Consider the following 57,671-nt stretch of genomic DNA (forward strand, 5'->3'; position numbering starts at 1 on the left):
TTCTGTAAGCCGTTGAAGGTGAACCGGGAGGTTTGCTGGAGGTATCAGAAGTGCGAATGCTGACATGAGTAACGATAATGCGGGTGAAAAACCCGCACGCCGGAAGACCAAGGGTTCCTATCCCATGTTAATCAGGGTAGGGTGAGTCGACCCCTAAGGCGAGGCGGAAACGCGTAGTCGATGGGAAACGGGTTAATATTCCCGTACTCGGCATGAATGCGATGGGGAGACGGAGCAGGCTAGGCAAGCATGGCGTTGGTTGTCCATGTAAAAGTAAGTAGGTTGAGAACTTAGGCAAATCCGGGTTCTTAAGACTGAGATACGAGACGAGCTACTACGGTAGTGAAGTTGTTGATGCCATACTTCCAGGAAAATCCTCTAAGCTTCAGTTCATGCTGAATCGTACCCCAAACCGACACAGGTGGTCAGGTAGAGAATACTAAGGCGCTTGAGAGAACTCGGGTGAAGGAACTAGGCAAAATAGTACCGTAACTTCGGGAGAAGGTACGCTGCTGACGGTGATAGGACTTGCTCCTTAAGCTGTTGGCAGTCACAGTAACCAGGTGGCTGGGACTGTTTATTAAAAACACAGCACTGTGCAAAATCGAAAGATGACGTATACGGTGTGACACCTGCCCGGTGCCGGAAGGTTAATTGATGGGGTTATCTTCGGAGAAGCTCTTGATCGAAGCCCCGGTAAACGGCGGCCGTAACTATAACGGTCCTAAGGTAGCGAAATTCCTTGTCGGGTAAGTTCCGACCTGCACGAATGGTGTAACCATGGCCACGCTGTCTCCACCCGAGACTCAGTGAAATTGAAATCGCAGTGAAGATGCTGTGTACCCGCGGCTAGACGGAAAGACCCCGTGAACCTTTACTACAGCTTGGCACTGAACATTGAACCTACATGTGTAGGATAGGTGGGAGACTTTGAAGCAGCGACGCTAGTTGTTGTGGAGTCGTCCTTGAAATACCACCCTTGTAGTTTTGATGTTCTAACGTAGGCCCCTAATCGGGGTTGCGGACAGTGCCTGGTGGGTAGTTTGACTGGGGCGGTCTCCTCCCAAAGAGTAACGGAGGAGCACGAAGGTTTGCTAAGTACGGTCGGACATCGTACGGTTAGTGTAATGGTAGAAGCAAGCTTAACTGCGAGACGGACAAGTCGAGCAGGTACGAAAGTAGGTCATAGTGATCCGGTGGTTCTGAATGGAAGGGCCATCGCTCAACGGATAAAAGGTACTCCGGGGATAACAGGCTGATACCGCCCAAGAGTTCATATCGACGGCGGTGTTTGGCACCTCGATGTCGGCTCATCACATCCTGGGGCTGAAGTCGGTCCCAAGGGTATGGCTGTTCGCCATTTAAAGTGGTACGCGAGCTGGGTTTAGAACGTCGTGAGACAGTTCGGTCCCTATCTGCCGTGGGCGTTTGAGAATTGAGAGGGGCTGCTCCTAGTACGAGAGGACCGGAGTGGACGAACCGCTGGTGTTCGGGTTGTCATGCCAATGGCACTGCCCGGTAGCTACGTTCGGAATCGATAAGCGCTGAAAGCATCTAAGCGCGAAGCGAGCCTCGAGATGAGTTCTCACTTGGAGTTTAACTCCACTAAAGGGCCGTTGGAGACTACAACGTTGATAGGTAGGATGTGGAAGCGCTGCGAGGCGTTAAGCTAACCTATACTAATTACCCGTGAGGCTTAACCATACAACGCCAAAGTGGTTTGTATGAAGCACTGATAAATAAGCAAGAAGTTAGATAGACTGAAGTAGACAATTTTAAAATCAGCCTTCCGAATTTAGTTTTACGGCGAAAGCGGTAAAGCGGCAAAATTTTGCTTGGTGACAATAGCGTTTTGGACCCACCTGATCCCATTCCGAACTCAGTAGTGAAACGAAACAGCGCCGATGGTAGTGTGGGATTACCCATGTGAGAGTAGGACATCGCCAGGCTCCTATTAAGAAAAGCCCGACTCATTGAGTCGGGCTTTTTGCTGTCTGCGTTTTTATTTTTGTAGAATGCAGCAATTTTATATTTATGTCTTATTAGTTCCACTCACGGCATTGAATAAGAACTCGTTGAATTAATTGATAATTAAAGATATTGTTGCTAAATGTTTAGCGCAATATTAGATTATTGACTTAAGGATAGACGTACCAATTATGCCTTTTGCTTCGTTCCCCACATATTTTGTTATCTTTGTTTTATTTATTCTTTCTTTACCCTGTTTTTCGAAGTCACCGTTAGTATATTTTGATCGCTTTTCTGTTGATCAAGGGCTGTCGCAATCAAGCGTAACCTGTGTAGTTGAAGACGATTTAGGTTTCGCTTGGTTAGGGTCACAAAATGGCTTAAATAAACTTGATGGTTACGGTATTGAAACTTATAAAGAAGGAAAAAAGCAGGGGCAACTAAGAGGAAGTTGGATTACGTCCTGTGTGAAAGATAGGTCGGGTAGACTGTGGTTTTCAACAGCGAGCAAAGGAGTTAATACCTATGACCCTCAAACAGGCCTATTTGAATCTAATATCTTGTCGTCTCAGTTAGAAGATAAAAGAGTTTTATCTATGTTGTTAACAGATAATGGGGACTTGTTGATTGGTACGGCTTCAGGTGAGTTGAGAATCATCAACTTATCAGATGGGACTAGCAAAAAAGCTTCGAGTCAGGCCGAACAGGCTCTTCAAGGGATACGTGCTCTTTATCAATCTATGGATGGGACAATTTGGATTGGCAGTGCAAATGGGCTTTTTTATCTCGATCAGCAAACGGCCACCATCGAGCCCCTATTATTAAATAACAATAGATTTAGTAATCTGGCTGTTTGGTCTATTGCTGAAGATAACGATAACCGATTGTGGGTGACTGGTCGAGGAGGCCTTTATCGTCTTAATGTATTTGATAAGGAGTTACAGTATTTTGAGTTAGGTGGACAAACCAATAATTGGGGGACCAGCATATTCGTGGAGTCAGGTCAGCGAATTTGGGTTGGTACTTACGGTAATGGAGTCTTCATTTTTGATGTGAATGGCAAGGCTGAGGCTCAGTTTAAACATAATCCTCTTGAAAGTAACAGCTTAAGTAATGATTATATTTTATCGCTATACCAATCTGAGAATGGACATATTTGGATTGGAACTGATGGTGGAGGTGCGAATCGTTATATCCCTACTCGCATGAATTATAACCATTATAAACATGAACCCCATAGCGATATTTCGCTCAGCCACAGTTTTGTCCGCGCTATTACTCAGGATTCTGAGGGGCAGCTTTGGGTCGCAACGCGAGAAGGAGTGAATAAGCGAGAGTTAGATACTGATGAATTCAAACGTTACTTTCATGACGAAACACTTCCTAGAAGCCTAGCGGTTAATAATGTTTTTGCTCTTTTTTCTTCGCCTTCCCATGGCTTGTGGTTAGGAACTTATGGTGGGGGATTGTTAAGGTATTCCCCTCAAACGGATGATTTTACGCAGTATCAACACAATGAGCATGTATCAAGTAGTCTTATTTCAGACCGGATATATGCAATTACATCGGCTAATAAGGGTTCATTGTGGCTAGGAAGTAACAAAGGACTTAGTTTGTTTAACACTCAGACTTTTACTAGTCAGCATTTTAAATATGATCCGAATAAGGTTGATAGTTTATCAGACAATACTGTGTTTTCTATTCTTCAAGATGACCAGCAGCGGGTATGGGTTGGTACGCGGCTGGGTTTAAACCTATTAAGTGACGACCGGACTCGATTTACCCATTTTAGACAAGAGAGTGGCCAGTTGACTGCAAATATGGTCACTGCACTGCACCAGGATCAAGAAGGTTATATTTGGATTGGCACAATGCAAGGTCTGAATCGTTTAAATCCCATTACAAATGAAATTTTGCAGTTTACTCAAAGTGAAGGACTTGCTGATGAAAATATATTTGCGATTGAGGAAGATAAACTCGGCTTTTTATGGATTAGTTCGAATAATGGATTAATGAAGCTAAATAAACAGAGTTTAGCAATTACACATGTTAAACCAGAGGCTGGTTTACAAGGGCGTTCATTTATTTTAGGTGCATCTCACCAGGGTGGGCAAGGAGAGTTATATTTTGGAGGTGTGAACGGCTTTAACTACTTTCAACCACAAAACGTGGTTAGCAAACACACCCCACCAAATGTGTCACTAAAAGAGCTGCTCTTGCTGAATCAACCAGTGAAAGTTCAGGATACAGAATCAATTTCTGGTTTTAACTTGGATAAGCATATTAATTATTTGCAGCATTTAGATTTAGATTATCGGCATAATTTATTTTCGTTGGAGTTTACCTCTCCAGATTCATTAATACCGGAACCCATTGAGTATGCCTACCGCTTAGTTGGTTTTGAGCAGATGTGGCTTAGCGCATCATCAGAACGACGTGTTGCAACTTATACGAATTTATCGTCAGGCACTTACCGTTTTGAAGTTAAAGCTCGGTATGCCGATGGTGATTGGGGTCCTATTAAAGCATTAGATATCACACTTACTCCCGCGCCTTGGCTCTCATGGTGGGCCTTGCTAAGTTATGCATTATTGATTTTAAGCTTGATTTCGTATGGACTATGGCTTGTTTATCGTCGTCGAGTAGCAGAGCAAGAAAGAGTCCATAGTCAGAAGCTCATTGCAGCTAAAGATGATTTGCTAGCCGTAATATCTCATGAATTTAAAACACCCTTGACGATGATTTCGGGCCCTATCGAGCGTTTAATGTCGTACAATTCAGATCCTTTAATGGCAAATTCACTGGCGATGATGCGCCGAAATGCAGACAGACTCCTTGTGTTGGTCAATGACATTTTACTGACTAAAGAGCTAAATGATCAGGAAAAACCGATGGTAGAGGTTGATTTTTGTGCATTGACTCAACTTTACATTGAAGGTTTTAAATTGTTAGCTGAGCAGAAAAATATCTCACTTTCTCTTGATTTAAATGGCCTAAGCTCGTGTAACGCTTTGATGCAAGTCGATGCGGCCGATCAAGTTTTGTCTAATTTATTGTACAACGCTATAAAATTTACCCCAAATTCTGGGCAGGTTGCGTTATCACTTGATGTTAGCAATCGTGATTGTTGTTTGCGGGTAAAAGATACTGGGGTCGGCATCGATGAGGATGAGCTCGAAGCTATTTTTGATCAATATCAGCGGGGAAGAAGAACGAATAAACTTGAAGGACATGGCCTAGGGTTAGCAATCGTCAAGGATATTGTGCAAAAGCATCAAGGTTCGTTATCAGTGTCCAGTCGCGCAAATTTTGGCACCGAGTTTACAGTAACATTACCGATGAAAGACTGTCAGTATGGCCTTTGTGCGCTGCAAGAAATAAATCAATCAGCCCACTCTTTATTGCATGACAAGGATCCGAGTCAATTCAAAGTACTGATAGTAGAAGACAATACCGATTTAAGGACGTACTTAGAGGCGTTTTTACAACCTTATTACCAATGTTATACCGCAGTGAACGGTGAAGTTGGTTTAGAGCAAGCCAAAGCATTGCAGCCTGATTTAATTATTAGTGATGTGATGATGCCTATTCTATCAGGCTTTGAATTGTTAGCTCATTTGCGCGAAGATTTAGACACGTGTCACATACCAGTATTGATTTTAACTGCCTATCACACAGACGATATGCGTTTGAAAGGGTTTGATTTACTTGCGGATGAATTTTTAGCAAAGCCATTTAACGAAAAACAACTGTTAAGTCGAATTGATAATTTACTTAGTATACGCCAGCTATTAACTCGTAATCATAACGCATTTGAGTTAGCGCTGGCGCCTAATAATCATGAGGGGCGTGAGTTCAGTGATTCTCTTTCACATAAAGATCGGGACTTTGTTTGTCAGTTAAATACAGCCCTTGCTAATTTATACTGTAATGCGAGCCTGTCTTTAGAGCAGTTAGCTCAAGCGCTCTGTACGACAGAAAGAACGTTGCAAAATAAAACTCGGGCATTATTTAATCTGAGCCCGATGGATTATCTCAGAGACTATCGTTTGAATCAGGCTAAACTTTTGCTTAAAGAGTCTGCTCAATCGATTGGTATAATTTCAGAGCTTTGTGGCTTCAATTCGCAAAGTTATTTTGCTCGTTGTTTTAAAGCTGCAACAGGGAGCTCACCTAAGCAGTATCGAAACAATGAAGGAACACAATCTTAAGGGGTTTTCGTTGTAGTACAAATAAATTTCGTATTTGTACTACTTTTAATGCATTGATTTTATTAGTGTAAATATATATATGCTGGCTTGATGCATCGCACGTAATAAAGTGTTGCGCAAGCTTGCTCATACTTATATACATTTAAAAAGGAATTGTTGTGTTAATACGCCATGTTCGTCCACTCATACTTACTGCTGTGATATCTAGCCTTTTTGCGTGTCAGAGTACTACGACCCAAGTTAGTTCAAATCAGCAATCATCTAATGTAAATCAAGTTCAGCAAGAGGCTTATAATGGTGCTAAAGCTCGGATTGCGGTAGCGCGATTTACTGATCGGTCTAATAATCGTCATTGGTGGTCAAAAGAGATCGGTAATGGGATGTCAGATCAGCTCACAACAGCACTGGTTGGTACAAACCGCTTTATAGTTTTGGAGCGACAAGCTCTCGATGCCGTTTTATCAGAGCAGGATTTAGTGACAGCAGGTCGAGTCAGTCAGCAAAGTGGCGCTGCATTTGGAGAAATAGAGGGCGCTGAAATTGTGATCGTTGCTTCAGTAACTGAATTTGATGATAACGCTTCAGGAGCAAGCCTAGGTGGCGGCGGGTTTATTGGTGATATGGTACAGTCTGTTTCAGCTGGTTTTTCAAATACTCATATGGCGATAGATTTGCGCTTGATTGATACGCGCACTTCGCGAATATTAGCTGCCACAACGGTTGAGGGGGGCAGTAAAGATTTTGATTTAACCGCTGCGGCCACAAACTTCGGTAGCTCAATTGTCGGGGGGGGGCTGAGTGCTTGGTCGAACACACCAAAAGAAAAGGCATTGCGTGAAGTGATACAAAAAGCGGTAGAATACACCTTGACTAAAATACCTGATGTATATTACCGGTATGATCAAAATAATACCTTGCTGGCTGGTGCGGTCGCACCAACACCCATTAAGCGCTCAAAAAGCACACCCCAACCGATTAGCCGTGATTTGCATCATGATTCACAGCCATCAGAAGCGAAACTAGCAAACCCTTTTGATAAGGTTAAAATATCAATGGCTCAGGCGCAGCTCAACTGCTTGGGATATTTGTCAGATCAAGAGTCAGAAGGGGTGTTAACACCTAATACGGTTCGAGCATTAGAACGCTTTCAAAAAGATGCGAGTATTACGGTAACTGGGCAGGTTGATGATGCTACAAATGGTGCCTTGGCAGATTCAGGGTGTCTAAACAACTCAATTCAGAACGGATTTGGTATGATAGCTAATGCATTTGCTGGCGTTGCGAGTCATTCCGATGTCGCAGATGATTTTTTGTATGAAGCTTATCGAGCACCGACTGATTATGGGCGTCTATCAATTGAGCATCAACCGAGTGAGTCAGGCATGACTGAAATAGAGGTCGTTGCGAAACATCAAGAGTCCGGGACCGAGCTTACACAAGCTGCAGGGAGCTTATTTAAAGTCGAAAGTAATGGTCAATTGGATCAGCGGCCTGACTTTTTAAAAAATGGGGTTGCAGAGCCAGTTAATAGCGGCCGATATTATTTAAAGTTTGCTGCGATGGATAAGTTCTTCGCCTCGGGTGATGTAGTATTAAAGCGAGGCGTTAAAAATAAAGTGCAGGTCGAGCTCGAGTAAGCAACTTTTAAACGGTGGCAAGGCTCTTTTGGGCATTGCCATCATAGGGTATTGAGTTTGTACTCTTGGCATAAGTTAGCTAAACACAGAGATTGCGGAACAGAGATGCTCTGGCACCCAGCTAACGCAGGAGTTTGTCGGTTATAAATTTTTTCGAATTCAGTCACCTCAGCAGCCATGCGCTCCGCTTGTTCGGAGGAAGTATATTTAGTTGAATAAATAACATAGCGGCTTGGTTCGCCACAGGGTTGCTGCCCAATAGGGAGTACTTTACATTGGAAGCTGCCATCACACGCTTTATTTTCAATTAATTGATTTAATTTAAATTCTGCATCTGTAATGGTGTGTGATACTTGAGAATCAGTCGTTTGAGGTGATATGAGCGTACAGGCGCTTAGAAAAGTAAGCATAACTAGCATCGTGATATTCAATTTGATCATAAAAAACCTCCTAGATTCAGATAACAGCCATCAAAATAGCACGTTTTACAGGGAATATAGTCGAATTTACAATGCGATAAGTCAATTTTTTCTTGGGGTGGAGCTTATCTTTCTTGAGCCTTCAAATGTAGAGTTATTCAACTGCGCATGTTTCAGGCCGTGTGGCGTATTCTCTACAGTTAAAAGGATGAACACTAAGAATGGCTATTCGTTGTTAATGTAGGTATTTGACCTAGAATATTTCTGACATGGTTTGTTTATATCGTCTTGATAAATTTAACGGAGTACCATTTTTAAGTGTGACCAAGTAATCACCATTTTCAGTGGGTTTTAATTCACTAATGTAGTGTTTTTTAACGATGATTGAACGGTGGATTCTCACAAAGCCAAAATCAGCCAGCTTATTTTCCATTGCAGTCAGTGTTTCGCGATACAGAATAGGGCGCTCTTCATCAACCAGATGCAACTCTACATAATTACCTGCACCACCAACCCACATAATACTGTCATGTTCAACAATTCGAATGCGCCCAGACTCCTTAATGATCAGAGGGTCGACCTTTTTGGCTTGAGGTGCAAATTGCATGGTTTTAATGAAGCTTTGCATTTGCTGCAAGGGCTCTAAGTTAAAAGTGCCCAGACGTGCAGATAATTTGGAAATGCATTTATTAAAACGCTCAGTAGTTATGGGATGTACCAAATAGTCAATGGCATCAAGCTCGAATGCGTGAGCGGCATAATCCGTCGATTCTGATAAGCACACGGTTAAGGTATGGAATGGTAAACTAGAATGGGAGCTGGTGATCGTAGATTGCTGCAATAACTGATCGCTGATAAAAAGTACGTCAGCCTGCATCGAATCGCAAATATCTTTGGCTTCTTGGAGATCGAAAGCAAGAGTGAGGGCTTCGAAGCGTGGGTGAGGTTTGAGTAACTCTTGAATTTTCCTGCGAATAGACTCCGAAGGTTCGGCGATTACTACACTGAATTTTTTCATCTTTATTCCTTTAAGGTGAGTCGAGACGTTTGCTCAGGTCGGGAAATATATCAATATTGGCTCTAAGATAAACTAAAATTCGGCATGATAAAGTAAACGATTGTAACAAAATGCGAGCAATTACTTATCCTTTAACTATATGTTTTTAATAGATTGTTAATAAGTTAAACATGCGCATGTCACTTTTTCGTGTTGATCCCGTGTAACCCCCCTTTAGGCATTTGAACTGCTCCTTTTACGTATTATCGATAGAAACAACGGAACTCTGTGATTAGTTTGTCTGTCGTGACAATTTGTAAAAATTGTTAAAAATAATAATCCAGGGAGAAATAAATGTTTAACTTAAAGTTATCAACGTTACACCTAGCCATTGGTTCAGCGTTGTTTGCTGGCATCGGTTTTCATGCTCATGCTGCAGAAGAAGGTGCCGATGCTGTTGAGCGCATTCAGGTAACTGGCTCAAGAATAAAAAGAACTGATATGGAAGGCGCGAATCCTGTAACAACAATTGATGCTGCTGCCATAAGTAAAATGAGTGTAAATAATGTCGGTGATTTGCTACAGAATTTAACTTCGTCAGCGGGTGCTGCCGTTAACACTCAAACAAATAATGGTGGGGATTCAAGTACGCGCTTTTCTCTTCGAGGTATTGGTGATGAGCGTACTTTAGTATTAATCAATGGCCGCCGAGTAGTGGCTGGCGGTAGTGGTGCGAATGCCTCTGTTGATTTGAATACGATACCAACATCGATCGTTAAACGTGTTGAAGTACTCAAAGATGGTGCATCTGCCACCTATGGCTCTGATGCTATAGCGGGTGTCGTAAATATCATTACCCATAATGATATGGAAGGCTTTGAAGTTAAAGTCAATGCGGGGCAAAGTGGTGAAAGTGATGCCAAATCAAGAGGGATCGATTTCACATTTGGTACATCAAGTGATCGTGGAAATGTTGTGTTTGCATTGGGGTATAATGATCAAGGCGATGCGTACCAAGGCGACAGAAGCTTTTCTGAGTACGAATTACGTGCCTACCCTGATGGTTCAACACAACAAGGTGGGTCTTCAGCTCCGCCATGGGCGCATGTTGATGGTGCACCGGGTTCAGCAAATAATCCTGAAGCACCGAATGCAGACACCAATGTAACTAGAGGTCCGGACTTCGGGTCATGGCGCAATTACAGTGGTGCAACAGATGCGTACAATTATAATCCTGTAAATTATCTTCAGACCCCTAGCTCGCGTAAATATGCAAATGTATTCGCCAACTATTTATTAGGCGAGTTTGGCTTTTTAGGCGAAGTTAACTCATTTGCAGAGGCAAGTTATGTTCAAACTAATGGTGATCGACTTATTGCGCCAGAGCCTTTAGCACCTCTCGCTTTTTTCCAGACTGCAGCACCGTATTCTCCAGATAACTTCTATAACCGTACTCAAGGACCTAAAGACGCTGATGGTAATTCTTACACATTAAATGATTGGCGCCGACGGATGTTAGAGACGGGGGGGCGTGCAAATTTCCGTGACTATAAAACCTTCAGAACCGTAATTGGTTTTAATGGTGTCTTTGATAATGGTTGGGATTGGGAAGTATCGTATAACTATGGGCAAAGTGACTCGGTAGAACGTGCAGAAGGATACTTTAACTTAGACAGAGTGGCTGAAGCAGTCGGCCCTACGGGATGGTTAGATGAAAATGGTGCGTTGATCACTGATGCGAATGGCAACCCAGTAGTTGAAGCTAATGGTTCTCAAATGGTCTGTTTGAATGCTGATGGCGCAGTGATTGATGGTTGTGTCCCGTTAAATATTTTTGGCCAACCAGGTACAGATTCTCAAATAACGCCTGATATGCTGCAATATATATCAGGTGCTTACAACACAACTGAACTAGGTCAAAATCGTCAAGAAGTCTTATCAGCTGTAATTTCTGGTGATTTATTTGACTTACCAGCAGGTACTGTTGGTTTTGCTGCAGGTTACGAGAAACGCAAAGAGTCAGGGTATTACAAACCAGATACATTGATTCTTGGTGGTATCACCACCGCAGGAAGCGCGGTTTCAACGCAAGGTGGGTATGACGTAGAAGAGGTGTTTGGTGAAGTTATCATCCCTGTTTTTGATGACGCACCTTTGGCACATATGTTAGAAGTAAATGCTGCATTCCGATATTCTGATTATGATACGTTTGGTAGTAATACGAGTGGAAAAATCGGGATTAAATGGATGCCAGTTGAATCTTTATTGGTTCGAGCGACTGTTTCTGATGCATTTAGAGCACCAACGATTGATGATTTAGTTGGTGGCTCTGCAATTGGTTTCCCTGAAGCTTCAGACCCTTGTGATGCGGATACTTACTCTAACCCAGCTGACTATCAAGCTGTTCGAAACTCTCCAAGTTGGGCTAACTGTGTGTCAACCGGTGTACCACAAAGTGGCTATAGCTCAGGAGGAGTTGAGCAAATACCAAGTAATACAGGTGGTGCAGTTAATTGGGGCGGTTCAGTTGTATTAGAGCCAGAAACAGCAGATGTTCTGACATTGGGTTTCGTTTATACGCCTGAGTTCTTCGAAAACTTCTCAATGAGTGTTGATTATTGGGAGATTCAGCTTACAAACGCGTTATCTACAGTTGGTACACAAAGCGCTTTAGATGGTTGCTTTAATAGTGGTGATTATTGTGATCGTATTGACCGCTTTAAATCAGACAGTGCGATACCAGGTAATATCAGAACGGTTGATGATTATGCTGTCAATGTTGGTGGAATCGATACTTCAGGTGTTGATTTTGATCTTCGTTATACATTTGCATCAAGCTTCGGCGATTGGCGTTTAGGCTTAGATGGTACATATCTTTTAGAGTACGATAAACATTTGGCTTCTCAGACAATCGACCATGTCGGTCGTTTTGAAGGAGATCATGATGGTCATTTCGCACAATTAAAAACTAACTTTACTATTGGCTGGTCACTCGATGACTTTGACGCAACTTTAACCACTCGCTATATCGATAGCGTGGTAGAAGTAGAGCAAGGCTGGTGGACTGCACCATTTGAACGTACTGTAGAGTCGAACGTTGTGGTTGATTTACAGGGTAATTACGCAGTAACTGATCACTTAACTTTCACGCTTGGTATCGATAATTTATTTGATCAAGAGCCACCATTTGTTTACTCAGCATTTGGTGCAAATACAGATGTATCAACTTACGATATTGTAGGGCGATATATGTATATGAGAGCACAAGTTAGATTTTAATCATTAGATAGGGGGCACTGGCCCCCTTTTTTAAGGAGGTAAAAGATGAAGTACTTAGCTTTATTTATCGTGGGATTTGGTTTGTTTTTAACTGGCTGTGAATCTTCACAAGATATCTTTAAAAAAACACAGGTGGCAGATGAAACCTTAATTGCATCAAATACAAACCTGACTGAAAATGAGTTCGGTATTCGATGTGAAATGCTATCACGTACTGGTAGTAATCGAAAAACCAAAGTTTGTAGAACAGCGGATCAAATAAAAAAAGACAAAATTGAGGCTGATCGAGCAATAGAACGATTACAGAAAACAGGTATTACGAGAGATAATTAAGAGGCAGCCTGATAAAAGTTGGCCCAATTGCATAAGTATTGGCTAATAAACAGCTTAACTATTTTACCGCGTACGGTAATCATTCCGTTTATCACATGTTTTGTACCTTTAGACACTCTGCTGTTTTATTCTTGGTACTAGAATAATAAAGTAGCGCTCAATCGCAATGCGATTTTTCTTTGGACCAAATGAGGGACTTATCCCCCCTCATTTTCTTTCTTCCCCAAACCGTCGATTTTTACTTCTTTAAATAAAACTGTTGCATTTATCACCAACTTCCCTATAATACGCAGGCTTTCATAAATACCAGTTCACTGAATGTTTGTGTAAGGAACTATGTAGCTTGGATTTCAAGCTAATAATCAGGAGCTCCGATTTGGAGTTCAACGGTAAGAAATAAAGAGATACCCGACATCTAATTTAATTAGTATGTTTCGGATGTTTTTTTATGCTCTTTTTAAAATGCTCTTTTTTTTTGAGGTTTAAATAGAATGTCAAATCAACGCATTCGTATTCGCCTAAAAGCTTTTGACCATCGTTTGATTGACCAATCAACGTTGGAAATCGTGGAAACAGCGAAACGCACTGGCGCTCAGGTACGTGGTCCAATTCCACTACCTACACGTTTCGAGCGTTTTACAATACTTACTTCACCGCACGTAAACAAAGATGCGCGTGATCAGTATGAGATCCGCACCCATAAACGTCTGATCGACATCGTAGAACCAACTGACAAGACTGTAGACGCTCTAATGCGCCTAGACCTTGCAGCTGGTGTTGATGTTCAAATCAGCCTGGGTTAATCGTAAGATTAGAGAGGTTTTAGGAAAATGGCATTAGGTCTAGTCGGTCGTAAAGTGGGCATGACTCGTATCTTCACAGAAGATGGCGTATCTATCCCAGTAACCGTAATCGAAGCAACTCCTAACCGCATTGCACAAATCAAAACTGATGCAACTGACGGTTATAACGCGCTTCAAGTTACCGCAGGCACTAAAAAAGCAAGCCGCGTAAACAAACCAGCAGCGGGTCACTTCGCTAAAGCTGGCGTTGAAGCGGGTCGCGGTCTGTGGGAATTCCGTCTATCTGGCGACGAAGGTAGCTTCGAAGTTGGTAGCGAAATTACAGTAGAATTATTCAATGACGTAACAAAAGTTGACGTTACTGGTACTTCTAAAGGTAAAGGCTTCCAAGGTGGTGTTAAGCGCTGGAATTTCAGCATGCAAGACGCTACTCATGGTAATTCACTTTCTCACCGTGCTCCGGGTTCAATTGGTCAAAACCAATCACCTGGTAAAGTATTCAAAGGTAAGAAAATGGCTGGTCACATGGGTGCTGAGCGTGTAACGACTCAAAACCTAGAAGTTGTTCGTGTTGATGTTGAACGTAACTTGCTACTTGTTAAAGGTGCAGTTCCTGGTTCAATCAACGGCGACGTGATCGTTAAACCTGCTGTTAAAGCTTAAGTCGGAGATTAGTGATGGAATTAACATTGAAAGACGCGTCAGGCGCTCTTGAAGTTTCCGAAGCTACTTTTGGACGTGAGTTTAACGAAGCTCTAGTACACCAAGTAGTAGTTGCTTTTGCAGCTGGTGCTCGTCAAGGTACTCGTGCTCAGAAGACACGTTCTGAAGTAAGCGGTGGTGGTAAAAAGCCGTGGAATCAAAAAGGTACTGGCCGTGCGCGTGCTGGTACAATCCGTAGCCCAATTTGGCGCTCGGGTGGTGTGACTTTTGCTGCTAAGCCGCAAGATCACAGCCAAAAAGTAAACCGTAAAATGTATCGCGGTGCGATTAAAAGCATTTTGTCTGAATTAGTTCGTCAAGAGCGTTTAATTGTAGTTGAAAGCTTTGGTATTGAAGCTCCTAAAACTAAGCACTTAGTTGCTAAGTTAAAAGAGTTAGAGCTAAAAGACGTACTAATCGTTACTGAAGAAGTTGATGAGAACTTATTCTTATCTTCTCGTAACCTTTATAAGGTTGACGTACGTGATGTAGCTGGTATCGACCCAGTAAGTCTAATCGCATTCGATAAGGTTCTTATTACTGCTGCTGCAGTTAAGCAACTTGAGGAGTCGTTAGCATGATCCGTGAAGAGCGTTTATTAAAGGTTATACTAGCCCCACATATTTCTGAGAAAAGCACTGTTAACGCTGAAACAAACAATACTATTGTTTTTAAAGTAGTTAAAGATGCAACTAAAGCTGAAGTACAAGCTGCAGTTGAGAAGCTTTTTGAAGTTGAAGTAACAGGTGTTCGCACTCTAAACGTTAAGGGTAAAACTAAGCGTACTGGTATGCGTTTCGGTCGTCGTTCAGACTGGAAGAAAGCCTACGTTACTCTTAAAGAAGGTAGCGAGCTAGACTTTGTCGGCGGCGCCGAGTAATAAGGGGAGTTAGAATTATGGCACTTCAAAAGTGTAAACCTACTTCTGCGGGTCGTCGTCACCTTGTTAAAGTGGTTAACCCAGATCTACATAAAGGTAAACCATTTGCACCACTATTAGAGAAAAACTCTAAGTCAGGTGGTCGTAATAACAACGGTCGTATCACGGTTCGTCACATTGGTGGTGGTCATAAGCATCATTACCGTGTAGTAGACTTCAAGCGTAACAAAGATGGCATTCCAGCTGTTGTTGAGCGTCTTGAATATGATCCAAACCGTAGCGCAAACATCGCTCTTGTATTATATGCAGACGGTGAGCGTAAGTACATCATTGCACCTAAAGGTTTAAAAGCTGGCGATTCTATCCAGTCTGGTGTTGATGCACCAATTAAGCCTGGTAATACATTACCAATGCGCAATATGCCTATCGGTGCAACGGTTCATAACGTTGAATTAAAGCCTGGTAAAGGTGCGCAAATCGCACGTTCAGCAGGTGCTTACGTACAAATCCTTGCTCGTGAAGGTCAATACGTGACTCTACGTCTTCGTTCTGGCGAAGTTCGTAAAGTTGAGTCTGATTGCCGCGCGACACTTGGTGAAGTAGGTAATGCAGAGCATATGCTTCGTTCGCTTGGTAAAGCTGGTGCTAACCGCTGGCGCGGTGTTCGTCCGACAGTTCGTGGTGTTGCCATGAACCCGGTAGATCACCCACACGGTGGTGGTGAAGGTCGTACATCTGGTGGTCGTCATCCTGTGTCTCCATGGGGTAAACCGACTAAGGGTGCTAAGACTCGTAAAAACAAGCGTACTGATAAATTTATAGTACGTCGTCGTACTAAGTAATATTGAGGAATAGCCATGCCACGCTCTCTCAAGAAGGGTCCTTTTATAGACCTACACTTGCTGAAGAAGGTAGAGAAAGCTTTGGAAAGCGGTGAAAAGAAGCCAATTAAAACTTGGAGCCGTCGTTCAATGATCATACCTAACATGATCGGATTGACCATTGCTGTCCATAATGGTCGTCAACACGTACCTGTGTTCGTATCTGACGAAATGATCGGTCATAAACTAGGTGAATTTGCACCTACTCGCACTTATCGCGGCCACGCTGCTGATAAGAAAGCGAAAAAACGCTAAGGGGTTGATAAATGCAAGCATTAGCTAAACATAAATTCGCCTCTGGTTCGGCGCAAAAAGCGCGTTTAGTTGCTGATCAAGTCCGTGGACTTCCAGTAGATAAAGCGCTTGAAATCCTAGCGTATAGCCCTAAAAAAGCGGCTGTATTAGTTAAGAAAGTACTTGAGTCTGCTATCGCTAACGCGGAGCACAACGAAGGTGCCGACATTGATGAGCTTCGTGTAACTACGATTTTTGTGGACGATGGTCCTACAATGAAACGTATTATGCCACGTGCTAAAGGCCGCGCAGACCGCATCCTTAAGCGTACAAGCCACATCACTGTTGTGGTTTCAGATAACTAGGAGATATAAGTAATGGGACAAAAAGTTCATCCTACTGGTATTCGCCTAGGTATATCTAAGCCTTGGGTTTCTACCTGGTTCGCGAATACTAAAGATTTTCCTGAGATGCTTTTCGGCGATCACAAAGTACGTCAATACCTTACTAAGGAATTGAAAGCTGCTTCTGTATCTAAGATCGTTATTGAGCGTCCAGCTAAATCAATCCGTGTAACAATTCACACAGCTCGTCCTGGTGTTGTTATCGGTAAAAAAGGCGAAGACGTTGAAAAACTACGTCTAGCGGTATCTAAAATGGCTGGTGTACCTGCTCAGATCAATATTTCTGAAGTACGTAAGCCAGAATTAGATGCTAAATTGGTTGCAGATAGCATCGCATCTCAGCTTGAGCGTCGTGTTATGTTCCGTCGCGCTATGAAGCGTGCGGTACAAAATGCAATGCGCATTGGTGCTAAAGGTATCAAAGTTGAAGTAAGTGGTCGTTTAGGCGGCGCTGAAATCGCACGTTCTGAGTGGTATCGTGAAGGTCGTGTACCTCTACATACTCTTCGTGCAGATATTGATTATTCAACTTCTGAAGCTTTAACCACTTACGGCATCATCGGTGTTAAAGTTTGGATCTTCAAAGGCGAAGTAATTGGTGGTTTACCACTAGTTCAAGAGCAAGAGAAGCCAGCCAAACCACGTGCACCGAAGAAAGCCCGTAAAAGTGCTAAGTAGAGGTAGCGAATAATGTTACAACCAAAACGTACAAAATTCCGTAAGGTGCACAAAGGCCGCAACCGTGGTCTTGCACAAAACGGTAACAAAGTAAGCTTCGGTACTTTCGGTCTGAAAGCAACTGGTCGTGGTCGTATGACTGCTCGCCAAATTGAAGCGGCTCGTCGTGCTATGACACGTCACGTTAAGCGTCAAGGTAAAATCTGGATCCGTGTGTTCCCAGATAAGCCTATCACTGAAAAGCCACTAGAAGTTCGTATGGGTAAAGGTAAAGGTAGCGTTGAGTATTGGGTTGCTGAAATTCAGCCAGGCCGTGTACTTTACGAAATGGAAGGTGTTCCTGAGCAATTAGCTCGTGAAGCATTCGACCTAGCTGCTCGTAAATTACCTTTCAAAACAACTTTTGTAACTCGGACGGTGATGTAATGAAAGCTAGTGAACTTAAAGACAAAAATGTTGAAGAGTTAAACACTGAACTTTTAGCTTTACTTCGTGAGCAATTCAACTTGCGCATGCAGTCTAGCACTGGTCAATTAGCTCAGACTCATTTGCTAAGAACAGTACGTCGCGATATCGCGCGTGTTAAAACAGTTATTAACCAGAAGGCAGGTCAATAATGAGCGATGCAATCCGTACTCTTCAAGGCCGTGTAGTAAGTGACAAGATGGATAAGTCTATCGTTGTTGCTATTGAACGTCAGGTGAAACACCCAATCTATGGTAAATTCATCAAGCGTACAACTAAGTTACACGCACATGACGAAGCAAACGTAGCTAACACAGGTGACGTGGTAACAATCCGCGAATGTGCACCTATTTCTAAGACTAAGTCTTGGACGTTAGTTGACGTTGTTGAAACAGCTAAAGGTTAATTTTTAATTAACTTTTAACTGAAAAAACCCCGCCTTTAGGCGGGGTTTTTTTATGCCAAAATAATGGAACTAAACTTATGTCTGCTGACTCATAAAGGGACTTAACAAACAGGAGTTGGTGTGATAGACGATAAGTATCGTGCATGGATAATCTCGTTCGGGCTACACAGTCTCCTCTTTGCGCTACTTTTTAAGTTTCGCGTACCTGTTTACCCACAAACAAATGTGCCAATTATGGAAGCGTATGTGGTGGTGAATTTATCTACTTCACCCCATGTGAAATCAGGCCAAAAGAACCTGCTTTTACAGCAAAGTGATTTAAATCAGCAGAGCCAGCCAGCAGCATCAGCCAGTGATGCAGTGAAAGCGCTTGAAATAAGCGAGCAGCCAGAAATAAAAACTAAGCAGCCGATGCAGGTTGCAGATTTGCTTTCAAAACAGCATGGCGCGAATATTAGTAGGCGACAGCCTGAGCCGGCAGAACCCACGGACATCAAACCACTCAGCCACACGAAATTTAAACCACTCGATCCCTATGCAAAGCTACCGAATATTTCTAGTAATATAGAGTCAAAGCAGGCGCAGATCCTATTTGGGCATTCATCTTTACAAGATGAAAAAGAGTTGGCGGGTTATAATCGAATTACTGTGCCTAAAGCACATGTAAAAGAAAACAACTCTGAGGTTATCGCTGTCAGCGCAGGTGGAACCAAGCGGATAGAAAAGTGGCAAGGGAAGTGTTACTACATTGACTTAGCAACCGTTTTTGGTCAGTCAGGGATGCCGCAAGGAAGGCCGAGACTATGTCCTGGCGACAAATCAGACGATCAAATTTTGCTTGGGAAAAGCATGAAAAAATGGGAACGGGTTAGCCGAACGAAATAGGCTTGCGACCAGTGCCATTACTGGGTTTTTTTTGCTTAGCAGGCTTCGCTTGATTGTTAGATTGTTGGCTATTTTTCTGCTTATTCTGTGATGGTTTGCTGTCAGTTTTGACAGATTCAGGTTGAGCTTGATAGGCCAGGTTTTGCACTGGGCGCTCTGCAGGGGTGACTCCTTGTGCTAGGGTGATTTCGAATGTTTCACCATCAAAATGTAATAAATCGCCACCATAGATTTTTTTACGTTTTTGTAAGCAGGTTTCATTGTTCAAACCAATATAACCATCAGCGATCAGCATTTTTGCTTGGCCGCCACCTTCAACTAAATCGAGTACTTTAAGTAATTTACACAACTCTATTGGCTCTTCTTCTAGCTCAATAATGATATTTTCGTCTGACATAGTGGAACTCAATTTATAGTAAAGGGTCAAAGTTTAGAGATTATACCTGATGCAATGAAAGTATCGTAAAAGTTAAGTAGGTTTTTTAATATTTACGGTGATTGTCATCGGATGATCATACGTGATCTTTATGATGCGACATTCCGTAAGAAGAAGTTGAATTTGACCATAAACGTGCAGCCTTGCACTAAATAAGTAGGTACACATAAATTGTTACAACCGTGTACCTTTACACTTAAGCTGAATCGGCGTAAAAAGAGGCCGAAGCATACAATAATAAAAGTTTAATAGTTGGAGTAATACTTGCTTTAAGCCCTTTTGGGCGAGTTTAATCAAGTACTCACAACAGTAACAATCATAATGCGAATAGGAGTGGAGCATGGGGATCAGACTTTCACTAAAAAAAGAATTAATGGGCAATGCGCAGGGACTAACGACCGCAGAAGATGTAAGACAAGCGTTATCTTTGGCTATGAAGATGGATCCAAGTCAAAGCCAAGTTAATTTCGAACTAATGACCCGTTTCAATGATAATCACGCCAAATTGCTGTATCAGCAATCACCATGCGAGCCACAGCTTCAAGCAGAAAAACACCGTTTGTTTAATGAATTAATGTATAAAACAGAGCAAGTAAATCGATGGATACAAGATAATGGTGGCTCTATTTTAATTTAAGCCAAAATACACTTTCAAAAAAGGAGCATCGAGCTCCTTTTTGTATCTGAAACTTTCCCTTGGCAATCGTGCATTTTAAAGTTAGATTACACTTGTAATCATTCTTTAAGGGGAATAAAGTGGATCGATGTATATTGTGGCTTATGGTGCTGATGTTAGCTGGATGCTCACAGACACCCCACATCCATATTATCAGTCATGGTTACTCTAATGACGAGTTAGCCCAATTGGCGATGAGACTTCAGGAACTCGATGTACAAGTCATCATCAACGACACTGTGTCGATCCCGGATGAATTTGAAGAAACGTCTTTAGCTATCAACCCGGGGTTTCATCAGCCTCAGTTATTGAATGAGATTGAAAGCCGTTTAACTAGGTTAGGGTTTAAACGACCGGATATTTATCGTTTTGCGCAAGGGCTGCACTTTTATAATGGCAATAACATCGGGCTGTATATGAAAAATCCCGCTGCGATCAATGATTATGCTATACCGCGCTACATTCGGACGCAATATTGCAATATTGCCGATGGCGTGTTGCACCTTGCGAAAAATGGTGACTTCACTTACGAGTATGAATTACTCACTTCCAGCACAGAGAATGACATTGATAGCGACTTTAAGGTGGTAAAACTCAGTGGGCAATGGCAATTTGACCAGCGCTATCTCACGTTGCACCAACAAGGGAAAATAATTCAACGCTACCAATTTAGCCAAGGCGAAAAACAGACATTTTTTGGTCCAAAAGCAGCCGATATTTTTACACCTAAGATCATCAATTCAAATCAGGCTCTCAATTGTGAGCTGCTTATTATTTACGGGGAATAACTCTGCTATAGTTTTGCGCCTAACTTGAAGAGAGAGTTATTATGCTAAGAATAAAAAAATCGGCCACAGGTTGGTTATTTGGAGTATTCCTTTTGATCCCTAGTATGAATATAAACGCACTGAACAACCCCCTGACAGAGCAAGAGCGACAAACGCAAGCGATTGTTGATTTGCAACTCGACGCTTATAACAACCAAGACATCGTAGCTTTTGCTGCAACGTATCATGAAGATGTCGAAATACATAAGTTTCCAGAAGGACTGCAATACCAAGGAAAAGACGAGTTAATTAAGCGATACGGTAAAAAATTTGCAGAGCTAAAATGTTTGCATGCTTCCTCGTTGGTCCGAATGATTGAAGGGCGTTTTTTAGTGGATCATGAATTAGCACAATCGTGTAGTAAAGCTGCTGGAGAGGTTGACCGTAGTATTAAAGTGATTGCAGCTTATGAAGTGGTCGATGGTTTGATTAAACGGGTCACATTTATGCGTTAATTAAACTTGAAGTTTAAACCGATATAAAAAGGCCTCTGAAGAGGCCTTTTTAGTTTTATGTTGAATATTACGACTAATTCATTGTCGCTTTATATTTTAATGTTACATCTGAATAAGGTAAAAATCCGCGCGTGCGAATAAACCACGTGCCTTCTTTTGGTGCGTCAAACTCACAGGTTTCTTCGTTGCCCCATACGTATGGGCGGCAATCATATTTAAAGAAACTCGCTTGTTTACCTTGGCGCACATATAAATCGGCTTCACCTGTACCACCACCAATACTAATGGTTAAATTGTCATACCCAGCAGGTAAATCAATTTGGTAGTTATTCCACCAAAACCACCCTGAAATGTTAGTGATTTCACCTTCAAAAGCAGGGGCTTCAACTTCAGTTTTTACTTCAATCACAATTGGGTCGTGATCAGATGCTCGGTAGGCATGATTGGCGTATAAACTGGCTTGATGCTTTTCGCTTTTATACTCGGTGTTGTAATCTAAAATAATCGGCTCATCAGCGTTGATGTGCCAATCAGCAATGCCAGTGACTTTTTGCGCCATTGAACTACTCGCTAAAGCGTGGTCTAAGCTGCCCATTAATCCTTGATAGACATAAGAGTAATCGAGCGTGTTACCATTGATAAGTTTTTTAAGGTTAGTGTAGCCATTGGTTTCAAATGCAGAGATAGGATCTTCGAGTGCATAGGCATTCATATCACCAAGGATAATCACATCAGCATCATCAACGGCTGTAGGCTGGGTTGCAACCCAGGCACTTAACTCATTAACCGCCCTGACACGGGTGGCATTCCAACAGCCTTGCCCATCACCAGAATCGATATCGCCATCGGTAGCTTTTGAGCAGCTGCCTTTTGAACGTAAGTGAGTAACAACTACAGAAAATACATCGTTATGGCGCTTATCGGTAAAGCTTTGCATCATAGGAGGACGGTTACCGTAATCAAAAGGCTCCGCAGTGGTAAATGCCGCAGTGCCTATCTCAGTAATGCGATCGGTGCGGTATAAAATGGCCGACATGATGGCATCCGTTCCGACTTGTTCAGCATTGAAATTAACAAAGGCATAAGTATTAGCCCCTGCAACGGCATTGAGGCCATTGACTAAGTCTTGAATTGCACTGAATTGGCCAAAGCCATCGTTTTCCATTTCCATTAGGCCAATCACATCAGCATCCAATGCTAAAATAGCGGTAATAATTTTATCGCGTTGGCGAGTGAACTCCTGCGCGGTATCAGCACCACGGCTGGTGGGGAAGCCTGCGCCTTGACCATCACCATTGAAATAATTTAAGACATTAAAGCTGGCAATGCGTAAGTCACCCATTTGTGGGAGCTCAACAGTTTCTGGGCGAGGGTTATTCGCTACAAAAGTAGGTTGGCTGATGGGGTGAATGCGGTATTGATTAAAGCTGTAGGTCATAACGCCTTCGATAGCCGTAACCTGATCACCTAATCGGAGTGTATTGTAGGCATCGAGCTCCGGTGATGGGTACGCAATCGGGTCGCGGTTTTGCGTGGTTGAGCCATCATCAAGCGTGATCATTTTTGCTGCATTGGCGGCCATCACTGCGCGAGCAGCATCACCAGGTAAAGCGATTTGAGTTGGTTGATACAGGCGCTCAGTTGCAAGCTTTAGCTCGCCATAACGACCTAAACCATAGTTGTCAGTCACCACGAGTGGTTGACTGAATGCAACTCGCATCCCTTCGTACGTTTCTAAATCTGTAACCGCGTTGACAGGTAAGCTGACCGAGACAGCTTCGCTATTGGCTGTTCCACAGACAGCTAAACTGCTCACGTTACTCAGTTGTGTTGCGTTATAGGCTTCTTTGACCTTTGCGCGAATACGAACTAAATCACCAACATTAACATCATCTGTTTGGTGATAAACAAATAAACCTTCTGACGTCATTGGGTCATTATCGAAATGTTCAGCTAAGGCTTGAATAAAGAACCCTTTTAACTGGTTATCAGCTTGAAAGTCGGCAGTGACAACAGCTTCAACTTCAACAACTTGCCCTTCTAAAGGGCTGATGTCAGTGTTACCTTGAATGGCATGGATTTGAGTAGCCTCTGTGCCACAGACTACAGGTTCAACGGGATCAACCGGGTCAGTACCACCATCTCCACCTGCATGTTGACCCAAGCCCGAAAAGTCATCTTTAGCGAAGCTTTCCCACTGTTCATCAATAATAAACTCAGCCATTGCCTCTGTTCGTCCGCTTGTAACCGAACGGCTTCTGCGAAGAGAGCGGTCTTGGCTACGAACATCATTGTTACTCCAGTACGAACCAGGATCAAATCCAACTTGGCCAAAACTATCGATAACTGCATTGTTATTTTCAAGTGTGATAGCGTCATCGCCATTGAACCAACTGCCACCTGTGGTTTGATTTGCCAGCGATAAAACTTCTGCTGCAGCACTCGCGTGTGCAACCACAAAAGTACCCTTTGCAGGAATTTCACCAGTTAAATTGATGGTATAGCCCACCTCAGTCTTACCATTAAAGTAATACTTCAGTCGATAGTCGGCTAAATCAATGGTTGATTCACTTGGATTAAACAACTCAATCGCTTTGTTATTACTGCTTCCTTCAACATATTCTGAAATAAAAATATCTGCTTGAACGGGAGCAACGCTGGCTGCGATGAGCGCAGCAAGAGGTGCCATTTTTATAATTGTCATGATTTGTTCCTGTATTAAAACAAGGTTATGTGCGTGAAAGTACTGCCCCATAAATGGAGCGATTAGTGTAAAAACACTACGTTACATTTTTATTACATAATGAGCAAATTTAGGCACAAGTGAATGAGTTAGATTACCAATGAATTAATGCAGGTTTATTTATTCATAAATCTGCATTAGTTTGGTTTGTGCATCCAATTTTAAAGGGTCAGTATTTCACCTAAAAGGGGGGGCACTGGCTGGGTTGTGTCTATAGGCATTGACACGGGTTTTAAACTTTATTGCGAAAATGCTCAGAGTGAGACTTGTTTGTTAATTTTTATCCCTAAACGTTTTATGAGTCTGGTTAGGTTAGCCCTATCGATTAATAACGCCCGAGCGGTTGCGGCGATATTTCCTTGGTGTTTAACCAAAGCCGTTAAAATGGTTTGACGTTGGAAGTGTTCAGTAGCTTCTTTTAAAGATTGTGTACTTTCAGTCTTTGTGGTCAGTTGAGTTGGCTCGACTAATTTAGTGGAGACTAACTCAGCCTGAATATCGGTACAGTCTTGAGGCTGTAATGTGATGATTTTATGTTGTGGATTACGAGCACGCGCTTTTAATGCTGCACGATTGATAACATGTTCTAGCTCTCGGACGTTACCGGGCCAAGAATATTGGCTCAGATGAGCAATCACTTGAGATGAAATTTTAAACTGATGTGCGGCGAATTTACGTCTGGCATGTTCAATAAAAAAACCTGCAAGTAGTGGGATATCACCAGTCCGGTCACGAAGGGGGGGAACATTAATGGGGTAGACACTTAAACGGTGAAATAAATCGGCTCTAAAGCGTCCATCTTGTACTTCGACATTGAGATCGCGATTTGTTGCGGTAATCACTCTTACATTGACCTTTTGAATATGATCTTGGCCGACAGGTTGAATCTCTTGATTTTGAAGAGCTCGTAGCAGCTTACTTTGTGCTAATAAAGGCAGCTCGCCTATTTCATCTAAAAAAATTGTTCCGCCATCCGCGAGGTTAAATTTACCTGCACGGTTTTTTAAAGCACCCGTAAACGCGCCTTTAACATGGCCAAAGAGCTCGCTTTCAATCAGGTTTTCAGGCAGAGCCGCGCAATTAACATAAACCAGAGGAGCGGTATGGCGGTGGGATGCTTGATGCAGCGTACGGGCAACCAGCTCTTTACCTACGCCTGTTTCACCAGTAATCAAAATAGTGAAATCAGAAGAAGCCGCGATTTGGATATCATTTTTTAGTGCGGTGATTGCTGGGCTTTGACCAATGATTTCCCCACCATCTTTTTGCCAGGCTTCTTGTGTGAGCTCAGCCACGACATTTTGATTATGCTGAGCTTGTAATTCCAGTTTCTCAAGGTGGATAGCAGTATTGAGTGTTGCCGATGCCATGGCTGAAATAATTGCCAGTACGCGCTCTGGGATGTCATCAAATATGCTGGGAGTTAGGCTGTCTAAAGTCAGCACTCCGATTAATTGATTATTGGCATGCAAAGGGAGCCCCATGCAGGCGTGTACAGGCAAGTCATCATCGCTATCGAGCAGTAGGCCATCATAAGGGTCCGGTAATGTGCAATCGCTACGAAATCGAACGGGTATGTCAGATTGGCAAATTTGTTCAAACCTTGGGTGATCGATGATTGCAAAACGTCGGCCAAGTGTTTCCTTGTTTAGCCCTTGCATAGCGAGTGGCTTGAGTAATGAGTCTTGAAAAAGCAACAAGGCGATAGCATCGCAATGAATGGTTTTGCGAATAGTATCAAGAAGGCGATCAAATCGATCAGTACTATTGAGTGATTGAGTCAGGTCGAGTGCCAGTTCGATTAACGCATTATGTGAAAGGGAGGTCATCACTCAGTTCAAAGTAAAAAGGTCGATAAGTTTAATATATCAGTTAATGAACAAAAATAAACATAAGTGTCACTATGACTCTTTTTAATGGGTGTCAAAATGACACTATTTAGTGTTTTTAAATTGTAACCAACTGTTTATTAGTGCTTTATTTTTATTTTTTAATTGGCACTGTGATTGCTATAGCTCACTGTATTTATTTAGGAGCAAAGCCATGATATCTCAGCTCAATCAGATTGATCCGCAGTCAGAACGCATTCACTTTAGTAATCTTGCCCGTTGTCTAAAGTGGGCTAACTGGGCAATGGTTATAAATTTAGTGCTGACGCTTTTGTGTCTTGTTATTAGTTATGGTTACGCAGAGATGTTTTCTTTATATAGCCAAATAGCTGCGCACTTACTGACCATTGTTTTTGCCGGCGTATTTAAGTTGGCGTACGTATTACGGTGTTTTGCTTTGTATAACCTAGGCAGTAAGGAGTTTTAATATGAGTCATTTGATGATGCCAAATGAAGGAGAGAGGCCACTGAGTGAGTCTGGGTTGCTGAAACATCCATTGTTGAGCATGGCGTTTCGGCCTTTCTTTTTATTGGCCAGTGTCGGATCGATTGCCGCTTTAGTTACTTGGATGGGTCTGTTGTTTGGATTGTTCCCACATAGCAAATTGATATTAACGCCGATAGTCTGGCATGGGCATGAAATGATTTTTGCTTTTGCTGCCACTGTTGCTGCGGGTTTTTTACTGACAGCGGTGCAAACTTGGACTGGGCGTAAGACGCTTTCTCCCCCGCATCTATTTGGTTTGATTATATTATGGTGCGTCATTCGCTTTAGCTTTTGGCACCTTGATAGCCAATACATTTATCTTGTTATTTCGCTGCAAGCACTTTGGTGGATGTGGGTGATTGTGCAATTTTCATTACCGATCCTGTTGAGTAAAAACCGCCGTAACTATGTGTTTATTGGCTTACTAATCGGGTTGATGTCGGCTAATTTAACTGCGTTGATTGCAGATGCAACGGGTCACGTTAGTTTTGCACTACATATGATGCGCACCTGTGTTTTGTTATTTTCAATCTTAATTACGCTACTCGGTGGGCGAGTGATCCCATTTTTTACCCGCAGCGGCTGTGCTCGTCAAGGGATTAGCTTGAATGAAATTAAAACGCCAAAATTGATAGAGGTTTCAGTTGTTTGGGTGACCGCGATGGCTGCAGTGAGTTTCTTTTTAAGTCACTTTTTCTCTTTACCGATTAATACTGGCGTGTGGTTGTTGTTAGCGGGTGGTTTGCATTTAGCTCGGATGATGTTTTGGTTCCCACATAAAGTACGTTTGATTCCACTGTTATGGTCTTTACACCTGGCGTATTTACTATTGGCTATTGGGTTGATTCTACTCGGCAGTGGCTATTTTCATTCGTTATTTTCGTTTAGCACCAGCTTGCACGTTATCACCCTCGGTGCCATTGGGTTGATGATTTTATCAATGATGAGTCGAGTATCCTTAGGTCATACAGGACGAGCATTGCTTGTCCACCCCTTGATTACGCTTGCCTTTATATTGATGTTTCTAGCGACTATGAGTCGATTTGTGCTGAGCGCTTTGAACTTGCACACAATAGCTTGGTTATTCAGCGCCAGTTTATGGATTTTTGCTACAGGAATATTTTGCTTTGTTTATTTTCCCATTTTGATGCAACAGCGTCAGTCATGATTAATTTAGGAGTTTACTCGTGTTAAATGAACACCAATTGGGCTTAATTAAAGCCACGATACCTGTGCTTGAAAGTGCGGGTGCTGCGCTGACTAAGCACTTTTATCAGCGTTTATTTTTACATCAACCACAATTGCAGCATATTTTTAATATGAGCAATCAAAAGAGTGGCCGTCAGCAATTCGCTTTGTTTGAGGCGATTGCTGCATACGCTAAAAATATCGAAAATGTCAGTGTATTAGTGGCTGCGGTGGAGCGTATTGCGCAAAAACATACCAGTTTAAACATTCAAGCAGAGCATTACGCTATTGTGGGTGAGCATCTGCTAGCAACACTTACGGAGCTTGCACCTGATAGCTTCCCTGAAGAGGTGTTAGCCGCATGGCAAAATGCTTATCAGATGTTGGCCGGTATTTTTATTGAACGAGAAGCTCAATTATACCAAGAGCGACTGACAGCGGCTGGAGGGTGGCGAGGGCCTCGTTTATTCACTGTGGCGGCAAAAGAAGTCGAATCAGAACTGGTAACGAGTTTTGTTTTTGCGCCATCAGATGGATTGCCTGTACTCGCTTATCAAAGCGGTCAATATATTGGAGTGGAGATTGAGATTCCCACACAAGATTATAAAGAGATCAGGCAATACTCGTTATCACAAGCCAGTAATGGTGGCAGCTATCGTATTTCTGTTAAGCGTGAATTATCACCATTTGTGGGGGTCGTTTCTAATTACTTTCATGATGAATTGACTATCGGTGATGAAGTTACGCTATTTCCACCGTCAGGGGAGTTTTATTGGGTGGATCGCGATGCGCCTGTGGTATTAATTTCTGCTGGGGTGGGCGTGACGCCAATGATGGCGATGTTAGAAACACTTGCTCAGCGACAATATGAGTACCCTGTTCATTTTTTACATGCGTGTAATTGTATTGCAGAGCATAGTTTTAAAAAAAGTACTCAAAGGCTTTGTCAGAGTTTAAATGCGCAACATTACACTTGGTACCAACATGAAAAAGTAGAAAGCGCATTTATGGGTACTATGCAATTACAAGCGGTCACGTTACCTTTAGAGTTAGGAGACTTTTATATTTGTGGCCCGATTGGCTTTATGCAGTCCATTTACCAACAGTTGCGTGAGTTAGGCGTGGTTTCTTCGCGCATTCATTATGAAGTGTTTGGTCCACACCAAAGTGTATTTGGTAACTAATCGAGAAATAGCCGCCATCAATCGTGTTTTGGCGGCTATTTGTAGCGTACAACTTTACTTTTGTGGCGGATGGTAGTTAGATAAAAGCTTATATCAGCTCAAAAAGGGCTTGCAAGTGCTCAGAAAATTGATCGTTGTTTTTGTTTTTATTGGACTTGCAGTCTCTGCCTGCGCTTTTGCAAAGCCTACCGTGTTATTCGTGAACCCTTCAATAGTGAATGAACCATTTTGGTTAAAAACCGAAATGATTACTCGTGCCGCTTCTGTTGATTTAGGTATCAAGCTCGACGTTATCTATGGGGGAGGCAATCGATTAATTCAGTTAGAAGAAGTGAAGCGTTATTTACAGTATCAAAAAAAGCCTGACTATGTCATTTTCATGAATTACCCCGGTGGTGCCAAGGCAATGATGTCGGTTCTTGAGCAGTACCAAGTTCCTTTTGTCACTGTTGAAAATAATATTCTCGCTGTAGAGCGTGAACATATAGGGGTACCTGGAGAAAAATATCGTTATTGGCTAGGGGAAATTTTTTATGATCATCAAAAAGCTGGTGAGTTGTTAGCGCAAGATTTATTTCGACAATATCAGCAAGGTCATCATGGTCAAGCAACTGTAATAGGGTTAAGTGGTCATCATGGCCAGGAATCTTTAGCTCGTAATCAGGGTTTACAAACACGTATTGTACACACGGACTATATGAATTTAGGGCAAATTGTTTATGCCAGTTGGTCTGAGCAATTAGCGTATCAAAATACTTTAAAGTTGCTTAAGCGTTACCCTGATACTGGGGTCATTTGGTGCGCATCAGATTTGATGGCATATGGGGCAATTCGAGCTGTAAAAGAAAGTGGGCTGGTCATCAATAAAGACATTTTCATAGGTGGGTTTGATTGGCTTAACACGTCGTTAGAAAAAATAAAGCAAGGTGAGATGTCTGCGTCTATCGGTGGGCATTTCATGATGGGAGCATGGGCGCTGATAAGTATTTATGATCATCTTAATGGGGTAAAATACTGGCAAAAATCGATAAATAAACAGTTAGTATTTGAGCTAGAGTTAGTCAATGCGAACAATGTAAGCTCACTGCAACCTTTGATGGAGCAAAATAAAAATGCATGGATTGAATTCGATTTTAAGCAATTTAGTTTAGTTACTCAGCAACAAGTTCAGTATGAGTTTAGCGTTAAAAAGCTGCTTCTTAACTTGAAGGCACAAGGTATTTAAGCTGGTTTTTATTCGTTTTTTAGCATTTGGGTTAATTGTTCTTGGGTTATGGGTTTACTGAGTAAAAACCCTTGAATAATGTCACACCGTTCATCAACCAGCCAACTCAATTGCGCATCAGTTTCGACGCCCTCAGCCACAACTTTTACTTTTAACTCTTGCGCTAATTGTAAAACAAAGCGCGCGATAGCATTGTGTTCAGGCAAAGTTTGAATAAATGCACGGTCAATTTTGAGCGTATCAAACGGCAGGTGATTGACTTGTGAGAGGCTAGAAAACCCTGTACCAAAGTCATCAATTGCTACTGTCACACCTAAGCTTTGTAGTTGAGTTAACTGTGAAACAACATAGTCAGAGTTGGCCATCGCTGCTTCGGTGATTTCGATTTCCAGTACTTGATAGGGGAGTTGATAGCGTTCGGCCAAGTTTTTCACAATAGTGTACAGATCAACTTCATAATTAAAGTTCACAGAAGAAAAGTTCACTGCGACGCGAAAGTCATCACGTTCTAAATTCGCGGCAAATTGCCAAGCTTTTTTTAAAACGATGAGGTCGATTTGGCAAATCAAATTAAAGCGTTCTGCGAGGGGAATGAAAATCCATGGTGACACCCATTGACCATCACTTTGCCAACGAGCAAGCGCTTCACATCCGACAATCAATTGTGTATTGGACGCTGAAAATTTGGGCTGGTAGGCGATACTGATATCTTCATTGTGGATGGCTGATTTAAGCTTTTGTTCAAGTGCTTGTTCTTGCTTTGAGTGAGCGAGAAGGTTATTTGAAACTGGGTAGAGATCATTGGTGTGATTGGCTTTTTCGGCTAGGTTCAAATGTAATTGCGCTAATTGAATTTTCTCGCCGAAGTTTTGTGTAAGTCGGGCAGGGGCAAAGCCAAAGAGTGTTTTTAATCGTACTTCATATTGACCAATGATAAATACTTGACGTACGAGTTCGGTGACTTGTTGAGTAATTAAATTGACTTGTTCTTCAGGGCCTTCGAATAAAATCACCCATTGAGTTAAGCTCAGATTATACCAAGAAATAGGTAACTGTAGTTGTTTGGTCCGCTTGCTGAGGATGCGTAAGGTTTTATCTGTAGTAGTGTAACCAAAATCATTGGTAATTTCTTTTAGCCCTTGCCATTCAACGACGAGCAAATGGTAAGGTTGATCCTGCGCATCATACTGCTTGAGTGATTTAAACAGTGCGCGGCGATTGGGTAAATTAGAAATCGTATCACTATTGATTAGTTTGGATATTTCAAACCGATAGTCAAGCAATGAACTCCCGACTAAGGCAAAGCACACAGAGATATTTACCAAGGCTGTCGCAGAGATGTAAATAATCGGCGAGATTCCTGCAATTTCTTCACGAAAAATAACCGTAGCAACAGAGGTTAAAAATAAAAACACTAAGGTTTTATCAGCAAAATTACGCTTTAAAGGCCTTAAGAAAAAACTAACAGCAATGAGAGCTTGGCTGCTGGCGATGTAATAAGCAAAAGGAAGGCTAAAGCCTAAGTTGAGTGAGCCACTAAAATAAAGTCCCAAATCAATGACAGCGAGTGCTTTGAGCCAGTTAGGGGAGTTATTGCGTATCAGAGATGCCCAGACAAAGCTAAATAAACCGAGATGATAAATGAAACGTTCTGCTAGCTGTGTGTGATGCGCTACAGATGGCACGATAAGCTTTAACGAAATAATCATCCAGTAAATAGCTAAAAAAGCACAAGCAAATACAAAAAATAGATTACGGTCTTTGCGATTTTTTAATTGGAAAAAAATCATCAAAGCCGTTAGCAAATAAACAGACGCATAGACGAGTCTTATAGCAATAGCATCCAAGAAAATGTCCTAATAATAAAAGGTTGAAAATAGAGGCTACCTAAATTTTAGTTCAAATTATGCAGTTTGAAAGTGTTGACCTAAATGATGATATCGATCAATTGCCAAAGGGTGAACATAGCTATGATGAAATTGATAATCACGACGTATTTATGGGAAATATGCGCTTTAATGAGTGAAAAATTGATGAAAAATGCTCGTTTAATCAGGATGTTAAAGGTTGTCATGTTTTGTGGCGTTGGCTTGATATTATTGGGGCATTATTTGTTATCAGGCCTAAAATTACATGAAACCATGGGGGTTAGGGGGATAATGATTATCGCAGCGTGTATTGCGATAGGGTTGATCATGTCTTTACCAACCAAAATTTATTTAACCATAGTGCTCATGAAAAATGAGCAAGAACACAGTAATCACTAGGGCATTCCTGTGTCTGTTTAAATTTAAAGGCTCTGCTGTGCCAATTGTAGCGAGTCATGCCGGGTTCCGGTTAATTTGATTAACCAAATATTGTCGCCGAAGGTGCGGCTAAAATACACCGTTTGTCCACTTGGGATGCTTGGCATAAATGAAGTTATGGATTGCCACTCCCCCTCTATTTTGTCTTTTAACTTCATCGCGGCATTAAAATATGCACCATCTTCAGTGGTGAGCACTTCTAATGCAGTGAGTTGTTCAGTTTCTCCCATTTCGATTAATGCACTTTTACCTAACAAAGTAATTAGCCGAGGCTGGTGGATTGGTGCTTTAGACTTCAGTGTGTGTTCGATTTTACTGTCGATGGAGATGTCATTTTCAAGTTGATAAATATCTGCTTTGACGGCAAAAACAGGTTCGGCGTAAGCCATGTTACTTGCTAAGAGTAGCGGAGCAAAAAAAGCGATAAGCCAAGTAGTTGTTATGTTCATTGTTTTATTTCCATGTAATTAAGATGTGCTAATCATAAGTCGAATCGGGCTGAAATAATCTATAACTTATTAATATTCATGATATTCATATTATTATTAGCGATGAATAGTCTGACAGGGGCTAGGTCTTGGGCGGCTTTTTAGTGATAATAATGGCAAATAAAAACAAATATTGTGATGGGATTATGCAGTCATTAGGAAATGAGCTCAAGCGTTTGAGGACACTAAAAAATTGGACTCAAGCGTATGCTGCAAGAGAGATTGGAATCCAGCAGTCTTATCTATCAAAATTAGAAAACGGGCAGTTTATTCCTTCAAATGAAGTGTTAGCAAAATTATCGCTTTGCTATGAGGTTAGCTTCGACGACTTTGTACCACTTTCGCTACATGTTACCCCTGCGCTTAGTCGAGTGTATCTTTTGGGTATTCTTGCGCTTAGTTGTTCTGTGGTAATCGGTTTGAGTGCGCAATTTGAATTGTTTTATCCAGAAACGTATTTCACTTATCACGCAAAGTCAGAATTATTTTGGGCGGTGAATGTCACGGATCATTATCGTGGAGAACAGTTTATTGAAGGTGATGTTATTTATGAAATTATAGGCGAACGAAAGGTGAGCCAATATCAGAATCGTGTATTGAATGCGCTGGCTTTATTATTGATGTGTGTGGGTAGCGGTTTGTTCATTTTTAAACGGTTTTATAAAACTCGGCGTTAATTAGAGCGGATTTTTATTGGTAACGATGCTTTGAGGGTAAAAAAAAGGCCCTTGAGGGGCCTTTTGGAAAAGACGGACAAACTTAGTTAAGTTCCATCTCTTGAATAATCTCGTGCGCAATTTCGGGCGTGGTGCTGACAGGTTTATCGTGTAAGTTCGCTTTAAGTTGGCCTTTACGATGCTTGAGTGCAGCATCTAATTTTTTCGCAGCCGCTGAAATAGCTGGATACATTACATCATTCTCGCCGGTCGCTGAGATACGTGCGCCTTCATAAATAGTGCTGATTTCAACCTGATGCTGATTGTGTTCCTTCGAAATAATAATGTCTAATGCAATTAAAGATGGAAAGTGACTCGCAATTTTCGAAAACTTTTCTTCGACATGTTCTCTAACTGAAGCAGTAACGTCGACATGATGACCTGAAACATTTATTTTCATAGGTTTTCCTTTTTATTGTTACTTCACTATTAGAGTTTGGGGTATGTTGGCTAAAACACAAGGCAATAACGAATAATAATTGATGTGCATCACAAAAAAGTAACGTTTAGAGCAAAATAGCAGCAGGTTAGTTGTTTTTTTGCTCAGTTAGCGGCTTGTTTTATATCCATTTAATTCTGTTACAAAACTATATCGGCTGTTCATATTGCAGGTTAGACTGTGGGATAAACAAAAAATACGATGAAATTTAGTGATTTCATCGTATTTCAATTAAGCATGAAAATTGTTTCAGAACTTTCTTAAGCGTTTCAAATCTTAGTCTTGTAAAGCAGAAACAATAAAGTAGGGGTTCAAATATTCCGCTTTGGTGTTGTAACGCAGCGGTGAGCCGTCTACTTGCGTGACTGAGGCGCCGGCTATTTCTGCAACAGCATGGCCTGCGCCGGTATCCCATTCTGAGGTGAGGCCTAAGCGTGGATAAATATCGGCTTTGCCTTCGGCGACTAAGCATAATTTGAGGGAGCTGCCGGTGGGTACCATCTCAACGTCATCAAATTGCGTTAAGTATTGCGCTAAGTCTGGCGAAGGATGTGAACGACTACCGACGACTCGAATTAATCCTGAGTTCACTTTTTTCGTGACACTCAGTTTGGTGCGTTGTTGGCCATCATCTTTGAATGCGCCTAACTCGGTTGCAGCAAAGTAGGTTACGCCCAGAGCTGGTGCATCAACAGCGGCTAGGATCGGCTGGCCATTGTCGATTAAAGCGATATTGACGGTGAATTCGCCATTTTTCTTAATGAACTCTTTTGTGCCATCGATGGGGTCGACCAGCCAATATTGTTGCCAAGTTTGGCGTTCCTCCCAGCTAATATTGGCGCTTTCTTCACTTAAAATGGGTAAATCAGGAGTGAGTGTTTTCAAGCCTTTAACTATGACAGCATGGGCAGCTAAATCAGCGTCAGTCACTGGGCTATCATCGCCTTTGTATTCGATGTTGAAATCTTTTTCATAAATCACCATCGCCGCTTGCCCTGCTTGACGCGCAAGAATGACGATATGCTCTAATAAATCAGGTTGAGTCATGCTTATCACTTAATTATTTGCTGCGTTTTAAGGTAATCGACGAGTTGCGCGACAGAATCGCTTAATTGATTCTTGCTGGTATCGAGCACAACTTCGGGGTTTTTTGGGATTTGGTATTCAGAATCAATCCCTGTGAAATGTTTAATTTCCCCCGCGCGAGCTTTTACGTACAAGCCTTTAGGATCGCGCTCTTCGCAAACAGAGAGGGGTGTGTCGAGGAAGACCTCAATAAATTCATCTTCACCAACTAATTCACGTACCATTTGGCGCTCGGCACTAAATGGTGAAATAAATGCAGTTAGTACCACTAAACCGGCATCAAGCATCAGTTTGGCGACTTCACCAACACGGCGGATGTTTTCTTGGCGATCAGCATCACTAAAAGCGAGGTCTTTACACAATCCATGACGAACATTGTCGCCATCGAGTAAATAGGTGTGCACACCCGCTTGGTGTAGCGCATGCTCAAGTGCACCCGCAACGGTGCTCTTACCTGACCCTGAAAAGCCAGTAAACCAAATAATGCAAGGGCGATGCTGTTTTTGTGATGATCTGTCTTGCTTTGAAACGGCATAATTTTGCCAAACAATATTGTTATCCACTTTTAACCCTTATTTAAATGGAAAAACCATTGGAATCACTGTTAGTACTGTAATTGAGTAAATCAGTGACATAGGTACGCCAATAGTAAAATAATCTCGCAGGCGATAATTACCTGCACTGTAAACCATTAAGTTTGTTTGATAACCAAATGGAGAAATAAAACTAGCAGATGCGCCAAATGCAACCGCCATTATGTATGGCAATGGATTAACATCAAAACCAATCGCTAAGGCGTAGGCGACCGGAAAAGAGAGGGCCGCAGCCGCATTATTGGTGATCATTTCAGTAAAGATCACGGTCATAATAAAGATGGCAATAAATGCACCATAAGGGCCAAAATCACCCAGTACATATAACATGGCAGTTGAAATTTCTGAGGCAACACCTGTGCCGATCATCAATTTAGCCAAGCCAATCGCACTGCCAACAACCACAAGTAATTCTAACGGAAAGCGGCGCTTCACTTCATTGATACGCACCACACCGGTGAGCATATAAGCAATTAATAACACCAATAGCCCTTTGACTAATGGCACCACACCCGCAATGCCTAACCCTAAAGTGGCAATGAAGGAGGCTAAGACTACAAAGGACTTTTTATCATTGAGATGCGTTTGCAGATCAAGCCCTGAAATATACACAAACTCTCGCTTTAAATCTGTGGTGTCATAAAACTTAGCGCTAGGCGCTAAAATAAGCGAGTCCCCAGCTTGCAAGCGAATTTGACCTAGGCCGCCTTGTAAGCGGTCATGACCACGTCGAATAGCAATAACAGCGGCGTTAAACTGTTCACGAAAACGAGCTTCTTTGAGGGTTTTACCAATGTTTTTAGAGGAGTGACTGACGACCACTTCGACTAAATGTTCAATGCGCATGTCGTGTTTATCATGCAGTACCTTTAAACCGTCAAACTGAGTGAGTAAAGGCACCGATTTAATATCGCCGACAAACAATAAAATATCGCCTTGTTGCAGGATTTCTTTGGGAGAAACAGCCACGATGCGTTGTTCAGCACGAATAATTTCAGCTAAAAACAAATCTTTTAAATCTCGAAGGCCATTTTGTTCAACACTCTGGCCAATCAGTTTGGAGTGGGCTTGAATTTTCCCTTCAACATAAAAAGGCACGACTTCTTGATCGGCACGACCGTTGTCGGGTAAAAAACGCACCAAAAACAGCAAGCTCACTAAACCTACTGAAAAAGCAGCTAAACCCACCAAGGTAAAATCAAAAAAACCTAATGGTGCCATACCCGCTTCGATGGCAAAGCCATTGACAATCAGATTGGTCGAAGTACCAATTAATGTTAGCGTCCCCCCTAAAATGGCCGTATAGCTCAAAGGAAGTAATAGCTTTGAAGGGGCGTGTGTCGGGTTGTCTTTAACTGCAGAAATCAACGTCGCAACCACGGCGGTATTGTTGGTAAATGAAGATAAAAAACCCGTCGAAATGCCTAATTTTGCGACAGTTTTGAGCAAGCTGCCGTTTGCAAGTGAGTGCGACAGCTTTTGTACTAAGGTGGTTTTTTCAATCCCGATAGAGACCACCACCAATAGGATGAGTGTGATCAGTGAAGGGTTGGCGAAATTCACCAGCATTTGCTCAAGTTCAATCAGCCCAGTTAAAAAACAAGCGCCGATGGCGGCTGCAAATAACCAGGCAGGCCTAAGCTTGGTGCCAAAGAGGCACCCGACAAGCGTAAGCATGATCCCGGTTAATACAAGTTGCTGATACATTATGAATTATTTCCAAACTGGGCCGGAGCCCAGTTGACTATTTAAGCTTTGCAATGTCAATGGCTTGCCAATGAGGATAATGCTTACGGATAAAGGCATTAAGCTCAAGCTCTTGTTGACTAAAGCGACTTTCATGGACTTCACTGGCGAGCACTTGTTCAATCATACCTGCAGCCACTGTTAAGTTACTTAAGCGATCGATTAAGATAAATGCACCGGTTTCGTGGTTGTTGTGGTACTCATCAGCTAAGACATTTTCAGTGAGTTCCAGTGTGACAATTGCGATTTCATTTAGTTGCAATGAATCTGCTTGTCCATGTTCGAGTGTATTTACATCAATGGTGTGATCAATACGCGTGACCGTAGCCGTGGTATTTTTACTGCTAATTTTGATATTGTAGCTTTTACCTAACACCAAAGGAGCTTCATGCATCCAAACTAGTTTTGTTTGGAAGCGATTACTCACTTTAGCTTGAGACTCGGCAGGAACAATGACATCGCCACGGCTTATATCGATCTCTGAAGTTAGGGTGAACGTAACCGCTTGGCCCACTTCTGCACGCGGTAAGTTGCCATCAAAGGTGACGATCTCTTTGATTGATGATGTTTTACCCGATGGTAAAACTTTTACTGCATCACCCACATTAAACTCACCCGAGGTAATTGTACCTTGGAAGCCTCGAAAATTTAGGTTCGGGCGAATCACATACTGAACCGGCAAGCGAGCTTCTGAATCGTGGTTCGCTAAGGTTGCAGGCGAATCTTCAAGTAATTCGAGCAATGGTTTGTCTGTGTAATATGGAGTATGTTCAGAGCGTGTTACGACGTTGTCACCACGCAGAGCAGACATAGGCACAAACTTAATATTGCTAACATTTAATTGCTCAGCAAACTTTAAGTAATCAGCTTTGATTTTTTCATACACCGCTTCATCAAAATCAACGATATCCATTTTATTGATCGCAACAACAAATTGTTGGATCCCTAATGAATCACAAATAAAACTGTGGCGTTTTGTTTGAACTTGTACACCGTAACGTGCGTCAACCAAAATAATTGCCAAGTCGCTGTTTGAGGCGCCAGTCACCATGTTGCGAGTATATTGTTCGTGCCCTGGAGTATCGGCAATGATGAACTTACGTTTTGCGGTAGAAAAATAGCGGTACGCGACATCGATAGTGATGCCTTGCTCGCGCTCAGCTTGCAAGCCATCGACTAATAACGCTAAATCAAGTTCTTCACCTGCGTTACCTACTTTTTCATTATCTTTATGTAATGCGGCAAGTTGATCTTCATAAATTTGGTGGCTGTCGTGTAATAGGCGACCAATCAAAGTTGATTTACCATCGTCTACACTGCCACAGGTTAATAAACGCAGTAAGCTTTTGTCTTGTTGGCGAGCTAAATAAGCTTCTACGCCTAATGCTTTGACTTCGTTAATGGTGTCGTTGGTTTTAGACATTAGAAATACCCCTCACGTTTTTTCTTCTCCATTGATCCTGCTGAATCATGATCAATGACGCGGCCTTCACGCTCTGATGAAGTTGAAAGCAGCATTTCTTCAATAATTCCTGCTAATGTATCGGCGGTCGACTCAACTGCACCCGTTAATGGATAGCAGCCTAATGTACGAAAACGCACTGATTTCATCTGCGGCACTTCACCTTCTTCAAGTGGCATACGTTCATCATCAACCATGATTAACGTACCATCGCGTTCCACTACCGGACGCTCTTTGGCTAAATACAAAGGCACCATGTCGATGTTTTCTTGGTAAATGTATTGCCAGATATCAAGCTCAGTCCAGTTTGATAATGGGAAAACACGAATGCTCTCACCTGGGTTTACTTGGCTGTTATACGTGCTCCAAAGCTCAGGACGTTGATTTTTAGGATCCCAACGATGGTGTTTGTCGCGGAATGAGTACACACGCTCCTTGGCTCGAGATTTTTCTTCGTCACGGCGAGCGCCACCAAATGCAGCATCAAAGCCGTATTTATTGAGGGCTTGCTTTAAACCTTGAGTTTTCATAACGTCAGTGTGTTTAGCTGAACCATGCGTAAATGGACCAACACCCATTGCAATGCCTTCAGGGTTTTTGTGTACGATTAAGTCAAAGTCATATTCTTTGGCTAAACGGTCACGAAATTCGATCATTTCTTTAAATTTCCAGTCTGTATCAACGTGCAGTAAAGGAAACGGGATTTTTGCAGGGTAAAAGGCTTTACGCGCTAAATGTAATAGCACAGATGAATCTTTACCTATTGAATAAAGCATCACTGGGTTTTCAAACTCAGCGGCGACTTCTCGCATTATTTTGATACTTTCAGCTTCGAGTTGCTGAAGGTGTGTTAAAGCCATGGTTGACCTTCCTAACAATAATTAAAATTTAGTTATGCTATGTCTGTTAGCGGTTGCGCAAAACTGCTGGTTTGCTGTTGTTTTCCAAACCATGCGAGTTCTTGATGAAGTTGCGCAACTTCACCAATAATTAAAAGAGCTGGTGACTGAATTTCATTGTGCTCAATCAGCTCAGCGAGTGAACCTAATTGACCTGTAACAACACGCTGGTTCTTACGAGTGCCATTTTCAACAATGGCGACCGGTGTTGTTGCTGCGCGGCCGTGTTCGAGTAATTTTGCTTGTATATACGGCGACTTTACGACACCCATATACACGGCAAGGGTTTGATAAGGTTGCGCTAATGAGTGCCAATTCAAATCTTGGCCATCTTTTTTACAGTGCCCGGTTACAAATTGAATAGCTTGCGCATGATCACGGTGGGTCAGTGGAATACCTGCATAAGCGGCACAACCTGCTGCCGCAGTAATACCCGGCACAATTTGATAGCGGACTTGCTGAGCAGCTAATACCTGAACTTCTTCACCGCCTCGGCCATAAATAAATGGGTCGCCCCCTTTAATCCGGCACACTTTTTTGCCTTCTTTAGCTAAGCGTACTAACAGCTGATTGGTATCGTGTTGCTCGACGCTATGATTGCCCATGCGTTTACCCACACAAATCAAATCGGCATCGCGGCGCACTAATTCCATAATTTCATCTGAGACTAAATAGTCATAAACCACCACATCGGCTTGTTGCATCAGTTGTAGGGCTTTAAGTGTCAGTAGTTCAGGATCGCCGGGACCTGCCCCAATCACATACACTTCACCTTGCGGCTCTACAGTGTGATTGAGCATTGTATCGAGTTGTGCTGTGGCGGCTTCTAAATCGCCAGTTTGTACTTTACTGACTACATTTGAATCAAAAACACTTTCCCAAAATTGGCGGCGATCAGAAAACTGCTTAAAACGTTGTTTTACTTTATGGCGAAAACTGCCGACTAACTCTGCTAATGGGCCAATATGCTGTGGAATCAACGTCTCGAGTTTTTCACGTAAGCGTCTGGCAAGTACAGGAGCTGTACCTGCACTGGAAATTGCAATGGTGATCGGGTTGCGATCAACGATTGACGGGAAAATGAAGCTGCATTTAGGTTGATCATCCACCACATTGACAAAAATATTTCGTTCATTAGCCGCATTAAAAACGGCTTCGTTTATCTCATTGATGTCTGTTGCGGCGATAACGAGCATTTGACCATCAAGTTGTGCTGGATTAAAAAAGTCATGGATAAGAGCGACGGTGTTTTCTTGCGCCATTTCAAGTAATTCATGGCAGAACTCTGGAGCCACTAAAGTCACGTTGGCACGAGCTTGTAATAAAGCGCGGCATTTTCGCAGTGCAACATCACCCCCACCGATGATAAGCACCGGTTTATTATCTAATTTGGTAAAAATAGGTAAATACTGCACTGAACGTTCCTCAACTAACACCGAACTAGCCACTCAATCAGGCTATGACCATGGCAGAATATGCTGGGGCGGGGCAAGTAAAAAATAATTAATAATGCATCCATATTCTAAAAAGTTATATGCTGACTTTAATTTTGGTTTAAGCGCCATTATTTAGGCGCTTAAACGTTATTTTGCATTATTATTTACGGTTATAATCCCACTAGAGTGTTTGGTTATGAGATATATTTTTCAAGTTTATTTTCGCTCAATTAGATCCCATTTATTACCATATAGATCTTGTAAGACTACGACTGTTGCATAACTCTCCTCGCGAGGTTGCTCACAGAACTCAACTCCTGCGTTTTTCATCGCGGTATAATCAGTCCAAAAATCTTCTGTTTGTAAAAATAAAAAAACTCGACCGCCACTTTGGTTGCCCACAGCTGCACATTGTTCAGCCGTACTTGCTTTTGCTAGTAGCAGTGCTGTGCCTGCGTTGTTTTTTGGGGCGACTTGCACCCAACGCTTCCCTGAACCTAAGTCGGTATCTTCAAGTAACGCAAAACCCATTTTTTTAGTGTAAAAATCGATGGCTTGATCGTAATCTGTTACGAGTAAGCTGATATTTGCAATAGATTGTTGGTGCATTATTGCCTCTAGTCATATTGATAGGTGAATTTTTGGGGTAGCCCAGTGTACTGAAATCTGGATTAAATGGCTGGTAAAAGTTATTAACTAAAGTAAAAAAGGAGAACAATAAAGGTGCAACTAGAGACGCAAAGGTTAATTATACGGTCGTTATGCCAAGAGGATTGGCCATTTTTTCTCGCTTTACATCAAATGCCTTCAGTGATGGAATTTGTGGCGGATATAGAGCAAGAACCACAAATTTCAGCTCGCTTCAATGAGCGCTTGCAACCTTGGTCAAAAGAAAACCAAAGCTGGTTAACACTGGTGATAATTGAAAAAGAGTCAAATAAACCAATTGGTTTAACTGGCTTTTTATCTCGCTGGCATCCATATCAGCAAGCTGAGGTCGGTTTTTTGATTCATCCTGACCAGCAAGGGCTCGGTTATGGGTATGAATCTTTGCTCAGTATTCTTCATTTTGCTAGCGCTGGATGTGGCTTTCATAAAATGACCGCAACAGTGACAGAAGGCAATCAGGGCTCTGTTGCCTTGTTGAAAAAGGCTGGGTTTGAATTTGAGGGATGCATAAAAGATAACTACCGGATTAACAACCAATGGTGCCATGATTTACTCTTTGCTTATTGGCCGACAAAGCCGCTCTTAGCAGGTGTATAAATTTGTACATTGCCGTTGTGTTATGAAGTGATCTAAATATTCCGAAATAGCCAGAAGATGAGGGGATTTTTTAGAAATTTGAATATAAGTTGGAATGAGTTCTAAGGAGCGAAATTCTATTTGCTCTAACAGAAGGTGTCTTTTGTCATGAAAATTAAGCATTTCTTTGTGTTGAATATATCCGATATGGTGGGCCACACGCCCAAGTGCAAATAACTCTAACGCGTCTACCCCATTTTTTAGCTCGATAAATTGATAGCCTTGTTGCTCAAGTTTATCTCTTTGTCCTTCATAGTTATAGCCGCGTATAGCAGAAACCGTTTTTTGCTCAGCCATTGCTTTATTGGTCGCAAACGCCAAATTGATATGGTGAAATTGAGGCTTAATAACGACCGACTGTCCTTGCAATGCTTTGGTAGAAACGATATTTAAAATGATATCTACCTCGCCATTGGCAAAAAGTTTATACAGGCGCGCAGGTGTTATGCATAACACGTTTAGTTGTAGCGGACTATATAAAAACAGTTTGTTGAGTTGTGTCACTGCAGGTCCTTCGCACTCACCATCATGGTTTTGCGTTACATCAGGTGGAAATGGATATAAACCCACCGTTATTTCACTTTGTCCGTAGGCGGGGAGAATGCTACCAAACGCAATCAAAGTGAAGAAAATAAAAGAATAAATAGTGTACGCCACTTAATGCCTAGTAATGAAATAAACCATTGTTTTATCAATGACTAAATTTGAATCAAAAAACAGTTGATTATTATAGCAGCAATCAAAGAGACCAAAAGCAAGTATTGGCGGTTTTTCGGGGCCAAATTGGCTTTATGTGATCTTAATTAATGTGCGGTGTTTTTTTATCCGCTAATTTAACCCTTTATCCCCTCACTTTACCATTCATCACATAGTCATAAACAAGGTAAGCAATCTTGCCTACTATTACCTCAACGAAACGGCAAACAGCCACTTAATTTTAAATTTCAAAGGACATTATTATGACTTCTTCAAACATCATCGAATTTATAACTACATCAGTCTTAGCCGTTGCAGGCATCGCATTTTTAGCGACAGCAGGTATGGCGTCGGCAGTTGTCACAGGCACTGTTATTGCAGGCGGTTATATCTTAGCCACTCGTTAATTTAATTAAACACAACAGGAAGATTAAATAATGAATACATCATCAATGATTGAATCAATTGCAACCTCTGTTTTAGCGGTGGCAGGTATCGCTTTTTTAGCGACAGCAGGAATGGCGTCAGCCGTTTTAGCAGGCACAGTATTAGCAGGTGGGTATATTGTCGCAAACCGATAAATAATAACGGAAGAAACAAGGAGGCTGCCTATGCAGTTAATCCCCAAGCGAGAATAAAAAAGCACTGAACCTAAAGGTCAGTGCTTTTTTGTTATTATCGGTATTTATTGACTATGCTCTTAGCCAAGAATGCCTAACTAGCTAATAGGTAAAGGAAACTAAATATGAACATCACCGCAACGATACAAATCAATCGCCCAAAAACAGTTGTTTGGGCTGCTATAACCGATATCTCGCACTGGCAAACTATGATTGAAGGGATTCTCGACTTAACAGTCATTCATCAGCCATCAGAAGGGCTTGTTGGCCTAAAATGGGCAGAGACACGTCAAGTCTTTGGTAAAGAGTCGACCGAAACAATGTGGATCACTCAAGCCAAAGAGCAAGAATATTATTGCACCCGAGCAGAAAACTGTGGGGCAATCTACACAACTCGAATTTCACTCGACGAGGTTGCTGGAAAAACGCAGCTTACGATGTCTTTTCAGGGCAGTGCTGATGGAGTGATCATGAAGTGCATGACGGCCATCATGGGCTTTTTTATTAAAAAATCGATGTTTAAATTGATTGAAAAAGACTTACAAGATATTAAAGCGTTTGTAGAACACATTTGATGGGCACTTATAAAGTGCTCGCTGACTCTCTTTTTTAATCTAATATTTCGCTTTAGCGTTTAGATAATCCCGTATTCTGACCTTATATCACCCAACTTTACCATTCATCACATAGTCATAAACAAGGTAAGCAATCTTGCCTACTATTACCTCAACGAAACGGCAAACAGCCACTTAATTTTAAATTTCAAAGGATATTATTATGACTTCTTCAAACATCATCGAATTTGTAACTACATCAGTCTTAGCCGTTGCAGGCATCGCATTTTTAGCGACAGCAGGTATGGCATCAGCGGTTGTGACGGGCTCTGTTATCGCAGGCGGTTATATCTTAGTCACTCGTTAATTTAATTAAACACAACAGGAAGATTAAACAATGAATACATCATCAATGATTGAATCAATCGCAACCTCTGTTTTAGCAGTGGCTGGTATCGCTTTTTTAGCGACAGCAGGAATGGCGTCAGCGGTTTTAGCAGGCACAGTATTAGCGGGTGGGTATATTGTTGTAACTCGATAAAACAAAAAAAAGATAAACAAGGAGGCTGCCTATGCAGTTAATCCCCAAGCGAGAATAAAAAAGCACTGAACCTAAAGGTCAGTGCTTTTTTGTTATTATCGGTATTTATTGACTATGCTCTTAGCCAAGAATGTCTAACTAGCTAATAGGTAAAGGAAACTAAATATGAACATCACCGCAACGATACAAATCAATCGCCCAAAAACAGTTGTTTGGGCTGCTATAACCGATATCTCGCACTGGCAAACTATGATTGAAGGGATTCTCGACTTAACAGTCATTCATCAGCCATCAAAAGGGCTTGTTGGCCTAAAATGGGCAGAGACACGTCAAGTCTTTGGTAAAGAGTCGACCGAAACAATGTGGATCACTCAAGCCAAAGAGCAAGAATATTATTGCACCCGAGCAGAAAACTGTGGGGCAATCTACACAACTCGAATTTCACTCGACGAGGTTGCTGGAAAAACGCAGCTTACGATGTCTTTTCAGGGCAGTGCTGATGGAGTGATCATGAAGTGCATGACGGCCATCATGGGCTTTTTTATTAAAAAATCGATGTTTAAATTGATTGAAAAAGACTTACAAGATATTAAAGCGTTTGTAGAACACATTTGATGGGCACTTATAAAGTGCTCGCTGACTCTCTTTTTTAATCTAATATTTCGCTTTAGCGTTTAGATAATCCCGTATTCTGACCTTATATCACCCAACTTTACCATTCATCACATAGTCATAAACAAGGTAAGCAATCTTGCCTACTATTACCTCAACGAAACGGTAAACAGCCACTTAATTTTAAATTTCAAAGGACATTATTATGACTTCTTCAAACATCATCGAATTTATAACTACATCAGTCTTAGCCGTTGCAGGCATCGCATTTTTAGCGACAGCAGGTATGGCGTCGGCAGTTGTCACAGGTACTGTTATTGCAGGCGGTTATATCTTAGCAACCCGATAATTGACCCAAATAGAAAAGGAAAACTCAAAATGCACACTTCATCAATCATCGAGTCAATCGTAACATCAGCCTTAGCCGTTGTAGGCATCGCATTTTTAGCAACAGCTGGAATGGCGTAAGCCGTTTTAGCAGGCACAGTATTAGCGGGTGGGTATATTGTCGCAACTCGATAAAACAAAAAAAGATAAACAAGGAGGCTGCCTATGCAGTTAATCCTCAAGCGTGAATAAAAAGCACTGAACCCTTAAGGTTAGTGCTTTTTATTGAGTAAATCATGCGCTAAAATTTAATCTTCAAGAATAAAAATGTTCAGTGCTCTAGCTTCTTTTCCATTAGTTTCTTGCTTATTCTCTGCTTGAAAACCTAGTTTTGTTCCTTTATTGACCTTATTCCAGTCATTTAAATTAGTAAACTCACTTTTGTGAATGAAAAATCTGCCAATATCATTTACAACGAAACCAAATCCTTTTTCAGTCATTATTTTGTCTATTTTACCTTCCTGAATATCTTCTAGAGTACGTTTGAAATAACAGCGATCATTGGTTTCCTTGGTAATTTCAAATAGTTCATTTTTGGATTTTATTAATTTTTTTAAACTTCCTACTTGATAATTTCTGAAATCGAAAGAAGGATCTACACGTTTTAGTGCTGTCCCGAAATCACCAAGATAAGCCTCATCACTATCATTGCAGCACCTTTTGAATGCATCAAGCAACAAGCTATCTAGATCATTTTTCAAATTTGAAGTATTGGTACTTACATTTTTTAAATTTTCAACATCGACAAAGTTTTCACATGCCCTAATTAATCTTTCAGGTGATTTTTTCTCACCAATGACCATGGAGTAAACCCCATATTCTCGAATTCTTTGAGCTAAACTTGCAAAACCACCATCACTTGTTACTAAGCAAATAGCATTTACTCTGGAATTTATATTTATTAATTCAATCGCATCCATGATCAAAGCATGATCAGCATCATCTTTCTTAGTATAATGAAATTGTTGCTTTGGCCTTGACGCTGTGATTTCTAATACATTTTGCCAAGCTTTGCTGTTTGGTGCAGTCCAATCTGCATACACCCACTTTATCGCTACAGCGCCTAATTTTTCTACTTCAGCTAAAACATTAGAAAAATGCTCAGCTTTCACATTTTCTCCATCCACAAGAATTGCAAACGTTTTTTCTGCCATAAAAACTCCCTTTTAGAATTAAACAATATTAACTTATTGAGTTAATAAAATATATTTTTGTTTAAATTCAAAGGGAATACGTATTAATTATGTCAACTTCAGTAATGCCATAATCTGTTCAACGGGCCAGACTTTTTCAACCTCATCGGCTAAATAGTCGAGCTGTTGATCGCGAAAGGCAGCATAGTCGAATGAGGTAATGTGGGTAAGCCCTGCCCATGCTAACCAATGTTCGAGTAATGCTTGATTATCTAAAATACCGTGTAAATAAGTACCTTTTATTTGATCATCGTCACTTCGCGCACCTTCGGGAGTGCCACCTGTGAGCGTAAAAAGTGGGCGTGATAAAGCCTCACCTTGTGAAACGCCTAAATGAATTTCGTAGCCTTTAATGGGTGTTTGAGTGCTTTGGCAAACACCACTGACATTGGTGAGGGTTTTCTTACTCTGTAGCTCAGTGCTCATCGCTAGCAATCCAAGCCCTTTGGATTGGGTCGCTTGCGCTGATTCGATTGCGTGGGGGTCGCTAATGGTCTCGCCCAGCATTTGATAACCACCACAAATTCCAAGTACTTTTCCGCCATAGCGCAAATGTTGATTAAGCACCTGTGGCCAGCCTTGTTGCTTTAGCCAAGCTAAATCGGCTTGCACATTTTTGCTGCCAGGCAAAATAATTAAGTCGCTATGTGGTGCTTCGTTGGGTGTGCGGGCAAAGGTGAGCTCGACATTAGGGTGTAAGCGTAAAACATCAAAATCGGTATGATTGGATATACGAGGATAAACGACCACCGTTACTTTAATGTGATTGTTTTGATCGAGCGTTTGACTAAAGTCGATGGCATCTTCTGCTTCAATATGTAAATTTTGAATATAAGGAAGGGTTGCCAGTACAGGAATACCCAGACGTGCTTCAAGCCAATCTATACCAGGTTGTAATAAGCTAATATCCCCCCGAAATTTATTGATAATAAAGCCTTTTACTCGCTGTTGTTCGCTGGGGCTGAGTAAATCATAAGTTCCGACTAAATGAGCGAATACACCTCCTTTGTCAATATCGGCGACAATAATCACTGGGCAATCGGCTTCTTCTGCAAACCCCATGTTGGCGATATCGCGATCACGTAGGTTGATTTCAGCAGGGCTGCCCGCACCTTCAACAATCACGGCTTGATATTGCTCGGATAATCGCTGGTGGGCGGCCAATACATGGCCGAGCATTTTCGGTTTGTATTGATGATAATCAAAGGCATCAATGTTACCAATCGATTGACCGAGTAAGATCACTTGCGCGCCAATATCAGAGTTGGGTTTGAGTAGCACAGGGTTCATATCGACGTGCGGCGGCACTTTTGCTGCCTCGGCTTGTACTGCTTGAGCGCGGCCAATTTCGCCTCCTTCGGCTGTGACCGCACTGTTAAGTGCCATATTTTGAGGCTTGAAAGGCGCAACGTGAATTCCGTGGCGTACTAAAATGCGACAAAGTGCTGCAACAAGCACACTCTTCCCCGCGTCTGAGGTGGTGCCTTGCACCATTAATGTATTGGGGCTGTTCATTTTGCTTATCGATTAAATAGCGAATGTCCCGATTGTACCGTTAAATGGGTTAGCTCGCAGAGGGTTTATTGGCTCTATTTCGATATTTTTGCTTGTTTTTCTTACCAATTTTATACAGCAAGCCTCTAGTTGCACGGCGAAAGCGAGGAAATAAATAGCCGATGGTCGTGAGTGTGCCACTGAACCAAGGCATCGCTATTTCTGTTTTGTAAGAGGTACTCAAACGAAGCACATTCTCAGCGACTTGTTCAGGTGTCGACATGGGTTGGGAATAGACGATATCTTCAACCACGTCAATCTCTTCCATAATGAAACTGGTGTCGATAGGTCCAGGAGAAACCACCGCAACATTAATCTTTTGATTAATTAACTCATCATGTAGAGCGTAAGTGAATGTTCGCAAACCTGCCTTGGTTGCACTGTAAGTGGCCGCCCCTTGCAATGGCGCACGGCCAGCCAAAGAGCCAATCATCACAATCGAATTTTGATGATCGGCTGTAGAGGGAAGCATGTGAGGCAGCGCTAAGGCGCATAAGTAAATGGGTGCACGCAAGTTCACATCGACCATGGCCGCCATTTCGTGTGCGGTTTGGTCGCTAAACTCTCCTCGGTGATGTAAACCAGCATTATTTATCAGCACATTAATTTTACCAAAGTGCTGAACGGCTTCATTGATAATGGTTTGACAATCAGTAAGTTGGCCGATATCTGCACGTAAGGTGAGAATTTGGCAATGAGGAAACTGCAGCATGAGCTCATGGGCTTGCTGCTCTAAAGCTGCTAACCCTCTGGCGACGAGGACTAAATTCGCCCCTTGTGCAGCATACATTTTTGCACAAGCAGCACCCACACCTTTTGATGCCCCAGTAATCACAACGGTTAGACTCATCTTAATGTGGCCTTTTATTTTTATTCTTGAAGTTTGAGCTTACTGCGCCCGTTCGTAATGTCAAAGCAAACTTAGCGGCTTTACATTGCGAACAGTGAGTGATTAAATGTGGATATTGTATGCAATAATGGTTAATTAACATGAAACTAAAAAGTATTGGGTTAAGTCTTTCTTTGGCTGGGTTGGTCGCGTGCAGTCAAACCTCCATTGCGCCCGATCCAGCACCACAGGCAGGCAGTTTAGCGGCGGTATTGAATCAAGTGCATGACTGCAGCCCGAGTATTACGCTACGTTCGCAAGCGCTCGATCCCACCCAAATAGAGCAAGCGTGTACGATGCTGGCAGAGCAAGAGGCGTTATTTCATCGTACCTTTAACACCTTAGGTAAACCTGTTGCCAATGACAATAATGATAATATGCGCGCCAACATTTATGCTGATCGCGATGCTTATGTGCAATACGTCACATTGCATTTTGATGTTCCAAGCGATAATGGTGGCATGTACCTCGAAGGATTGCCTCATTTAGCTGATAACCATGCTGAATTTGTGGCGTATGAACGCAATGGCGGGATATGGAATTTACGCCATGAATACATTCATTACCTTGATGGGCGTTTTAATATGTATGGCGACTTTTGCGCGTCATTACATGACTCGCATTCTGCGCCAGAATATTGCCCGCAGCCAGCTCCTTTGTTGCCACATATAGTATGGTGGAGTGAAGGCGTAGCAGAATATATTGCGCATCAACAAGATAACCCTCGAGCGATTAAAAATGGGGCGAAGCAAAGCTACCAACTTAGTGAATTGTTCAATACGAGTTATGAGCAGAACGGGGGCTCGGAACGCGTATACGATTGGGGATATTTAGCAGTGCGCTTTATGATGGAGCGCCACCGTGATCAAATTGAGGTGATGCTTAGTTTGACTCGTCAAGGGTTTTACAGTCGTTATCAAGCGTTGGTGAAACAATGGGGCACTCAATATGATGATGAATTTAGCCAATGGCTCACTGAACGCGTGGCTGAGTTGCCCACAGAGTCGCGTTAAAACAAGATAAAAAAGCCAACTTATTGGTGGATAAGTTGGCTTTGCCTGAGGTTGTTGGAAACGTTTAAGCTACCTGTGTCGCTCGCTGTTGATTGGCATATTTACTGGCCGTGTCAGCCAGTAGTGATTGCCAATCTTGATTGACGGCTTTACCTTCATCACGGCGGCCAAATAAGGTCAGCACTGTCTCGCCTTGCGCATCAAAAAACTCAACTGAACTAATGATATTTTGACCTTTATCGGTGGGTTTATGCACAAGCCATGCTTGTGCAAGTTGTTCAGTATCGACATGTAAATTAAACTCACTATCGAGTACGTTAAACCAATTATTAAACCATTTTAAATTGTCGAGGTAGCCTGAGAAAATCTGCACCGCGCCTGGGTTCCCGACAAACACCATTATTTCGATTTGATCATTGCGAACTTGATCGAGAATGACTTCAAGCACTGTTTTTGATAGCGGTTGCGCCCACTGTTGCCCAACCAAATTAAGTGCTTGTAAACGACCTACTTGGTGTTTTTCGAGCATCTTCGGGAAGTCATGAACATCTTGCAGTTGCTGCCAATCAGCTTGCAACGCCTCAATGTTGACAGCCTCATCGGCCAGCATTTGTGTATTTGTTTTTGGTTGTGGCGTTAATTGTAATGGTTGCAAAGAGGTCGCTTTAAATTCATTGATTAGCTGCTGAAATGCCTCTAAGTTAGTTGCTGTTGTACTAAATATTTTTTGTACCGCATTGCCTTCATGATCAAAAAATTGGAGGCTGGTATGTTTGTCGGTGATGTGTGCAAAAGCGCTGTGCCATTTGTATAAAAATAGGCGTAAATCAATTCCACCAGGGTTGATGGCAATGGCCACCTCTTTATCACCGTGCTTATTGACGTACAGTTTTTCATACTGGCCGGTTAACTCATGTACCACTGCATTATTGCGAGTGAGCGCCATGACGGTACCCACATTCTTAAGCTTTTTAAGTATTTCAGAAAAGCGAGGTTCAAGGCGAAAAACAGTCTCACCGACTTGCAGATCAAGCAATTGTGCTTCTGATATGCCCAGTTTTTCTGCGGCGTCACGGGCTCTTAGGCGCGGGTTTTCGACCTGCATGGCTTGGTATTGTTGAAGTAATGAAGTCATGATCTTTCCTTAAAATTGATAACTAACTTGCACTTTTGCATTACGGCCAAGGCCATAATTTCCAATCGCGCCACCCGTTCCTGCGACTACCTGATATTCAGTATTTAATAGGTTGTCGAGAGCGAATCTGACGTTAATTTGTTGATTAAGCTGCCAATTTGCGTATGCATTTATTAAGCTGTAGCCATCATGTTGTTTCACCTCGCTTTGGCGTGTATGCATATTGAATGCTTTAACCTCGCGGTCTTGTACATGTTTAAATGTCATACCTACCGATGCATCTTCAAACAATAAACCGGTATCAAACACCAAAGTATCCGCCGGTAATTGCCATAAAGGCTCTTGATTTTGATCATCACCTGCCACTTCGCTATATACGATATTGCTATACATAAAGCGGTTAGCGTAGCTCAGCTCAAATTCATATCCGTCACGATCGTTACTGCCTGCATTGTTATAACGCGGAGCAGGAGCAGGATTAGAGATTGGACTGGTTTGGCTGATAATCTCATCATCTACTGCGGTATCGAAATAAACCACTCGAGCACGCAGGCTATCGTTTTGTAACAGCACGCCATCAAAGCTCGCTGTCGCGCCAATTTCATGGCTTTGGCTGGTTTCTATATCGAGTTTAAAGTTAGGTAAACGCCCACCATATCGGTCATATAACTCATCAATTAATGGTGCGCGGAAACCCTCTTGATAGGTATAAAACAGGTTAATATGGTCATTTGCTTGATAGTTAATCGATGCAGCGGGCACGATGTGATCATGATCTACCTCACCAATGGTTTGGCTAGGCAACTTAGCTAAAAATTCAGCTGTTGGGGTAGATTGGTATTTCTCGTAACGTAAACCAGCAGTTAAAGTGAACGCTTGCCACTGAAATTCGTCTTGTATATACAATGCAAATCGGTCTTGTTCCCCACTCGGTTGTGAACTCATTTGTGATGTGGTTGCAGTGTCACCATATTGTTCACATTGATAGGTAGCGTAATCGATTTTAAGGCATGGGTAAGCTGTTTTATTACCAACGCGCTCTTGACTGGTGTATTGCAGACCATAAGTTAAAGCATGCTGTAAAAAGCGTGATGTGTTACTGATATCAAGCGTATTGAGGTTGTATTGATAGTCTGATTCTAAACCAATAAAGCCCATTAAAGCCGGATCAGCATCACTTTCAGTAACATGGCTTTGGCTTTGACCAAGTTTGACGCTCAAATCAATCCAAGGATTAGTGGGATTGTGATGTGTGTATTCAAAGTTATACGTTGTTTGTGTCACATCACGGTAAACGGTGCCCCAAGCGCCTCGATCTGTCGTATTAAACTCAGCCCGTTGTGCATCTTGATTTTGACTTGCATTGATTGAAATTGCGTGAGTATCATTGATGTCATAGCTGGCTTTGGCGAGCCAAGCATTGCTATTGATGGCTGAGTTTTCAAGGGTCTCATCGTTTGACAGTTCAAAATCATCGCCGCTACGGTCAATGTAGGCAAATAATAAATCAAGTTGCTCAGTCGGTTGGCCGTAGGCAAAAACAGAGGCATTTTTTTGATTGTTGTTGCTATGATGTCCTAGTTTGACTTTTGCACCAAAAGTTTGCTCATCACGTAAAAAATCATTGGCGTCTTTGAGTTCGAATTGGACTAGTCCGCCCAGTGCGCCGCCGCCATGTAAAACTGTGCTTGGGCCACGTTTGATGCTGACGCTGCGATATAACTCTGCATCAAGGAAAACACTCCCCATACGGTACTTTTCAAACGTTTGTACTGCACCGTCTAAAGTCACCATCACATCTTCGGCATCGCTAAAGCCACGAATATCAAATTTGTAACCATTGTTAAATGGACCACCGACTCCAGATGTATTAGGAATTAAGTCAAGGGATTCGAAAATAGAGCCACTGAGTTTGCGTTCAATATCTGCGGTATCGAGTACATTAATCGCTTGTGACGTTGCCAAAGTCGCTTTCTCGGTGCGAGTGGCGGTAACTGTGGTTTTGTCTAGCGTGGTAATTGCGCTGCTGGCAGATGCGTGCTGCAGTGCCCCAAGTAACGATAAAGAAATACAAATTGCGAGTTTTGAACGCAACATAACACTCTCCGAAAAATTAAATAAATCATGATGTGTGTTCGATAGTTAATGCATTAACTGAACAACTCTTTATAAGTTATCAAATAATAATATAAATGAGAAGTGTTATCATTTACATTATTTCAGAAATTGATACAATTCATCTCAGCGAGCCAATACAGTCTTGGCTGTGACGATGGGTTTAAGAGAAAATCAGAGGGTAGAATGATGATAAAAAAAATAGTCTTACTTTGTGCTTTGAGTGTGTTTACTCAGTCTGCGTTGGCCGATGTTCAGCGTGTTGTGGTTTCTGGTGGGTCGATTACGGAAATTATTTATGCATTAGGTCAGCAAGATAAAATAGTGGGGTTAGACAGTACCAGTGTTTTTCCAGCCAGTGCAACCAAAAAACCACAAGTGGGCTATGTGAGACGTATTGGTGTCGAAGGGGTATTAGCCTTACAGCCAGATTTGTTATTGGGTGAAGCCGACACTGGACCAGAAAAGTCACTCCAACAATTACAAGATTTGGGATTAAAAACGGTCATTTTTTCCGAAGAAGATGATTTTTATCATATCGAAGATAAAGTCAAAAAAGTGGCTTCGTTGTTAGATGCCGATCAGCTTGCAAAACCAATTTTGATGGACATTCAACATCAGCGTTCAGTGTTAAAAGGAATTATTGACAATAAACACGGAGCAAGCCCTAGGGTATTATTTGTTTTATCGGCTCGCTCTGGTCAGCCCCTTGCTGCTGGTGCAGGCACCAGTGCCGATCAAGTGATTACCGCTGCTGGAGGGGTTAATTTAACTGCGACATTTGATGGCTGGAAACCTTTATCTGTGGAGTCGGCTGCTGAGCTCAACCCAGATGTGATTATTATGATGGGCCATCAGGGCCGAAATAAAACAGACGAGCTGGCTAAATTGCCTCACTTTCAGTTTTCAAATGCGATTAAAAATCGCCGTGTTCATACCTTTGATGGGGGTTACTTACTTGGAATGGGTCCGCGGACACCTCAAGCTGTGGTGGAGTTAGCCAGCTTGTTACATCTAAATGGACAATTGCCATCAGGTTATCAATTTAGCCATGCAAAAACAGCACAATCAGTGGATCTGTAATTATGTGGGTTGATCAGTCTTTATTGAATAATAAGAGCATGTTAAAGCCAATGTTCATGCCTTTTTTAGCGTGTTTGGTGCTGCTGGTGAGTGTGGTTGGACTTAAAGTCGGCGCCATGTCGATGCCATGGACTGATCTCTTCAAGGTTTTTTTCAATATGCAAGCCAACACTTTGTGGGATGCGGTTATTTGGCATATCCGTTTACCACGCTTGGTTTTATGTATTTTGGTTGGAGCTGGCTTGGGCGCTTGTGGTGCCGCGATGCAAGCTATTTTTCGTAACCCTCTTGCTGACCCTGGTTTAATTGGGGTCGCCGGGGGGGCAGCCTTGGGCGCAGTCAGTATTATCGTTTTAGGCTCGAGTGTTTTAGCCAGTTTCAGTGACGTTTTTGCGATTTATGCCGTGCCAATGGGGGCTTTTTTAGGGGCACTTACGGTCTGTGGGTTTATTTATCGTTTAAGTAGCCATGGTGGTGAATTTACGATTGTCAGTTTGCTTTTAGCGGGTATAGCGGTCAATGCTATTGTTGGTTCATTGATTGGTTTATTGACGTTAGTTAGTAATGATCAACAGCTTCGTGATCTGACTTTTTGGAGTATGGGGTCACTGGCCGGCAATAGCTGGAAAATGATCGTGCCAGTTGCGGTGATTATCGTGTTGTCATGCATTGGGTTGTTGCGCTGTTCATTATCACTCAATCTTTATTTGTTGGGTGAGAATCAAGCTAAGCACTTAGGTTTGAATGTTGTAAAGCTTAAAAAGCAAGTGTTTGTCTGTACAGCACTGTGCCTAGGTGCGGCTGTATCGATTACTGGAGTCATTGGTTTTGTTGGATTTATTGTGCCGCATTTGGTGCGATTAATGATAGGACCAGATCACCGATATTTAATGCCTGCCAGTATGTTGCTCGGTGCTATTTTACTCAGTATTGCCGATTTACTGGCACGGACTTTAATTCTTCCCGCTGAGCTGCCGATTGGCTTATTAACGAGCGCAATTGGTGGGCCGTTCTTTTTAATTATGTTATTCAAAACATTTGCTGTGCAGCGAGGTTAGTATGCTTAAGTTAGATAATGTAACGGTAAAAAAAGGCCATAAAAAGATACTTGATCATGTGTCAATCAGTGTTGAGCCAGGTCAACTGGTGGTGGTGATTGGGCCTAATGGCGCAGGAAAATCGAGTGCATTAAAAGCGATGAGCGGGGATTACAGCGCCGATTTTGGACGCGTCACGCTAAACAATCAGGCATTGGCACGGATGAGTCATGTTCAATTAGCGCAATTACGTGCAGTCATGACCCAAGGTTACGATTTAGCGTTTCCATTTAGCGTTAAAGAAGTGATAGAGATGGGGGGATTTGCGTTTGCGGAGCAGTTGACTCCGAATGAACATCAGCACCAGCTCAATAAAGTGATTCAATTAGTGGGGGTTGAGGGGTTGTTAGATCGTGTATTTACCGTGTTATCGGGTGGCGAGCAACAACGCGTACAACTTGCACGTGTGTTACTGCAGTTACTTCCTGCACTTGAAAAAAACCGTGTCCAGCAGGTAGGCGCTCCTTATTTGTTAATTGATGAACCGACTGCCAGCCTTGATTTATTTCATCAATATCAAGTGATGGAGGTGGCAAAAAACATGGCCAATGAAGGTGCTGGGGTGGTGGCGGTCTTGCATGATTTATCACTCGCTGCCAGCTTTGCAGATTATATTTATGTTATGCAACAAGGTTGCATTGTCGCTGAAGGAGTGCCTGCCGAGGTACTCGAACCCGAGTTACTGCAGTCTGTCTATCAAATGCAGGCGCATTTACATCATGCGCCTCATTGCCACCCTCATTTACAAATCTCTACAATTCGATAAATTCAAATAAAGACCCACCTTCTTTTTCTTCTATGCAGGAGCCATCAGGGCTCCTGTATGCTTTTTTACAGCTCACTATTGGTCGTTGTTAAAAAACAGTTATCAAATTTCTTTACCTAAAAATTGAGCAATTGCATCAAATTCAAACTTGATATACGGTTGTTCGTCAAAAAATAATAAGGAATTTAGATGATTAGGGTTGAGAGTCTAAAACGAAGTTATGGTGAAGGAGAGTCGAAGGTTATCGCATTGAATCAAGTTTCGTTGGAAATAAAAGAAAACGAATTTGTCGCAATTATGGGATCTTCGGGCTCAGGAAAATCAACATTAATGAATATCTTAGGTTGCCTCGATACTCCCAGTGAAGGGGAATATTTTCTATCGGGCGACAGCATTAAACACATCGATGATGAGTCACTATCAAGTATTCGTAATCAAAAGATAGGGTTTGTTTTTCAAACTTTTCATCTGCTCAGTCGTTTAACCGCGTTGCAAAATGTCACGTTGCCACTGCGCTACAGCCTCACGCCTACGGATGAGGCACAGCAAAGAGGCTTAGAGATGTTGGAAAAAGTTGGTTTGGCACATCGCGCCAACCATCGCCCGAACGAAATGTCGGGGGGGCAGCGTCAGCGCGTCGCAATCGCA

General features: G+C 42.1%; 59 protein-coding genes and 2 rRNA genes (2 of these 61 running past the window's edge). 40 read left to right on the forward strand and 21 right to left on the reverse strand.

Annotation, left to right across the window (positions count from 1 at the left end; all coding sequences use genetic code 11):
- The 4 genes from AC3KVK_RS00590 to AC3KVK_RS00605 form a co-directional block, all read left to right on the forward strand.
- Nucleotides 1-1,704 (forward strand): 23S ribosomal RNA (locus AC3KVK_RS00590); it begins 1,180 nt to the left of the window's first position.
- A gap of 130 nt (nt 1,705-1,834) precedes the next feature.
- Nucleotides 1,835-1,949 (forward strand): 5S ribosomal RNA (rrf, locus tag AC3KVK_RS00595).
- Between the two features lie 210 nt (nt 1,950-2,159).
- Nucleotides 2,160-6,179 (forward strand): two-component regulator propeller domain-containing protein, encoded by a 4,020-nt coding sequence (locus AC3KVK_RS00600; protein WP_490312564.1) that lies wholly within the window; start codon nt 2,160-2,162, stop codon nt 6,177-6,179.
- 158 nt (nt 6,180-6,337) lie between these two features.
- The gene (locus tag AC3KVK_RS00605; protein WP_490312563.1) at nt 6,338-7,816 is read left to right on the forward strand and encodes a CsgG/HfaB family protein; all 1,479 of its coding nucleotides are present in this window, start codon (nt 6,338-6,340) and stop codon (nt 7,814-7,816) included.
- 41 nt (nt 7,817-7,857) lie between these two features.
- Here AC3KVK_RS00605 and AC3KVK_RS00610 read toward each other — a convergent pair whose 3' ends face one another.
- The gene (locus AC3KVK_RS00610; RefSeq protein WP_490312562.1) at nt 7,858-8,256 is read right to left on the reverse strand and encodes a hypothetical protein; all 399 of its coding nucleotides are present in this window, start codon (nt 8,254-8,256) and stop codon (nt 7,858-7,860) included.
- A gap of 232 nt (nt 8,257-8,488) precedes the next feature.
- Complete coding sequence (locus AC3KVK_RS00615; RefSeq protein WP_490312561.1) at nt 8,489-9,253, reverse strand: LytR/AlgR family response regulator transcription factor; 765 nt, start codon at nt 9,251-9,253, stop codon at nt 8,489-8,491.
- A gap of 333 nt (nt 9,254-9,586) precedes the next feature.
- Between AC3KVK_RS00615 and AC3KVK_RS00620 the strand changes: the two genes are divergently transcribed.
- From AC3KVK_RS00620 to AC3KVK_RS00685, 14 genes are all read left to right on the forward strand, one after another.
- Nucleotides 9,587-12,511: a TonB-dependent receptor domain-containing protein gene (locus AC3KVK_RS00620; protein ID WP_490312560.1), complete on the forward strand. Its 2,925-nt coding sequence runs from the start codon at nt 9,587-9,589 to the stop codon at nt 12,509-12,511.
- Between the two features lie 45 nt (nt 12,512-12,556).
- Complete coding sequence (locus AC3KVK_RS00625; protein WP_490312559.1) at nt 12,557-12,844, forward strand: hypothetical protein; 288 nt, start codon at nt 12,557-12,559, stop codon at nt 12,842-12,844.
- Nucleotides 12,845-13,335: 491 nt separating this feature from the next.
- Nucleotides 13,336-13,647, forward strand: coding sequence for a 30S ribosomal protein S10 (gene rpsJ / locus AC3KVK_RS00630; protein WP_086745858.1), 312 nt, complete (start codon nt 13,336-13,338; stop codon nt 13,645-13,647).
- Between the two features lie 27 nt (nt 13,648-13,674).
- Nucleotides 13,675-14,310 (forward strand): 50S ribosomal protein L3, encoded by a 636-nt coding sequence (gene rplC / locus AC3KVK_RS00635; RefSeq protein WP_086745859.1) that lies wholly within the window; start codon nt 13,675-13,677, stop codon nt 14,308-14,310.
- Between the two features lie 14 nt (nt 14,311-14,324).
- Nucleotides 14,325-14,930 (forward strand): 50S ribosomal protein L4, encoded by a 606-nt coding sequence (rplD, locus tag AC3KVK_RS00640; RefSeq protein WP_086745860.1) that lies wholly within the window; start codon nt 14,325-14,327, stop codon nt 14,928-14,930.
- Nucleotides 14,927-15,229, forward strand: coding sequence for a 50S ribosomal protein L23 (gene rplW / locus AC3KVK_RS00645; RefSeq protein WP_086745861.1), 303 nt, complete (start codon nt 14,927-14,929; stop codon nt 15,227-15,229). Before rplD ends, rplW begins: the two co-directional genes overlap by 4 nt.
- A 17-nt stretch (nt 15,230-15,246) precedes the next feature.
- On the forward strand, nt 15,247-16,071 hold the full coding sequence (gene rplB / locus AC3KVK_RS00650) for a 50S ribosomal protein L2 (RefSeq protein ID WP_086745862.1): 825 nt from the start codon (nt 15,247-15,249) through the stop codon (nt 16,069-16,071).
- A 15-nt stretch (nt 16,072-16,086) separates the two neighbouring features.
- Nucleotides 16,087-16,365: a 30S ribosomal protein S19 gene (gene rpsS, locus AC3KVK_RS00655; RefSeq protein ID WP_004588689.1), complete on the forward strand. Its 279-nt coding sequence runs from the start codon at nt 16,087-16,089 to the stop codon at nt 16,363-16,365.
- An 11-nt stretch (nt 16,366-16,376) separates the two neighbouring features.
- Nucleotides 16,377-16,709 carry a 50S ribosomal protein L22 gene (gene rplV / locus AC3KVK_RS00660; protein WP_086745863.1) on the forward strand — a complete coding sequence of 111 codons (333 nt, stop codon included), beginning with the start codon at nt 16,377-16,379 and terminating at the stop codon, nt 16,707-16,709.
- A gap of 12 nt (nt 16,710-16,721) precedes the next feature.
- On the forward strand, nt 16,722-17,426 hold the full coding sequence (gene rpsC, locus AC3KVK_RS00665; RefSeq protein ID WP_086745864.1) for a 30S ribosomal protein S3: 705 nt from the start codon (nt 16,722-16,724) through the stop codon (nt 17,424-17,426).
- A gap of 12 nt (nt 17,427-17,438) precedes the next feature.
- A complete protein-coding gene (rplP, locus tag AC3KVK_RS00670; protein ID WP_490312558.1) occupies nt 17,439-17,852 on the forward strand; it encodes a 50S ribosomal protein L16 in 414 nt (137 codons plus the stop codon).
- Nucleotides 17,852-18,043 carry a 50S ribosomal protein L29 gene (gene rpmC / locus AC3KVK_RS00675; RefSeq protein WP_009839226.1) on the forward strand — a complete coding sequence of 64 codons (192 nt, stop codon included), beginning with the start codon at nt 17,852-17,854 and terminating at the stop codon, nt 18,041-18,043. The genes rplP and rpmC overlap by 1 nt, the downstream gene beginning before the upstream one ends.
- Nucleotides 18,043-18,297 carry a 30S ribosomal protein S17 gene (rpsQ, locus tag AC3KVK_RS00680; RefSeq protein ID WP_490312557.1) on the forward strand — a complete coding sequence of 85 codons (255 nt, stop codon included), beginning with the start codon at nt 18,043-18,045 and terminating at the stop codon, nt 18,295-18,297. Before rpmC ends, rpsQ begins: the two co-directional genes overlap by 1 nt.
- Before the next feature lie 120 nt (nt 18,298-18,417).
- Nucleotides 18,418-19,182: a hypothetical protein gene (locus AC3KVK_RS00685; RefSeq protein ID WP_490312556.1), complete on the forward strand. Its 765-nt coding sequence runs from the start codon at nt 18,418-18,420 to the stop codon at nt 19,180-19,182.
- On the opposite strand, the gene AC3KVK_RS00690 is transcribed toward AC3KVK_RS00685, so the two are convergent.
- Nucleotides 19,166-19,579 (reverse strand): RNA-binding S4 domain-containing protein, encoded by a 414-nt coding sequence (locus tag AC3KVK_RS00690; protein ID WP_490312555.1) that lies wholly within the window; start codon nt 19,577-19,579, stop codon nt 19,166-19,168. The two genes, AC3KVK_RS00685 and AC3KVK_RS00690, sit on opposite strands and share 17 nt — an antisense overlap.
- Nucleotides 19,580-19,958: 379 nt before the next feature.
- Here AC3KVK_RS00690 and AC3KVK_RS00695 point away from each other — a divergent pair, with 379 nt between their 5' ends.
- From AC3KVK_RS00695 to AC3KVK_RS00705, 3 genes are all read left to right on the forward strand, one after another.
- Complete coding sequence (locus tag AC3KVK_RS00695) at nt 19,959-20,255, forward strand: hypothetical protein (RefSeq protein WP_490312554.1); 297 nt, start codon at nt 19,959-19,961, stop codon at nt 20,253-20,255.
- Between the two features lie 119 nt (nt 20,256-20,374).
- Nucleotides 20,375-21,082 (forward strand): hypothetical protein, encoded by a 708-nt coding sequence (locus AC3KVK_RS00700; RefSeq protein WP_490312553.1) that lies wholly within the window; start codon nt 20,375-20,377, stop codon nt 21,080-21,082.
- Nucleotides 21,083-21,123: 41 nt separating this feature from the next.
- Nucleotides 21,124-21,576, forward strand: a complete 453-nt coding sequence (locus AC3KVK_RS00705; protein WP_490312552.1) for a nuclear transport factor 2 family protein — start codon at nt 21,124-21,126, stop codon at nt 21,574-21,576.
- Between the two features lie 73 nt (nt 21,577-21,649).
- On the opposite strand, the gene AC3KVK_RS00710 is transcribed toward AC3KVK_RS00705, so the two are convergent.
- Nucleotides 21,650-24,280: an ExeM/NucH family extracellular endonuclease gene (locus AC3KVK_RS00710; RefSeq protein WP_490312551.1), complete on the reverse strand. Its 2,631-nt coding sequence runs from the start codon at nt 24,278-24,280 to the stop codon at nt 21,650-21,652.
- A 293-nt stretch (nt 24,281-24,573) separates the two neighbouring features.
- Nucleotides 24,574-26,148, reverse strand: a complete 1,575-nt coding sequence (norR, locus tag AC3KVK_RS00715; protein WP_490312550.1) for a nitric oxide reductase transcriptional regulator NorR — start codon at nt 26,146-26,148, stop codon at nt 24,574-24,576.
- 214 nt (nt 26,149-26,362) lie between these two features.
- Between norR and AC3KVK_RS00720 the strand changes: the two genes are divergently transcribed.
- The 4 genes from AC3KVK_RS00720 (at nt 26,363) to AC3KVK_RS00735 (ending at nt 30,292) form a co-directional block, all read left to right on the forward strand.
- The gene (locus AC3KVK_RS00720) at nt 26,363-26,635 is read left to right on the forward strand and encodes a hypothetical protein (RefSeq protein WP_490312549.1); all 273 of its coding nucleotides are present in this window, start codon (nt 26,363-26,365) and stop codon (nt 26,633-26,635) included.
- Between the two features lies 1 nt (nt 26,636).
- Nucleotides 26,637-27,863 (forward strand): NnrS family protein, encoded by a 1,227-nt coding sequence (locus AC3KVK_RS00725; RefSeq protein ID WP_490312548.1) that lies wholly within the window; start codon nt 26,637-26,639, stop codon nt 27,861-27,863.
- 19 nt (nt 27,864-27,882) lie between these two features.
- On the forward strand, nt 27,883-29,067 hold the full coding sequence (gene hmpA / locus AC3KVK_RS00730; protein WP_490312547.1) for an NO-inducible flavohemoprotein: 1,185 nt from the start codon (nt 27,883-27,885) through the stop codon (nt 29,065-29,067).
- A 115-nt stretch (nt 29,068-29,182) separates the two neighbouring features.
- Nucleotides 29,183-30,292, forward strand: a complete 1,110-nt coding sequence (locus AC3KVK_RS00735) for an ABC transporter substrate-binding protein (RefSeq protein WP_490312546.1) — start codon at nt 29,183-29,185, stop codon at nt 30,290-30,292.
- 8 nt (nt 30,293-30,300) lie between these two features.
- Here the strand turns inward: AC3KVK_RS00735 and AC3KVK_RS00740 are convergent, their stop codons facing one another.
- On the reverse strand, nt 30,301-32,139 hold the full coding sequence (locus tag AC3KVK_RS00740) for an EAL domain-containing protein (protein WP_490312545.1): 1,839 nt from the start codon (nt 32,137-32,139) through the stop codon (nt 30,301-30,303).
- A 171-nt stretch (nt 32,140-32,310) separates the two neighbouring features.
- Between AC3KVK_RS00740 and AC3KVK_RS00745 the strand changes: the two genes are divergently transcribed.
- On the forward strand, nt 32,311-32,559 hold the full coding sequence (locus AC3KVK_RS00745; protein ID WP_518526921.1) for a hypothetical protein: 249 nt from the start codon (nt 32,311-32,313) through the stop codon (nt 32,557-32,559).
- 23 nt (nt 32,560-32,582) lie between these two features.
- On the opposite strand, the gene AC3KVK_RS00750 is transcribed toward AC3KVK_RS00745, so the two are convergent.
- A complete protein-coding gene (locus tag AC3KVK_RS00750) occupies nt 32,583-33,047 on the reverse strand; it encodes a hypothetical protein (protein ID WP_490312543.1) in 465 nt (154 codons plus the stop codon).
- Nucleotides 33,048-33,199: 152 nt separating this feature from the next.
- Between AC3KVK_RS00750 and AC3KVK_RS00755 the strand changes: the two genes are divergently transcribed.
- A complete protein-coding gene (locus tag AC3KVK_RS00755; protein WP_490312542.1) occupies nt 33,200-33,763 on the forward strand; it encodes a helix-turn-helix domain-containing protein in 564 nt (187 codons plus the stop codon).
- Nucleotides 33,764-33,845: 82 nt separating this feature from the next.
- Here AC3KVK_RS00755 and hpf read toward each other — a convergent pair whose 3' ends face one another.
- The 8 genes from hpf to AC3KVK_RS00795 all read right to left on the reverse strand — a co-directional run bounded on the left by hpf (nt 33,846) and on the right by AC3KVK_RS00795 (nt 42,072).
- Nucleotides 33,846-34,202, reverse strand: coding sequence for a ribosome hibernation-promoting factor, HPF/YfiA family (gene hpf / locus AC3KVK_RS00760; RefSeq protein WP_086745878.1), 357 nt, complete (start codon nt 34,200-34,202; stop codon nt 33,846-33,848).
- Nucleotides 34,203-34,517: 315 nt separating this feature from the next.
- On the reverse strand, nt 34,518-35,288 hold the full coding sequence (gene cysQ, locus AC3KVK_RS00765) for a 3'(2'),5'-bisphosphate nucleotidase CysQ (RefSeq protein WP_490312541.1): 771 nt from the start codon (nt 35,286-35,288) through the stop codon (nt 34,518-34,520).
- A gap of 5 nt (nt 35,289-35,293) precedes the next feature.
- Nucleotides 35,294-35,890: an adenylyl-sulfate kinase gene (gene cysC, locus AC3KVK_RS00770; protein WP_490312540.1), complete on the reverse strand. Its 597-nt coding sequence runs from the start codon at nt 35,888-35,890 to the stop codon at nt 35,294-35,296.
- Between the two features lie 9 nt (nt 35,891-35,899).
- On the reverse strand, nt 35,900-37,627 hold the full coding sequence (locus tag AC3KVK_RS00775) for an SLC13 family permease (protein ID WP_490312539.1): 1,728 nt from the start codon (nt 37,625-37,627) through the stop codon (nt 35,900-35,902).
- Between the two features lie 37 nt (nt 37,628-37,664).
- Nucleotides 37,665-39,089 carry a sulfate adenylyltransferase subunit CysN gene (gene cysN, locus AC3KVK_RS00780; protein ID WP_490312538.1) on the reverse strand — a complete coding sequence of 475 codons (1,425 nt, stop codon included), beginning with the start codon at nt 39,087-39,089 and terminating at the stop codon, nt 37,665-37,667.
- Nucleotides 39,089-39,988 (reverse strand): sulfate adenylyltransferase subunit CysD, encoded by a 900-nt coding sequence (gene cysD, locus AC3KVK_RS00785; RefSeq protein ID WP_490312537.1) that lies wholly within the window; start codon nt 39,986-39,988, stop codon nt 39,089-39,091. The genes cysN and cysD overlap by 1 nt, the downstream gene beginning before the upstream one ends.
- Nucleotides 39,989-40,020: 32 nt before the next feature.
- Nucleotides 40,021-41,442 (reverse strand): siroheme synthase CysG, encoded by a 1,422-nt coding sequence (gene cysG / locus AC3KVK_RS00790; protein WP_490312536.1) that lies wholly within the window; start codon nt 41,440-41,442, stop codon nt 40,021-40,023.
- Nucleotides 41,443-41,679: 237 nt separating this feature from the next.
- Nucleotides 41,680-42,072: a VOC family protein gene (locus AC3KVK_RS00795; protein WP_490312535.1), complete on the reverse strand. Its 393-nt coding sequence runs from the start codon at nt 42,070-42,072 to the stop codon at nt 41,680-41,682.
- Between the two features lie 114 nt (nt 42,073-42,186).
- Here AC3KVK_RS00795 and AC3KVK_RS00800 point away from each other — a divergent pair, with 114 nt between their 5' ends.
- Complete coding sequence (locus AC3KVK_RS00800) at nt 42,187-42,729, forward strand: GNAT family N-acetyltransferase (protein WP_490312534.1); 543 nt, start codon at nt 42,187-42,189, stop codon at nt 42,727-42,729.
- Here the strand turns inward: AC3KVK_RS00800 and AC3KVK_RS00805 are convergent.
- Nucleotides 42,715-43,425, reverse strand: a complete 711-nt coding sequence (locus AC3KVK_RS00805; RefSeq protein ID WP_490312533.1) for a transporter substrate-binding domain-containing protein — start codon at nt 43,423-43,425, stop codon at nt 42,715-42,717. The genes AC3KVK_RS00800 and AC3KVK_RS00805 overlap by 15 nt on opposite strands.
- 302 nt (nt 43,426-43,727) lie before the next feature.
- Between AC3KVK_RS00805 and AC3KVK_RS00810 the strand changes: the two genes are divergently transcribed.
- From AC3KVK_RS00810 to AC3KVK_RS00840, 7 genes are all read left to right on the forward strand, one after another.
- Complete coding sequence (locus AC3KVK_RS00810; protein WP_490312527.1) at nt 43,728-43,871, forward strand: hypothetical protein; 144 nt, start codon at nt 43,728-43,730, stop codon at nt 43,869-43,871.
- Nucleotides 43,872-43,901: 30 nt separating this feature from the next.
- Nucleotides 43,902-44,045, forward strand: a complete 144-nt coding sequence (locus AC3KVK_RS00815) for a hypothetical protein (RefSeq protein ID WP_490312532.1) — start codon at nt 43,902-43,904, stop codon at nt 44,043-44,045.
- Between the two features lie 164 nt (nt 44,046-44,209).
- Nucleotides 44,210-44,659, forward strand: coding sequence for an SRPBCC family protein (locus AC3KVK_RS00820; protein WP_490312531.1), 450 nt, complete (start codon nt 44,210-44,212; stop codon nt 44,657-44,659).
- Between the two features lie 202 nt (nt 44,660-44,861).
- Entirely contained in the window at nt 44,862-45,005 is a 144-nt protein-coding gene (locus tag AC3KVK_RS00825) for a hypothetical protein (protein ID WP_490312530.1), read from the forward strand.
- 30 nt (nt 45,006-45,035) lie between these two features.
- A complete protein-coding gene (locus tag AC3KVK_RS00830; RefSeq protein ID WP_490312529.1) occupies nt 45,036-45,179 on the forward strand; it encodes a hypothetical protein in 144 nt (47 codons plus the stop codon).
- 165 nt (nt 45,180-45,344) lie between these two features.
- Nucleotides 45,345-45,794 carry an SRPBCC family protein gene (locus tag AC3KVK_RS00835; protein ID WP_490312528.1) on the forward strand — a complete coding sequence of 150 codons (450 nt, stop codon included), beginning with the start codon at nt 45,345-45,347 and terminating at the stop codon, nt 45,792-45,794.
- Nucleotides 45,795-45,996: 202 nt separating this feature from the next.
- Nucleotides 45,997-46,140 (forward strand): hypothetical protein, encoded by a 144-nt coding sequence (locus AC3KVK_RS00840; RefSeq protein ID WP_490312527.1) that lies wholly within the window; start codon nt 45,997-45,999, stop codon nt 46,138-46,140.
- Between the two features lie 286 nt (nt 46,141-46,426).
- On the opposite strand, the gene AC3KVK_RS00845 is transcribed toward AC3KVK_RS00840, so the two are convergent.
- From AC3KVK_RS00845 to AC3KVK_RS00855, 3 genes are all read right to left on the reverse strand, one after another.
- On the reverse strand, nt 46,427-47,332 hold the full coding sequence (locus AC3KVK_RS00845; RefSeq protein WP_490312526.1) for an NYN domain-containing protein: 906 nt from the start codon (nt 47,330-47,332) through the stop codon (nt 46,427-46,429).
- A gap of 87 nt (nt 47,333-47,419) precedes the next feature.
- Nucleotides 47,420-48,886 carry a cobyric acid synthase gene (locus AC3KVK_RS00850; RefSeq protein WP_490312525.1) on the reverse strand — a complete coding sequence of 489 codons (1,467 nt, stop codon included), beginning with the start codon at nt 48,884-48,886 and terminating at the stop codon, nt 47,420-47,422.
- Nucleotides 48,887-48,935: 49 nt separating this feature from the next.
- Complete coding sequence (locus AC3KVK_RS00855) at nt 48,936-49,775, reverse strand: SDR family NAD(P)-dependent oxidoreductase (protein ID WP_490312524.1); 840 nt, start codon at nt 49,773-49,775, stop codon at nt 48,936-48,938.
- Nucleotides 49,776-49,915: 140 nt separating this feature from the next.
- On the opposite strand from AC3KVK_RS00855, the gene AC3KVK_RS00860 reads away from it, so the two are divergent.
- A complete protein-coding gene (locus AC3KVK_RS00860) occupies nt 49,916-50,827 on the forward strand; it encodes a collagenase (RefSeq protein ID WP_490312523.1) in 912 nt (303 codons plus the stop codon).
- Nucleotides 50,828-50,891: 64 nt separating this feature from the next.
- Here the strand turns inward: AC3KVK_RS00860 and AC3KVK_RS00865 are convergent, their stop codons facing one another.
- Both AC3KVK_RS00865 and AC3KVK_RS00870 read right to left on the reverse strand, forming a co-directional pair.
- A complete protein-coding gene (locus AC3KVK_RS00865) occupies nt 50,892-51,962 on the reverse strand; it encodes a hemin-degrading factor (protein ID WP_490312522.1) in 1,071 nt (356 codons plus the stop codon).
- Between the two features lie 9 nt (nt 51,963-51,971).
- Entirely contained in the window at nt 51,972-54,059 is a 2,088-nt protein-coding gene (locus AC3KVK_RS00870) for a TonB-dependent receptor, heme/hemoglobin family (protein ID WP_490312521.1), read from the reverse strand.
- A 204-nt stretch (nt 54,060-54,263) separates the two neighbouring features.
- Here AC3KVK_RS00870 and AC3KVK_RS00875 point away from each other — a divergent pair, with 204 nt between their 5' ends.
- The 4 genes from AC3KVK_RS00875 to AC3KVK_RS00890 all read left to right on the forward strand — a co-directional run.
- Nucleotides 54,264-55,160 (forward strand): heme/hemin ABC transporter substrate-binding protein, encoded by an 897-nt coding sequence (locus AC3KVK_RS00875; protein ID WP_490312520.1) that lies wholly within the window; start codon nt 54,264-54,266, stop codon nt 55,158-55,160.
- A 2-nt stretch (nt 55,161-55,162) separates the two neighbouring features.
- On the forward strand, nt 55,163-56,218 hold the full coding sequence (locus AC3KVK_RS00880; protein ID WP_490312519.1) for a FecCD family ABC transporter permease: 1,056 nt from the start codon (nt 55,163-55,165) through the stop codon (nt 56,216-56,218).
- 1 nt (nt 56,219) lies between these two features.
- Entirely contained in the window at nt 56,220-57,023 is an 804-nt protein-coding gene (locus AC3KVK_RS00885) for a heme ABC transporter ATP-binding protein (RefSeq protein WP_490312518.1), read from the forward strand.
- A 189-nt stretch (nt 57,024-57,212) separates the two neighbouring features.
- Nucleotides 57,213-57,671: the 5' portion of an ABC transporter ATP-binding protein gene (locus AC3KVK_RS00890; RefSeq protein ID WP_490312517.1), read on the forward strand. It continues 222 nt past the right edge of the window; the window shows 459 of its 681 coding nt (coding positions 1-459); the start codon lies at nt 57,213-57,215; the stop codon falls past the right edge of the window.

The sequence above is a fragment of the Pseudoalteromonas sp. J2K-J979 genome, from assembly GCF_058169715.2.

Coding starts and splice junctions, on each gene's coding strand:
- AC3KVK_RS00600 (WP_490312564.1), top strand. CDS start 2,160: ATGCCTTTTGCTTCGTTCCCCACATATTTTGTTATCTTTGTTTTATTT.
- AC3KVK_RS00610 (WP_490312562.1), bottom strand. CDS start 8,256: ATGATCAAATTGAATATCACGATGCTAGTTATGCTTACTTTTCTAAGC.
- AC3KVK_RS00615 (WP_490312561.1), bottom strand. CDS start 9,253: ATGAAAAAATTCAGTGTAGTAATCGCCGAACCTTCGGAGTCTATTCGC.
- AC3KVK_RS00620 (WP_490312560.1), top strand. CDS start 9,587: ATGTTTAACTTAAAGTTATCAACGTTACACCTAGCCATTGGTTCAGCG.
- AC3KVK_RS00625 (WP_490312559.1), top strand. CDS start 12,557: ATGAAGTACTTAGCTTTATTTATCGTGGGATTTGGTTTGTTTTTAACT.
- rpsJ (WP_086745858.1), top strand. CDS start 13,336: ATGTCAAATCAACGCATTCGTATTCGCCTAAAAGCTTTTGACCATCGT.
- rplC (WP_086745859.1), top strand. CDS start 13,675: ATGGCATTAGGTCTAGTCGGTCGTAAAGTGGGCATGACTCGTATCTTC.
- rplD (WP_086745860.1), top strand. CDS start 14,325: ATGGAATTAACATTGAAAGACGCGTCAGGCGCTCTTGAAGTTTCCGAA.
- rplW (WP_086745861.1), top strand. CDS start 14,927: ATGATCCGTGAAGAGCGTTTATTAAAGGTTATACTAGCCCCACATATT.
- rplB (WP_086745862.1), top strand. CDS start 15,247: ATGGCACTTCAAAAGTGTAAACCTACTTCTGCGGGTCGTCGTCACCTT.
- rpsS (WP_004588689.1), top strand. CDS start 16,087: ATGCCACGCTCTCTCAAGAAGGGTCCTTTTATAGACCTACACTTGCTG.
- rplV (WP_086745863.1), top strand. CDS start 16,377: ATGCAAGCATTAGCTAAACATAAATTCGCCTCTGGTTCGGCGCAAAAA.
- rpsC (WP_086745864.1), top strand. CDS start 16,722: ATGGGACAAAAAGTTCATCCTACTGGTATTCGCCTAGGTATATCTAAG.
- rplP (WP_490312558.1), top strand. CDS start 17,439: ATGTTACAACCAAAACGTACAAAATTCCGTAAGGTGCACAAAGGCCGC.
- rpmC (WP_009839226.1), top strand. CDS start 17,852: ATGAAAGCTAGTGAACTTAAAGACAAAAATGTTGAAGAGTTAAACACT.
- rpsQ (WP_490312557.1), top strand. CDS start 18,043: ATGAGCGATGCAATCCGTACTCTTCAAGGCCGTGTAGTAAGTGACAAG.
- AC3KVK_RS00690 (WP_490312555.1), bottom strand. CDS start 19,579: ATGTCAGACGAAAATATCATTATTGAGCTAGAAGAAGAGCCAATAGAG.
- AC3KVK_RS00695 (WP_490312554.1), top strand. CDS start 19,959: ATGGGGATCAGACTTTCACTAAAAAAAGAATTAATGGGCAATGCGCAG.
- AC3KVK_RS00705 (WP_490312552.1), top strand. CDS start 21,124: ATGCTAAGAATAAAAAAATCGGCCACAGGTTGGTTATTTGGAGTATTC.
- AC3KVK_RS00710 (WP_490312551.1), bottom strand. CDS start 24,280: ATGACAATTATAAAAATGGCACCTCTTGCTGCGCTCATCGCAGCCAGC.
- norR (WP_490312550.1), bottom strand. CDS start 26,148: ATGACCTCCCTTTCACATAATGCGTTAATCGAACTGGCACTCGACCTG.
- AC3KVK_RS00720 (WP_490312549.1), top strand. CDS start 26,363: ATGATATCTCAGCTCAATCAGATTGATCCGCAGTCAGAACGCATTCAC.
- AC3KVK_RS00725 (WP_490312548.1), top strand. CDS start 26,637: ATGAGTCATTTGATGATGCCAAATGAAGGAGAGAGGCCACTGAGTGAG.
- AC3KVK_RS00745 (WP_518526921.1), top strand. CDS start 32,311: ATGAGTGAAAAATTGATGAAAAATGCTCGTTTAATCAGGATGTTAAAG.
- AC3KVK_RS00750 (WP_490312543.1), bottom strand. CDS start 33,047: ATGAACATAACAACTACTTGGCTTATCGCTTTTTTTGCTCCGCTACTC.
- AC3KVK_RS00755 (WP_490312542.1), top strand. CDS start 33,200: ATGGCAAATAAAAACAAATATTGTGATGGGATTATGCAGTCATTAGGA.
- hpf (WP_086745878.1), bottom strand. CDS start 34,202: ATGAAAATAAATGTTTCAGGTCATCATGTCGACGTTACTGCTTCAGTT.
- cysQ (WP_490312541.1), bottom strand. CDS start 35,288: ATGACTCAACCTGATTTATTAGAGCATATCGTCATTCTTGCGCGTCAA.
- AC3KVK_RS00775 (WP_490312539.1), bottom strand. CDS start 37,627: ATGTATCAGCAACTTGTATTAACCGGGATCATGCTTACGCTTGTCGGG.
- cysN (WP_490312538.1), bottom strand. CDS start 39,089: ATGTCTAAAACCAACGACACCATTAACGAAGTCAAAGCATTAGGCGTA.
- cysD (WP_490312537.1), bottom strand. CDS start 39,988: ATGGCTTTAACACACCTTCAGCAACTCGAAGCTGAAAGTATCAAAATA.
- AC3KVK_RS00795 (WP_490312535.1), bottom strand. CDS start 42,072: ATGCACCAACAATCTATTGCAAATATCAGCTTACTCGTAACAGATTAC.
- AC3KVK_RS00810 (WP_490312527.1), top strand. CDS start 43,728: ATGACTTCTTCAAACATCATCGAATTTATAACTACATCAGTCTTAGCC.
- AC3KVK_RS00815 (WP_490312532.1), top strand. CDS start 43,902: ATGAATACATCATCAATGATTGAATCAATTGCAACCTCTGTTTTAGCG.
- AC3KVK_RS00820 (WP_490312531.1), top strand. CDS start 44,210: ATGAACATCACCGCAACGATACAAATCAATCGCCCAAAAACAGTTGTT.
- AC3KVK_RS00825 (WP_490312530.1), top strand. CDS start 44,862: ATGACTTCTTCAAACATCATCGAATTTGTAACTACATCAGTCTTAGCC.
- AC3KVK_RS00830 (WP_490312529.1), top strand. CDS start 45,036: ATGAATACATCATCAATGATTGAATCAATCGCAACCTCTGTTTTAGCA.
- AC3KVK_RS00835 (WP_490312528.1), top strand. CDS start 45,345: ATGAACATCACCGCAACGATACAAATCAATCGCCCAAAAACAGTTGTT.
- AC3KVK_RS00840 (WP_490312527.1), top strand. CDS start 45,997: ATGACTTCTTCAAACATCATCGAATTTATAACTACATCAGTCTTAGCC.
- AC3KVK_RS00845 (WP_490312526.1), bottom strand. CDS start 47,332: ATGGCAGAAAAAACGTTTGCAATTCTTGTGGATGGAGAAAATGTGAAA.
- AC3KVK_RS00850 (WP_490312525.1), bottom strand. CDS start 48,886: ATGAACAGCCCCAATACATTAATGGTGCAAGGCACCACCTCAGACGCG.
- AC3KVK_RS00855 (WP_490312524.1), bottom strand. CDS start 49,775: ATGAGTCTAACCGTTGTGATTACTGGGGCATCAAAAGGTGTGGGTGCT.
- AC3KVK_RS00860 (WP_490312523.1), top strand. CDS start 49,916: ATGAAACTAAAAAGTATTGGGTTAAGTCTTTCTTTGGCTGGGTTGGTC.
- AC3KVK_RS00865 (WP_490312522.1), bottom strand. CDS start 51,962: ATGACTTCATTACTTCAACAATACCAAGCCATGCAGGTCGAAAACCCG.
- AC3KVK_RS00870 (WP_490312521.1), bottom strand. CDS start 54,059: ATGTTGCGTTCAAAACTCGCAATTTGTATTTCTTTATCGTTACTTGGG.
- AC3KVK_RS00875 (WP_490312520.1), top strand. CDS start 54,264: ATGATGATAAAAAAAATAGTCTTACTTTGTGCTTTGAGTGTGTTTACT.
- AC3KVK_RS00880 (WP_490312519.1), top strand. CDS start 55,163: ATGTGGGTTGATCAGTCTTTATTGAATAATAAGAGCATGTTAAAGCCA.
- AC3KVK_RS00885 (WP_490312518.1), top strand. CDS start 56,220: ATGCTTAAGTTAGATAATGTAACGGTAAAAAAAGGCCATAAAAAGATA.